Origin of the sequence: Flavobacterium sp. UBA7680 (assembly GCF_002482975.1) — a bacterium.
Taxonomy (GTDB): Bacteria; Bacteroidota; Bacteroidia; order Flavobacteriales; family Flavobacteriaceae; genus Flavobacterium.
Genome location: NZ_DLHA01000054.1, coordinates 1 through 57,671, shown reverse-complemented (window position 1 = coordinate 57,671; position 57,671 = coordinate 1). Strand labels below are relative to the sequence as shown.

The 57,671-nt window shown below is 34.9% G+C and carries 32 protein-coding genes (1 of these 32 running past the window's edge); 4 read left to right on the top strand and 28 right to left on the bottom strand.

Annotated features, from left to right (window positions below):
• From B3C18_RS22265 to B3C18_RS22250, 4 genes are all read right to left on the bottom strand, one after another.
• Positions 1-844 carry the 5' portion of a glycoside hydrolase family 43 protein gene (locus B3C18_RS22265; protein ID WP_291152024.1) on the bottom strand. 197 nt of this gene lie to the left of the window's left edge, so 844 of the gene's 1,041 nt are visible here — the first part of the coding sequence; the start codon lies at positions 842-844; its stop codon lies off the left edge, out of view.
• Positions 845-1,053: 209 nt separating this feature from the next.
• The gene (locus tag B3C18_RS22260) at positions 1,054-2,226 is read right to left on the bottom strand and encodes a cellulase family glycosylhydrolase (RefSeq protein WP_291152022.1); all 1,173 of its coding nucleotides are present in this window, start codon (positions 2,224-2,226) and stop codon (positions 1,054-1,056) included.
• A gap of 83 nt (positions 2,227-2,309) precedes the next feature.
• Positions 2,310-3,833: a RagB/SusD family nutrient uptake outer membrane protein gene (locus B3C18_RS22255; protein ID WP_291152019.1), complete on the bottom strand. Its 1,524-nt coding sequence runs from the start codon at positions 3,831-3,833 to the stop codon at positions 2,310-2,312.
• A gap of 17 nt (positions 3,834-3,850) precedes the next feature.
• Positions 3,851-6,853 (bottom strand): SusC/RagA family TonB-linked outer membrane protein, encoded by a 3,003-nt coding sequence (locus B3C18_RS22250; protein WP_291152017.1) that lies wholly within the window; start codon positions 6,851-6,853, stop codon positions 3,851-3,853.
• Positions 6,854-7,243: 390 nt separating this feature from the next.
• On the opposite strand from B3C18_RS22250, the gene B3C18_RS22245 reads away from it, so the two are divergent.
• On the top strand, positions 7,244-11,194 hold the full coding sequence (locus tag B3C18_RS22245) for a hybrid sensor histidine kinase/response regulator transcription factor (RefSeq protein ID WP_291152014.1): 3,951 nt from the start codon (positions 7,244-7,246) through the stop codon (positions 11,192-11,194).
• A gap of 330 nt (positions 11,195-11,524) precedes the next feature.
• On the opposite strand, the gene B3C18_RS22240 is transcribed toward B3C18_RS22245, so the two are convergent.
• The 22 genes from B3C18_RS22240 to B3C18_RS22135 form a co-directional block, all read right to left on the bottom strand.
• Entirely contained in the window at positions 11,525-12,136 is a 612-nt protein-coding gene (locus B3C18_RS22240) for an LpxA family transferase (protein ID WP_291152011.1), read from the bottom strand.
• 245 nt (positions 12,137-12,381) lie between these two features.
• A complete protein-coding gene (locus B3C18_RS22235) occupies positions 12,382-14,289 on the bottom strand; it encodes a sialate O-acetylesterase (RefSeq protein ID WP_291152008.1) in 1,908 nt (635 codons plus the stop codon).
• Positions 14,290-14,506: 217 nt separating this feature from the next.
• Positions 14,507-16,135: a DUF5597 domain-containing protein gene (locus B3C18_RS22230; protein WP_291152005.1), complete on the bottom strand. Its 1,629-nt coding sequence runs from the start codon at positions 16,133-16,135 to the stop codon at positions 14,507-14,509.
• Between the two features lie 82 nt (positions 16,136-16,217).
• Positions 16,218-18,416 (bottom strand): endo-1,4-beta-xylanase, encoded by a 2,199-nt coding sequence (locus B3C18_RS22225; protein WP_291152002.1) that lies wholly within the window; start codon positions 18,414-18,416, stop codon positions 16,218-16,220.
• A gap of 12 nt (positions 18,417-18,428) precedes the next feature.
• On the bottom strand, positions 18,429-19,796 hold the full coding sequence (locus tag B3C18_RS22220; protein ID WP_291151999.1) for a glycan-binding surface protein: 1,368 nt from the start codon (positions 19,794-19,796) through the stop codon (positions 18,429-18,431).
• A 34-nt stretch (positions 19,797-19,830) separates the two neighbouring features.
• Positions 19,831-21,462 carry a RagB/SusD family nutrient uptake outer membrane protein gene (locus B3C18_RS22215; protein ID WP_291151996.1) on the bottom strand — a complete coding sequence of 544 codons (1,632 nt, stop codon included), beginning with the start codon at positions 21,460-21,462 and terminating at the stop codon, positions 19,831-19,833.
• 12 nt (positions 21,463-21,474) lie between these two features.
• Positions 21,475-24,642, bottom strand: coding sequence for a SusC/RagA family TonB-linked outer membrane protein (locus B3C18_RS22210; protein WP_291151993.1), 3,168 nt, complete (start codon positions 24,640-24,642; stop codon positions 21,475-21,477).
• A 533-nt stretch (positions 24,643-25,175) separates the two neighbouring features.
• Positions 25,176-25,832, bottom strand: a complete 657-nt coding sequence (fsa, locus tag B3C18_RS22205; RefSeq protein WP_180856806.1) for a fructose-6-phosphate aldolase — start codon at positions 25,830-25,832, stop codon at positions 25,176-25,178.
• Between the two features lie 730 nt (positions 25,833-26,562).
• Positions 26,563-27,888: a xylose isomerase gene (xylA, locus tag B3C18_RS22200; protein WP_291151990.1), complete on the bottom strand. Its 1,326-nt coding sequence runs from the start codon at positions 27,886-27,888 to the stop codon at positions 26,563-26,565.
• 8 nt (positions 27,889-27,896) lie between these two features.
• A complete protein-coding gene (locus B3C18_RS22195) occupies positions 27,897-29,378 on the bottom strand; it encodes a xylulokinase (RefSeq protein ID WP_291151987.1) in 1,482 nt (493 codons plus the stop codon).
• Position 29,379: 1 nt separating this feature from the next.
• Positions 29,380-30,387 (bottom strand): GntR family transcriptional regulator, encoded by a 1,008-nt coding sequence (locus tag B3C18_RS22190; protein ID WP_291151984.1) that lies wholly within the window; start codon positions 30,385-30,387, stop codon positions 29,380-29,382.
• Positions 30,388-30,644: 257 nt separating this feature from the next.
• A complete protein-coding gene (locus B3C18_RS22185; protein WP_291151982.1) occupies positions 30,645-31,679 on the bottom strand; it encodes a glycoside hydrolase family 43 protein in 1,035 nt (344 codons plus the stop codon).
• 23 nt (positions 31,680-31,702) lie between these two features.
• Positions 31,703-33,136, bottom strand: coding sequence for an MFS transporter (locus B3C18_RS22180; protein WP_291151980.1), 1,434 nt, complete (start codon positions 33,134-33,136; stop codon positions 31,703-31,705).
• Positions 33,137-33,398: 262 nt separating this feature from the next.
• Positions 33,399-34,508, bottom strand: coding sequence for an endo-1,4-beta-xylanase (locus B3C18_RS22175; RefSeq protein WP_291151976.1), 1,110 nt, complete (start codon positions 34,506-34,508; stop codon positions 33,399-33,401).
• 219 nt (positions 34,509-34,727) lie between these two features.
• A complete protein-coding gene (locus B3C18_RS22170; RefSeq protein ID WP_291151973.1) occupies positions 34,728-37,316 on the bottom strand; it encodes a glycosyl hydrolase 115 family protein in 2,589 nt (862 codons plus the stop codon).
• Between the two features lie 255 nt (positions 37,317-37,571).
• Positions 37,572-38,735, bottom strand: coding sequence for a mannonate dehydratase (gene uxuA, locus B3C18_RS22165; protein ID WP_291152321.1), 1,164 nt, complete (start codon positions 38,733-38,735; stop codon positions 37,572-37,574).
• Between the two features lie 115 nt (positions 38,736-38,850).
• Positions 38,851-39,588 carry an SDR family NAD(P)-dependent oxidoreductase gene (locus B3C18_RS22160; protein ID WP_291151970.1) on the bottom strand — a complete coding sequence of 246 codons (738 nt, stop codon included), beginning with the start codon at positions 39,586-39,588 and terminating at the stop codon, positions 38,851-38,853.
• A 185-nt stretch (positions 39,589-39,773) separates the two neighbouring features.
• Positions 39,774-41,927, bottom strand: coding sequence for an alpha-glucuronidase family glycosyl hydrolase (locus B3C18_RS22155; RefSeq protein ID WP_291151967.1), 2,154 nt, complete (start codon positions 41,925-41,927; stop codon positions 39,774-39,776).
• Between the two features lie 300 nt (positions 41,928-42,227).
• Positions 42,228-42,770, bottom strand: coding sequence for a YbhB/YbcL family Raf kinase inhibitor-like protein (locus B3C18_RS22150; RefSeq protein ID WP_291151965.1), 543 nt, complete (start codon positions 42,768-42,770; stop codon positions 42,228-42,230).
• A gap of 67 nt (positions 42,771-42,837) precedes the next feature.
• Positions 42,838-43,698 carry a helix-turn-helix domain-containing protein gene (locus tag B3C18_RS22145; protein ID WP_291151962.1) on the bottom strand — a complete coding sequence of 287 codons (861 nt, stop codon included), beginning with the start codon at positions 43,696-43,698 and terminating at the stop codon, positions 42,838-42,840.
• Positions 43,699-43,788: 90 nt separating this feature from the next.
• Positions 43,789-44,817, bottom strand: a complete 1,029-nt coding sequence (locus B3C18_RS22140) for a LacI family DNA-binding transcriptional regulator (protein ID WP_291151960.1) — start codon at positions 44,815-44,817, stop codon at positions 43,789-43,791.
• Positions 44,818-44,950: 133 nt separating this feature from the next.
• Positions 44,951-45,388, bottom strand: coding sequence for a PepSY-like domain-containing protein (locus B3C18_RS22135; protein WP_291151958.1), 438 nt, complete (start codon positions 45,386-45,388; stop codon positions 44,951-44,953).
• Positions 45,389-45,693: 305 nt separating this feature from the next.
• Between B3C18_RS22135 and B3C18_RS22130 the strand changes: the two genes are divergently transcribed.
• On the top strand, positions 45,694-47,880 hold the full coding sequence (locus tag B3C18_RS22130) for a tetratricopeptide repeat-containing sensor histidine kinase (protein ID WP_291151955.1): 2,187 nt from the start codon (positions 45,694-45,696) through the stop codon (positions 47,878-47,880).
• 16 nt (positions 47,881-47,896) lie between these two features.
• Complete coding sequence (locus B3C18_RS22125; protein WP_291151952.1) at positions 47,897-48,538, top strand: response regulator; 642 nt, start codon at positions 47,897-47,899, stop codon at positions 48,536-48,538.
• A gap of 1 nt (position 48,539) precedes the next feature.
• Here the strand turns inward: B3C18_RS22125 and B3C18_RS22120 are convergent, their stop codons facing one another.
• Complete coding sequence (locus B3C18_RS22120; RefSeq protein ID WP_291151950.1) at positions 48,540-49,457, bottom strand: PorP/SprF family type IX secretion system membrane protein; 918 nt, start codon at positions 49,455-49,457, stop codon at positions 48,540-48,542.
• 3 nt (positions 49,458-49,460) lie between these two features.
• Complete coding sequence (locus B3C18_RS22115; RefSeq protein WP_291151948.1) at positions 49,461-56,078, bottom strand: HYR domain-containing protein; 6,618 nt, start codon at positions 56,076-56,078, stop codon at positions 49,461-49,463.
• Between the two features lie 198 nt (positions 56,079-56,276).
• On the opposite strand from B3C18_RS22115, the gene B3C18_RS22110 reads away from it, so the two are divergent.
• Positions 56,277-57,299, top strand: a complete 1,023-nt coding sequence (locus B3C18_RS22110; protein WP_291151945.1) for a proline-specific peptidase family protein — start codon at positions 56,277-56,279, stop codon at positions 57,297-57,299.
• Positions 57,300-57,671: the final 372 nt, after the last annotated feature.

Sequence of the window (57,671 nt, the reverse complement as noted above, 5' to 3'; positions counted from 1 at the left end):
ATTGTTCGTAATACATGTACCATATTTTATCATCTGGAGAAGGAATCAGCATTGGGGCTTCTCTAAAATTTGGACTAATCGATTGCTGGGGCAAAGAATAAGGCCCTAAAAGGGATTTTGATTTCGCAATTCGGATGGTTTTTCCGGTTGTCCAGTACAAAGTTGGATACGTTTCATCTTTAATTACGGCGTAATAAGAATCGCCGACTTTACGGATGAAAACATCAATGGTTCCCATATCCCAATCGAACAAACGTTTTGATGTTCCTTCAAAAGTTTTTAAATCTTTTGATAAAACATATAGTGTTCTCTGGCTTGCCCAATAACGTTCAGGATCTTCTTTTGTTCCATCAAGATGCGGCGTGTGCCATGTCATAATGAACTTTTCTGAATCTTTGTCGTAGTATAATTTTGGGGCTCCAATTCGCTGTAAAGCATTTGAATAATCTGGTGTGCTTTTTAAATCAGGTGTATAATCGGAGTGTTTTTTCCAGGTGATTAAATCATCAGAAACCCAAATGTTGATACTTTTTGCATCGTCTCCGGTATTTCCTGCGATGTAATATTTTCCGTCCGGGCCTTTGCAGATATCGGGATGTCCTTTGTATTCTTCAAAAACTCGTTTTCCGTTGTTGAGGTTTTCCCAATGTAAACCGTCCAAACTTACAGAATAGTACAATCTGCCGTAATCGTTGTGCGTCATGTGCGCAAAAAGATAGGCTTCGTTTTTTGGTTTTTCATTTCCTTTTACTTGTCCCGGCGGATCTGGCTGTTGTGCTTTCGCTGAAAATCCAACCAAAATTACGGCTAGAAAAAAGAGCTTTTTTATTGTGTATTTTTTCATGTTGCTAAAAGATTAAAATGTTTTTTTGCCACGAATTCCACTAATTTTCACTAATTATTTTTTTTGCCACAGATTAAAAGGATTAAAATGATTTAGTTTTATTGCCCTCGGATTAATCGGATTTTCACTGATTTTAATTTTCTAAGTTGATTTTAATAAAATTGACCAGTGGAAATCCGTTTAATCTGTGAAATCTGTGGCCAATAATTCTATTTCTTATTCGCCTCAGATGTCATTTTTCTGATTAAATCTGTTTCGGCTTTTATGTATGGTGTTCCGTCTGTGTGTAATACTTCGTGAAACCATACTTTTGGTTCTGCAGTATATGTTTTCGTCCAGCTGTCCCATGCGTATTTGGTTTGTGTTTTTCCATCTACAAATCCCCAGTTGATCATTCCAACATTGTATTTTTTTGCGATTGGTAAAAAGCCTTCAAATGTACTTCCGTTTGGTCTTGCCATATATTCTGTACATAATAAAGGTTTTCCGTAACGCTGTAATTGTTTGATTACTTTTTCGAAATCCTGAGGTGTGTTGTAATTGTGGAAGGAAACAATATCCGATTGTTCGATCTGCATTTTGTGCATTGGTTTCATTATAGCTTCGTCGCTCCAGTCTCCAACCCAAACTCCAGAAGTTAATGGCTGTGACGGATTGCTTTCTCTTGCCCAAACAAAAACATTTTTTAAAAGCGGAAGGATTAAATCGACTTTGTTTTTGATTTCTATTTTTTCGTAAGATGGACCTGTCATGTTATCTGGTTCGTTCCAAACATCCCAGCCTAAAATACGTTTATCGTCTTTAAAATGAGCAACTGTTTCTTTTACATATTTCTCTAAACGAGGATATTGTGTTTTGTCCTGCAATACTTTTTGTCCCGGACTCTGTACCCAGCCTGAGTTATGCGTGTGCGGTTTTGGCGCGCGTTGTTTTCCTAAAGCAGGAAACGGATCCCAGCAGGAATCAAATAGAACAAAAAGGATTTTGATATGATGTTTATCTGCAATTCCTAAAAATTGATCCATGCGTTTGTAAAATCCTTCTGCATCTTGCTGGTGCAATAAATCGTGCAGGTAAACTCGCATTACATTCATGCCTAAATTTTCTGCCCAGCCTAATTCCTGATCAATTCTTTTTGGATCAAAAGTATCTTCCTGCCACATCTCTAATTGGTTTATAGCTGTGCTAGGATAATAATTTGAACCTACTAACCAAGGCTGTTCTGCATACCATTTATTAGCCTGATCTTTTGTCCAGATTTCTCTTTTTTCAACTGCAGCAGTTTCGTTTTTATTTTCTTCAGTAGTATTCTTTTTGTTGTTGCAGCTTAGCAATACTAATCCTGCCAACATAAATGTCAGACACAATTTTACTTTTCTCATTATAAATTTTGTTATTATGAACAATCGTTCTTTATAATAAGGGAATCAGACTAATACATCTGATTCCCTTAAAAAATTAGTTTTTAATATCCTGAGTTTTGTTCCAGATTTGGATTATTATCTACATCACTTTGTGGAATTGGCATTCTATGATTTTTACCCACTTTGAAGTTTTTAAAATCCGGGTCACGAAGCGCAATTTTATCAACAGAAGCCTGAGAATTTAAATCTCCCCAGCGTTTTAAATCTTCCCAACGCACACTTTCGCCGGCTAATTCTAAAACTCTCTCTGTTTTTAAACGCTCTAAAAATTTATCATGATCGTTTCCTATTTCAGGATGAGCAACTGCTAAAGTATTCATGTTTACACGGGCTCTTACTAAATCAACATACTGATAAGCTTGTGCCGTATTTCCTGTTTCGTTCAAAACTTCGGCATAGCGCAGCAAAATATCAGCATAACGAACTAATCTGTAATTTACCTGGCTGTAATAATCTTCATTATTTCTATAATAATCACGGCTTCCTTTTCTAAACCAGGCTTCATTATTGTTCCATTCCCAATTTCTTCCGTAAGTTTTATCTCCAAAATCAGCTAATAATTCCGGATAGTATAAAGTCCATCTTAAACGAGTATCAAGATTACCATCTTTATTTGGTTCGGCCTTGAAAGCATTTACCAGCCATAAACGTGCTTGTCCGTCAGACCAGCCAATTCCTCTTGGTGCAAAAAACTGACCACGGTTACTGGAAACTGCAGCATTTGGATCTTCACCAGTTCCTCCTTTTCTTTGATCTCCAAACTGAATTTCAAAAACAGATTCACTGTTATTTTCGTTTACATCTGTAAAATTATCTCTGTAATTAGTAACCAGCCCATATCTTGCACCTGGCCCTGTAATCAAATATTCCAGTGCTGTTTTCGCTTCTGGCCATTTGTGCTGCTGCATGTATAATTTTGCTAAAAATGCTTTTGCTGCTCCTTTATCAGGTCTTCCTGTTTGATCAGATGGCCATTGCGCTGGTAAATCCACAAAAGCTTCATTTAAATCTTTTTCAATCTGAGCCCAAATTTCAGTTACCTTTTTTTGTTGTGGTAAATCTGCTGGTGTAGATGGATCTAAAACTAACGGAATATCTTCCCAGATTACGGCTGCGTAGTAATAATGTAATGCTCTGAAAAATTTAGCCTGAGCAATGATTTTCTTTTTATCATCTTCATTTTGAAATGTGATATTCGGAACATTTGCTAAAACCTGATTACATCTAAAAATGGCTTTGTAGGTATCTCTCCATGTTACGGCATTTCCTTCCCAAAAATTATAATTGATATAATTGAATCGCGTCCAGTCTGCTAATTCTGTCCACGGACTTACACTATACCCTTCATCAGAAGTCAAATCTAAACGAAAATACATCCATCTTGCCCAAAGACCGTCTTTGTAAAACATAGCGTAAATTGAGTTTACACCAGCTTGAGCATCACTTTCAGTTTTCCAATATTGGTCTACTGTAATATCATTTGGGCTGTTCAGGTCTAATTCACTTTCACAAGCTGTAAAAACAAGACCCAGAAAAGCTGCGGTTATTATGATTATTTTTTTCATTATGCTATTTTTTTAAATTAAAAGCTAAAATCAACACCAAAAGAATACGTTTGAAGATTTGGGAAAGCACCATTATCAACGCCTCTTTCAAAAATATTACTGTTTGTAAATTCAGGATCTAAACCTTTATATTTAGTAATTGTAATAATATTTTGTGCCGATAATGTTAATCTCGCTCTCGAAATACCTGAATTTTTCAAGACACTTTGAGGCAGGTTATAACCAAATCCAATGTACTTAAGTCTGATAAAATCTCCATTTTCTAAGAAACGGTCACTGTCTCCTCTTGAATTTAAAGTTGAACCTTTTGTGATTCTAGGAAAATCAGTATTTGGGTTTTCTGGTGTCCAAGGCTGAATTCCGGCTCTGTAATTACTATTGTCATCGAATCTGTCTACAACACTTCTAAATCCGTTATAAACAGTTGCTCCGTGAGAAGCAATCCAGTTCATAGAAAAATCAAAACCTTTATATTCTGCTCCTGCATTTAAACCCATTTCAAATTCTGGCCATGGGCTTCCCACAATAGCTTTATCTGTACTTGTAATTTGTCCGTCCCCATTAACATCTTTAAAACGAATATCTCCAGGAACAGCATTTGGCATAATTACTTGCCCGTTAGCATTTTTGTAGTTATCAATTTCCTGCTGATTTTGAAACAATCCATCAGTTTGTAAAACATACCACATTCCTACCGGCATACCACCTCTTGTGATTGTGTTTCCGGAAATGTTTTCATTTTGACCGTTACCTAATGAAACCAGTTTGTTATTAACTTTTGTAAAGTTGATCGAAGCATTAAACGAGAATTCATTGATTTTTTTGCTGTAAGCTAATTCTAATTCAAAACCTTTATTTTCAACAGTTGCAGCATTAGAAATTGGGTTTCCGCCGTCATTTCCTGTAGTTAATAAAATTGGGAATCCAAATAATACATCTTCTGTACGAGCGATAAAATAATCTGCTGTTAAACGTAAATCATTATTTAAAACGCCTAAGTCTAATCCAAAGTTGGTTTGTTTTAATTTTTCCCAACGCAGTTCTGAATTTGATAATTTTACCTGAGTTGCAGAAGGATATAAATTTTGACCTAACACAATCTGTCCGAAATTATTAACGAAACTTTTGTATTCGTATTCTTTAATATTTCCAGAACCTAATTCTCCATAACTCGCTCTTAATTTTAAATCTTTAATAAACTCTGATTTAAAAAATGATTCATTGCTTATTCTCCATCCAGCTGAAACAGAAGGGAAATTTCCCCATTTGTTTGCATCACTAAATCTTGATGATCCGTCGCGTCTTAAAACAGCATTTAATAAATAACGGTTATCATAATTGTATTCAATTCTTCCAAGATAAGATGCAAGAGCTGCTTCATTAATAAAACCACCAACTACCGGCGAATCTCCTTGGTTTAAAACCTCATAATATTGTCCAGTTCCGGAATTTATTGGCAGGTTTCTTTTTGTACCATAAATTTGATCGTATTTGTCTTTTTGAAAAGTCTGACCAACTAAAACCGTTATATCATGTTTTCCAAATTCTTTTTTGAAAGTCAAAGTATTTTCGAACAATGTTGTTTGCGATCTTCCTTTATTTTGATCTGTCTGAGATGGATCTATTGGTTGATTTAATGTCCAGTTCCCAACTTTCCTCATGAATTTATAAGAGTCAAAACTAGTTTCATATCCAAAATTGAAACGGTATTTCAACCAAGGAGCAAATTTTAGTTCAGACCAGATATTACCTCTAATTCTGAAATTTTCGTTGATTGTATTGGCAAAATCAGCAATTGCAAGAGGGTTTGTTCCAAAAGTATCTGCAACACCTTGTTTACCGTAACCATATCCTCCAGGATTAGATGCGTCGTAAAGCGGAATTGTCGGTGTCATTCTGTACACATCAATAATTGGATTTCCAGACATTTCATCTGTTTTAGAATTACTGATGGCTAAGTTTTCTCCAATACTGAAAATTCCTTTTGTACCGCTTGAATTTACACGGAATGAAATTCTGTCAAAATCAGTTCCTATAACTGCTCCTTCATTTCCAAAATAATTCCCCGACATAAAGAAGGTTGAGTTTTCATTCCCGCCAGAAACGCTGGCATTATAATCCTGCATCATTCCTGTTCTAAAAACTGCATCCTGCCAGTCTGTATTAACTGCCATATTCAGGTTTTGTCTTGTCATTCCGGCATTATCATAAGCCATATTATTTAATCTGGCAAACTCTTCTGTTCCCGCCAAATCATAGCGTGGGATAGTTGTAAAACTGCTTTTTGCAGAAACATCAATTTGAAGTGGCCCTTTTTTACCCTTTTTTGTGGTAATAATAATTACACCATTTGCTGCTCTCGAACCATAGATTGCTGCTGCAGATGCATCTTTTAAAACCTGAATACTTTCAATATCATTTGGGTTAAAATCTCTGTTTGCAGAAGTTACTAATCCATCAATTACATATAATGGATTTGTATTTTGAAGATTTTTAAGACCACGAATCTCTACACTTGCTTCCTGTCCCGGACGTCCACCGCCGCGAACCTTAACTCCGGTAACTAAACCTTGTAATCCGTCAGCAACAGTAGTTACCTGTCTTTTTTGGATTTCTGTAGCTTTTACAAGCGAAACAGCTCCTGTAAGGTCTTTTTTCTGCTGTGAACCGTAACCTACAACTACAATTTCATCCAGTTTCATCGCATCTTCTTGTAAAGTAACATTGATAGACGTTTTGTTATTGATTTCAATTTCTGTTGTTTTATAGCCTTGTGAACTAAAAACCAGTGTTTGGTTTCCCGCAGCGGCTATTTTATATGTACCGTCAAAATCGGTAACTGCACCATTTTTTGTGTTTTTTATGACAACGTTAGCAAACGGAATTGATTCTCCTGTTGCAGAAACTACTTTACCCGTTATGGTTATTTGCTGTTGTGCATACGTTTGTTGTAATAATAAACTAAAGAAAAACAAGAGGTAATATCTCTGCTTTAAAATTTGAGTGATCTTTGTTTTCATTGATTTGTCATTTAGATAGTTTTCATTTTTTGGTTGGTTTTACAATTGTTTTTTAAAAATTCTAATCATCTCTGATGCGAGCAAAAAAATAATTAATATTGCTCAGTAATAATAATGTGTTCATTTTAATTCAAAATTATTAATGGTATATTTTTTCAAACTTAATTTTATTGATGCTGTATTTTTTTAGCCTAAAAATTATCAATATGATTTGTTTGAAAATTCAAAGTAGATGATTTTAATTCAAAATAAAATGATTCATTTGTGTCAATTTCTATCTCAAATGATTCAAATTGTATAAAAAAGATCAGAAATATAGCGGCTTGCAACATTTTGTTGAATATTGACACGATTTGAATAAGTCCTTGTTTTATCCTAAAAAACACAACTATGCGTAAATTCTTTCTTTTATTATTTTTTTCGCTTTTTTCGATACATTTTATTCAGGCACAAGAATATTATTTCAAACATTTTCAGGTTGAAGAAGGACTTTCTAACAACACCGTTTTGACTTCTTTACAGGACGAAGATGGCTTTATGTGGTTTGGTACAAAAGATGGTTTGAACCGATTTGACGGTTATCGTTTTAAGACTTACAGAAGCAATGCTGACCCAATTCATAGTTTAGGAAGCAATTATATTCAGTCTTTACACGAATATAAAGGTGTAATTTGGGTTGGAACTGATAAAGGTTTGTATCAATACGATAAAAAAACTGATCAGTTTACGGTTTTAAACGAAGCGATTAACGACCGTATCAACGATATTAATCATGATAAAAACGGAAATATCTGGTTTATCTCCGGCAATATTCTCTATAAATATTCGACAACAAAAAAGGAAACTAAAACTTTTAATCCGAATAAATATTTTATTGCCACTTCGATTTCAAGAGATGCAAACGGGCAGATCTGGGCTTCTTCTTTAAATAAAATATATCGTTATTCTGAAGAAAATCTTTCGTTTGAAAATATTCCGATCGCGCCACCTGCAAGTTCTTCTAATTTTAGAATTACCATTATTTATGCTTTAGACAAAAACAATATTGTAATTGGTACGCAAGACGACGGTGTTTTACTTTATAACATTCATAATAAAACAACTTCGAGTTTAGAATTTTCGACAAAAAAACCAGTTTATGTCCGTCAGTTTAAAAAGAGAGGAAATGATGAACTTTGGATTGCAAGCGAATCTGGAGTTTATGTTTATAATCTGAAAACTAAATCAAGCATTAATCTTAAAAAAAATTATAATGATCCTTATGCTATTTCAGATAATGCAGCATATTCTATCACGATTGATAAGGAAAACGGAATTTGGGTTGGAACGTATTTTGGTGGCATTAATTACCATCAAAAACAATACACACAGTTTAAAAAATATTTTCCGCAGAAAGGGCAAAATTCCATTAGCGGAAGCGCCGTTAGAGAAATTCATAAAGATGATAAAGGTGATTTGTGGATTGGAACCGAAGATGCGGGTTTAAACCGATTTAACCCAAAAACGCAGCAGTTTACATCGTATTTACCAAACGGAAGTAAAAGCAGTGTTTCCTATTATAATATTCATGCTTTAATGCCCAGAAAAGACAAAATCTGGGTGGGAACTTTTGAACATGGCTTAGATGTTTTAGACCGAAATTCGGGTAACGTTGTGCGACACTACAGCGCTAATAATCCAGCTTCAGGATTGCGCAGTAATTTCATTTTTTCTTTTTATGAAACCAAAAAGGATGAATTGATCGTGATTACAACAATGGGACTTTATTTATATAATGAACAAAACGACAATTTTGAAACTTTAAAAACTTTTCCCGAAACGACGCATTATACCACTTACAAAGAAGACAGCGACGGAAATCTCTGGGCAGGAAGTTATCGTGATGGTTTGTTTTATTATAATCCGAAAACCAAAAAGAAAGAGGTTTTTATTTATGATTACAAAAACCCAAACGGAATCAGCAATAATTCGATCAATTATATTTTTGAAGACAGTTTTAAAAATTTATGGTTTGCAACCGAAAACGGATTGGATTTATTTGATAAAAAAACAAGAACGTTTAAAAAATTCACAACTAAAAACGGGTTTCCGAGTAATGTCGTTTATTCTATTTTAGAAGATGAGGCAAAAAATTTATGGCTTACGACTTCTAAAGGTTTGGTGAAATTTGGACCTGATCATAAAAGCATTAAAATTTACACCACCGCAAATGGCTTATTGAGCGATCAGTTTAATTATGCATCGGCTTTTAAGGATACAAATGGCGATATGTATTTCGGGAATTTAAACGGAATGATCAGTTTCAACCCGAAGAATTTTACCAAGAACAAATACACGCCTTCGACTTTTATTACCAATCTGCAGATTAATAATAAGGATATTGATGCCAATGAAAATGATTCGCCTATAAAACAATCTATTGCGCATATTGACGAACTGGAACTTAACAACAGCCAATCGTCATTTAATCTTGAATTTGCTTCGTTAAATTATACCGCGCCGGAACTTACAGAATATTGGTATAAACTTGAAAATGTGAATAATGACTGGGTTTATCTGGAACGTAACAATAAAGTTTTCTTTACAGAACTCGCACCTGGCGATTATGTTTTTAAAGTAAAATCACTGAATAGTTTTGGTGTTTGGAGTAAAGAAGTTGAACTAAAAATCAGGATTCTGCCGCCGTTTTGGGCGAGTTCTTATGCGTATTTTTTCTATTTTCTGCTAATATGCGGTTCGTTTTATTATATCATTCGTTATTCGCAGAATCTCACTCAGATTAAACACAATCGAAAAATAAAACATTTAAACGACGAAAAAGAGAAAGAAATCTATCAGGCTAAAATTGACTTTTTTACCAATGTGGCACACGAAATCAGAACGCCTTTGACGTTGATAAAAGGGCCTTTGGAAAAACTTTTGGTTATGGATCACATATTGCCGGAAGTGCCTCAGAATCTTTCGATAATGAAGAAAAACACTTCACGTTTATTAAAACTGGTAAATGAATTACTGGATTTTAGAAAGTCTGAAATTGGCGGTTTAAAACTCACTTTCGTGGAAGCGAATATTTCGTCGATGGTTCGGAATTTACATTTGAGATTTAGTCAATTAATTGAAGAGAGAGGAATTGAATTTGAACTGGAACTGGGCGATAAGGATATTTTTGCTTTTGTGGATAAAGAAGCTTTCAAAAAAATCCTGAGTAATTTAATGAGTAATGCTATTAAATATTCTACAGATAAAGCTTCGATTACGCTTTTTAGAGATGAAAAGAAACTGACTTTAATTGTAAAAAATGACGGAAATCTGATTCCGTTTCATTTAAAAGATAAAATTTTTGAGCCGTTTTTCAGGGTTGATAATATGGACACGACTTCGGGAACGGGAATCGGGCTCTCGCTGGCACATTCGTTAACGCAGTTGCATAATGGGAACCTGCAGGTAATTCCGGATTCAAAAGTGAATATTTTTGAACTTGTGGTTCCGCTTCGTCAGGAAGAAGAATTTATGTTTTATAATGAAACAGAGAAAGACGAAATTGAAGCAGAATCTGAAACTGTAGAAATCGAAAACAAACACGAAAAAACACAGCTTTTAGTAGTGGAAGACAATGAAGATTTATTGAATTTTATTACGGCTGAATTAGCGCCTTATTACACGATTTTAAAAGCTGATAATGGCGAAAATGCTTTAAAAATAATTCATAATGAGAATATTCAATTGGTTATAAGTGATGTTTCTATGCCAATTATGGACGGAATTACGTTGTGTAAAGAGATTAAAACCAACTTAGAAACAAGTCATATTCCGGTAATTTTGCTTACTGCCAAAAACTCGCTGAAATCGCAAATTGACGGGCTTGAAGTGGGTGCAGATGCGTATATCGCAAAACCTTTTTCAATGGATTATTTAAAAGTTCAGGTGAATAATCTAATCGAAAACAGAAAGCAGATTATGAATTATTATGCGAGTTCTCCGCTTTCGCACATTAAAAGTATTGCGCACAACAAAACCGACGAAAAGTTCCTGAAAAAACTCGACGAAGAAATCCTGAAAAACATCACAGATTCTGATTTAAGTGTTGAGTCTTTGGCAGAAATCATGAATATGAGCCGTTCGACTTTATACCGAAAAATTAAAGATATTTCGAATTTGAGTCCGAATGAATTGATTAATATTGTCCGTTTAAAACGTGCTGCGGAATTGCTTTTGAATGAGAATTATAAAATGTACGAGATTGCAGAAATGGTGGGTTATAAATCGCAGACGAGTTTTGGTCGTAATTTCCAAAAGCATTTTTCGATGACGCCTTCGGAGTATATTGCGATGAATAAATAGTTTTTTTGTAGAGACGCACAGTAGTGCGTCTTATATGCAAAGTTTTTGTTGTCGATATTCGTTGAGGTTACGTTGTGTTAGACGCACTGCTGTGCGTCTCTACAGAACAAAAACTGGATATATTTTATTTAAAAAAAAATCAATTGCCTCCAGCTTTAGCTGGAGGTTAAATTTTGAAAAATATGAAAGGCTTTAGCCGAACTTTGAGTTTTTGGCTAAAGCCTTTTTGATAACAAATATCTATCTCTCCAGCTAAAGCTGGAGGCAATTAAAAAAAATATCAACACAAAGTATATCTGTAGAGACGCACAGCAGTGCGTCTACACAAAGTTATTCCTCAACCAATTGCTCAATCAACTGTAATCTTTTTACAATACTATTTCTATCTAAAATTGTCCCTGGCGATAAAACCGCATTCGCACCAACTTTAGAATTATCTCCTAACAACGATCCAAATTTGTCTGAATGAGTATTGATAATATTGTCTTTGTATTTAACCGAAATGTTTTTATTTTTTCTTTCGTTGTAATGATTGGCACAAATAGAACCTGCTTCAAAATTTATGTTTTGACCAATCAGGCTGTTTCCTATATAATTAAAATGTGCAACAGCCGAATTATCAGAAATAAACGATTGTTTTATTTCTGAACCCGGACCTATTTTTACAGATTTACCAAATAATATTGGGCCGCGCAAATAAGCGTGCGCACCAATATAACAATTTTCTGAAATGATGATTGTTCCTTTTAAGGTTACGCCTTCTTCGATTACGACTGTTTTATGTATCGCAATTGTCCCTTCTATTTTATAATCAGCTGAAAGAAGTTTTAATTTTTCTAAAAGTATTTTATCCAGTTCGTTGACAATATTCCAAGGTGCAGTAGTTATATAATCTGGAAAGTAAAAATCAAAGTTTTCTATAAAATCGATTGGCTTTATCATTATTGTATTGATTTAAAAATGCTTTATTTAATTTTATAAAGATAAGATTTTCAAAAATTCGATTTTTACTATTTAGTAAAATAAACCAAAGGTTTTCAGATGAAAAAAAATGATAAATAAACACAAAGTATATCCGTAGAGACGCACAGCAGTGCGTCTTATGCGCAAAGTGGTATACGTTGTGGTTACGTTGTGTTAGACGCACTGCTGTGCGTCTCTACAGAATAAAAAATGGATTTAAAAAATTATTTAATATCTGCTTCAAAAGGCGACGCAGGCAAATTTTCTTTATTGTATAAATTGGCTTCAGCCGGATTATCTGCCCAAGCGTATCTTACTTTTACAGGATCTGCAATTGAATCATTACTCACGATAACTTTATCGCCGTCGATAATGGCTTTTGCCCAAACAAATTTTCCATCATTTCCAGCAATTGCAAATTCTTTTAATTCATTTCCGGTTTTGATTTGTAATCCTGTTCCAACATCTGAAAAACTTAAGATTAACTTGTTTCCGTCTTTTTTTATTGCTTTAAAAATCGGTCCCGAAGCGATTAAGTTTTTCTCGCCGTAAACCAATTTTCTTGCCTGAAGCGATAATCTTTTCCCGACATCGTATTTATTTAAAGGATGAATGTCATTCCACTCTCCTACATCAATTATTACCGCCATTCCTGTGTTTGGAACTTTTAGCGTATTCAACTGCTGTTGCCTTAAAGCTGCCCAATTACTTTCGACTGGTTCTGATTTTGTTTCCATATAATTGGCAAGCTGAACGAATAAAAAAGGCAATTTTTCCTGTTTCCATTGGGCGCGCCAGTTCGCAATTAAGGTTTCCATTAAAGGAAAATATTCTGATGGCTTTTTGGTACTCGATTCGCCCTGATACCAAAGCACACCTTTTATCGAATAATTTTTAAGAGGCGCAATCATGGCATTATAAAGTCCGACTGGTTTTAATCTGACAAAAGTCTGTGCCGGAAGCGGTAACATTTTTGAACCTAATTTGTATTTCCAGATTCCTTTTAAATCGATGGTTTGATCGCCATTGATTAGCTCATAGGGTTTATCAAATACAAAACCGCCTTTGCCTGAATTACTGATTACGCGAACGGTAATTTCGTTTTTTCCTTCTTTTAAAATATTGGCATCAAAAGAATAAATTCTTGGCGGATATTGATAGGAAGTTGTACCTACAAAATGTCCGTTTACAAAAACCGAATCGGCATCGACTATTCTTCCTAAAATAATTTTAGCCTGATTTTCTTTTATTTTTTCCAGCGTAAATTCCTTTTTAAACCAAACCGAGCCGTTTATATTTCCGAGTTCACCGTCTGCCCAATAACCGGGAACGTTCATGGTTTTCCAATCAAAATTATCGATTTCAGCTGCCCATTTATTTTTTAGTCCAGGATCTGTTTCGTCTAATAATTTATCCCAGTCTGAACTTACTTTATCGTCGTTTTCGTCAATTTGTTTTTCGAGACTTCCATCTTTAAACTTTAAATATTCCTGATAATGATCCGGAAACTTTTTAATGTTTTCTTCGCTGATCCAGGCTTCTGCCGGAGAACCTCCTAAAGAAGAATTGATTATTCCAATCGGAATTTGGTATTTTTCATAGATTTCTAAAGCAAAAAAATAAGCAACTCCAGAGAATTTCAAAACGCTGTTTGGGTTTGCTGCAATCCATTCTCCCGAAGAAAAATCGGTATTTTCTCTTTCAAAAAAATATTGATTGGGAACTAGAAATTGTCTGATGTTCGGATTCTCTGCTTTAACGATATAATCCTGGTATTTATATTTAAGTCGTTCCATTGACAGCTGCATATTCGATTGACCGGAACAAACCCAAACGTCTCCAAAAAGTATATTTTTCAGGGTGATTGTGTTGGATGCTTTTAAAGTCATTTCATAAGATCCGCCTGCTTTTTGTGATGGAAGCTGAATGAGCCATTTTCCGTCTTCGGCTGTAGTGGCTTTATATGTTTTGTGGTTGAAATCGAGTTCTATTTTTTCTTTTGGTGACGCCCAGCCCCAGATATTGACTTTTGTATCGCGTTGTAATATCATTCCGTCGCTTATTAGTCTTGGGAGTTTTATTTGAGCATTGGCATTGAAAACTATAAGTATTGCTAGTATTATTTTTTTCATTTGATCTTATTTATTTTTTAGCCCACTGATGACACGGATTATACTGGTTAACGCTGATTTTTTTTGCCACAGATTAAAAGATTATCACTGATTAATTTTAAAAAATCTTTTTAATCTGTGTTAATCTGTGGCTAAAAAATTTTCACGCAGATTATGCAGATTTTTTATTTGTATAAAAATAATTTGTGCAAATTCGTGCAATTAGTGTTGAATTAAATCACTCATAAATGTATAGTTTTATTTTTTGAATTTCGTAATCCCCTACTGAAATTCTCAGGTGTCTTCCTTGATGGGTTTGGTCTCCGTTGAAATGTCGGATGGTTCTCCATTTTTCGTTTTCAAATTTTCCTTGATCTGTTTTTAATATTCCTGCGTTTGCGTTTTTATTTTTTAAAGGTTTAAAAGTTACCACAATTCCAGAACCTGCAATGTAAAATTCATCGGGTGAAATTTCTATAATTGTGGCGCTGGATGTTGGCCAAGTTTCTGCTTTTGCACCTTCGGACCAATTTAAAGTGTAATCGTGTTTAAAGGTAAATTCGTAATTTCCTAGATTGACTATTTGTGTATTATTTTCCTTGTCTAATAGAACTCCATCAATTTTTCCTTGTCCTTTATTGGCTTCAATAACTGGGGTTAACTGCTCTACTAAATCATAAATTTTTCCTAGTGGTTCTTTTTTGGCATCGATCACAGATTCTATGGAGAAAGGCGAAAAACCAATGGCTTCATAATGTCCAATTGCGTATAAACCTTTAAACGGTGCGGTTTCATCAAAACGGTGTTCGGGAATAAATAACGGATCGCCTTGTCGGGTAAACAAATCATTCCATTGCTTGAATGATGGATTATAAAAATCGGGGGAAAGGAAATCTATGGCGTTTCCGGCTGCTTTCCAAACATCCATTAGGTGCGGCAACGGACCTGCGCTTGGATATTCTCCGGGTTTCTTTTCTGGAGCGTTTAAGGCTGCGTTTACAAACATCGGAATTGGGTAAGCGTCTTTTCCGGCTTTGGCAATGGTATTGGTGAATTTTGAGAAATACCAGGCCATAAAAATTTCATCGGTTTGGAGGCTTTTTCCGAAGATTTCTTCCCAGTTTCCTGTTGTTTTAAATCCGTTTTTCTCCCAGATTGCTGAGAATTCCGGAACTAGTTTTTCTTTATTTTTCTGTAAATATTGGATGAATTCTTTTGGAACTTCTTTTTTGAAAGCTTCATTGGCTAACGGATGATAATCGCGTGCCGTTGGCAGCATCCCGATTTCGTTTTCAACCTGAACCATAATGACGGTTTGCTCTTTTTGGTCGAAATCCTTAATATGGAACATTAGCTTTTCAAAAGCTTTTAAGTCGGCTTGCAGGTTTTCTTCGCTAAAAGGCGTTAGAATTTCATGGCTTTTATTTTTGTCGTCTTTTATTCTTGGATATTTTTTCTGATTCAGTTTTACCCATTCCGGTGCGTAGCTTGACATACTGTTTTTCCATGATCCAAACCAAAGAAATACTAGTTTTAGGTTTTCTTTTCGGGCTCTCAGAATCAAATCATCTACTAGCGAAAAATCAAATTTACCTTCCTCCTTTTCTATTAATTCCCAATAAATTGGCGTTAAAACTGTGTTGAGGTTCATGTCGGTTAGCTTTTCCCAAATAGGCTCCATACTTTCCATAGTTGTTGCCGAAGAATTTCCTAATTCCCCACCGCGAATAATGAAAGGTTTGTCGTTGACAATGAGCTGTGTTTTATTTCCTTTTTTTTGAAGATGCGGTATTTTTTCCTGAGCATATCCGAATTGTAAAAAAGCAAAAAACAGTATAACAATTGTATTTTTTGGGAACGTAAACATCTGATTCTTTTAAAATTAAAAACAAATAATCCATAATACAAATCCTTTCAGATTCATATTATGGATTAAGACTACACTTAACTTACTTAACCAACTCTCCTGAAAAGTCTTTACTTACATCTTTTCCTGCAAGACCATCAGCAGTTCCTTTATAGGCGTGTTTACGAACGTAATTTGCATCCCAAAGATTTGGTGCTTCGTCCGGAAGCCAAAATTCATGTTCCTTAGAGTTATCAGAAACTCCCCAAACTGTAATACCGTATTGCTGCGCTGCCGGAATATGTTTTTTATACATATCTACCACATATTGATACATTTCTGCTTGCGAAGCTTGCTGCGCAACGGTTGGCGCATTTGTTCCTAATCTCACATCTAACTCAGAAATTTTAATCAATTTTCCTGTAGCTGCCAGTTTTTGGAACATTTGGGCAATTTTATCTTTATCTGTATTTAGACCTATGTGCATCTGTGTTCCTATTCCGTCAACTTTTCCGCCTTGACTTTCGATATATTCCACATATTGAATCAATCCGTCGCATTTGTCTAATCTTGATTCTAAATTATAATCGTTGATGAAAAGTTTGTCTGTTGCATTTCCATATTGACGCGCCAGTTTAAAAGCTGTTACTGCATAATCTTTTCCTAGGTATTTTATCCAAGAGAAAAAATCTGCTGCGGTATCGCCTTCATTTCCTGTTCTTAATGTTCCATCTTCTTTCATTGGTTCGTTTACAACATCCCAAGCAAAAACGCTTGTTTTGTAATGTGTCATCATTTTAGAAACCCAGTCAGTCATTGCATCGCCAATGATTTTTGTTTTTTCGGCTTCGGTTTTATTGATGGTTATTGGTGCTGTTGGGCCTCCGCCAGATGATCCGTCCGTTACTGAAACATTGTCGATATAATAGGTTCCTGCTGCTCCACCTAAATCAAAGTTTAAACCTGTTTCGGTTCCATTTCCGGTAAATTTCCATTCCACTAATTTCCAACTTGGCGTTGTTGCCTGATCTCCCTGATAATGAGCTGTTGTTCCTGTTGTTGAACATCTTACAGAACCAGTTGCTTCAGAACGAATCATATACGAAATGGTATATTCTTTTCCAGAAGTGAAGGTTGAAGTAAAATCAGCATGAATTTGAGTTTTCCATTGATTTGCCGCATCCGAAGTTGCGTTTACCACTTTCATCGCTCCGTTTCCTTCATATGCATCGGCCGCGCCTGCAGCACTTAAAGCATCATTAGCACCGTTGTATTTTGACCATCCGCTGATACCTGCATTAAAATTACCATTGGCAACCAAATTTGTAACTGTGGCTGCGGCATCAAGATCTACAACTGCAATCGTATTTACATCAATTAAATACGTCACATTTGGCAGATATCCTAAATCGATATTGAATTTGAAATTGGTGCTTCCGCCAACAAAATCTCCGGGAGCTAATTTAATTTTAACCTGCTGCCATGCTGATGTTGTTGCAAAAGCTTCTGTCCAGGATCCGCCTGTGCTGAACCAGTCTTTATACGGATATTGGTTGGTTAAGGAAGCATTGAAAGAAATACGTCCTTTTCCTGTTACATCAGATTTAATGTAGAAAGAAATCTCGTAATTATGACCGCTTACAATGGATACATCCGGAGAGGTCAATTGCAGATTATATGGTGCTGAAGATGTTGCGCTAGATTCTAATTTAATAGCCTGTGAACCCGTTGCAAGCCCTTCATTTGCTGCAATAGCAATTCCTTTTCCGGGATTATTTCTTGCCCAATTTGTAAATGTTCCGTTTTTTAAACCTGCAACATCTAATGTATTGGTTCCGCTTGAACCGGGAATTACAGTTGGCGCAATTATACTATTTAAATAACTCGCATTTTGGTTGGAATGCCAAACCAAAGTATGTCCAAAAACTGTTAATCCAGCTTTTTTTGTTTCAGCAATAAAGGCATCTACTTTAGTAAAATTAATTTCACCTTTTGAGTTTACCATTGCGCCGTGTTTCATTTCATAACCCGGCGTAACCTCATCAAAGTTGTCGTTTACAATTTTGCGGTACGCTGCGTCAGTTAAGTATAAATCGGCACCAATTCCGTTTCCTAAAACAAAATCTGTGTACGTTTTAAGGTTATCGTATCGGCTTATTTTTTCTACTAATTCTAATGGAAGTTCAGCTCCTGTTACCTCGCCATGCTCAGGGTCTTTTTCCCATTCCATTAAATTATCATCACAAGATGCCAGAAGCATTAAGGATGAAGCAATTACTGGTATTATATATTTATATTTCATTTTGGTGTTTTTTTAGTTAGCAAAATCATTGTAAACCGGAGTATCTAAGGATACTATTCTCCAGTTGTCTGTGTACACTTTTACTGAAGTTGGTTTTGAAGCAAATTCTACTTCACTTGCAGTTCCTGTAACGTCTTTTAGTTTTACATCAGAGTTTTCAAAGAAAAAACCAAAGTTTTGATACGTTGCAGCTTCACGATATGCTAAAACTGTTTCAAAAGTGAATGCTTCTTTAGACCATGCATAAAATTTATTTAGAGGAATAGTAACCGTTGTCCATCCTGTGGTTTGAAAAGCAACCGATTTTCCGTCAACAATCCAAGGAACATAATTATAAACAGCTCCTGTCCATTCTCCTCCATTAAAATTATTGACCATGCATATTTTTAAGAATCCAGAATCTTTCCAAACATCGGGAACGTAAACATCAAATTGTAATGCTACTTTGTCAAGCGGCGTGCTTGCCGGAATATAAGGCGTTAATTGTGTTCTCCAGTTATCGACTCCGTTTCCTGCTGTCCAAACTTCTGAGCAGCGGTTTTTGGCAGCATCAAAAGAAGCAATTCTTGCCGGACGGTGCGGTACATATTTGCCTTGCGAAATATTTCCTGTTCCTAAAGCAAGTGATGCTAAATCTTCTGGCTGAATCATACTGGTTGAAGTTCCCCAATATCCGTGTTGTCCTCTTCCGTCAAAATCTAATAAAACACCTTTTTTAAAGTTGAAATAAGCCGGAGAATAAACGCCTCCGTTTGAAGTCTGAACGAATAATGAACCTCCGTTGTCTGAAACGCCATTTGGCACTGCAACTGTAAAAAAATCACCGTCTTCATCTGAAGTAATTCCTGTTGATACTTCGATATTTCCAGGAAAAACTACTTTGCTTACTTCGGTTAAACCAGTTCCGGAAACGGTAATGGTTTCTCCTGCATTAGGCATTGTGTTTGAAATGTTTGTGATTGCTGGTTTTCCTGAACGAATTTCAAATGAAAATGTAGTTTCATTATTATCGTTTACAAATCGAATCGTGTTTCTTACGGATGGATCTGCTTCTAAAATTGGAGTATCGGCAGAAACATTGATCAGCATTGAATTATCGGATACAAAAACTACATTAAAATAAGTTTGATATCCGTTGATGTATACTCTTTTTAAGCCTGTAAAACCAGAACCTTGTATACGCAAAGCTTGTCCTAAACGGGCAAAAGTCACTTCTCTATCCGGAACGGTTGAATTTACATCTTCCAGAAAAACTTTTGAAATGGTTATGGTTCCGCCTTCAGAATCGTTATTATCACAAGAAGTAAATAGCGTACTAAAGAACATTATTCCCAGCAGTGCGATGGGTGCCCAATATTTTTTATTTAAAATATATTTCATATTAATATTTTTTAGATTGTTGTTTTTCAAAATACTAGAACAAGTCTGTTATTTTTTCTTCTGTAAATTGATACGGAACCGGATTTTCTCTCAACAACGGATTCTGAACCAGTTCTGATTCCGGATAAGGAAGAAGGAAAATTGTAGCATCGATTACGCCAATTGAACGCGGACTGCTGCTTCTTGCCGGATCTATAGATAAGGTATTTGTTGCCGAATCGTAAAGAATTGGCTCAATTGTTCCACGGTTTTGTGCCGTTACGTAGTTGATAACTTCCTGCTGTTTGTAATAAGCACGTCTCACTAAATCGTACCAATATTGTCCTTCCATTGCTAACTCAACTCTTCTTTCGTGAATGATATCGGCATAAGTTAAAGTCGTTTTTGGATCAAGACCTGCACGAACACGAAGTTTGTTTACGCCATCTAAAGCAAGTGCATCTGCTGTTGAAGCGTTGTTTCCTAAAGCCGCTTCGGCATAATTTAAATACACTTCACCTAAACGTAACATGTAAGTATTTAAAGCGGAGTTCATACGACTAATTTTAGAATTGTCTTTTGTAGAACCTACAACTCCTTTTTTTACGGTTAAGAACTCTTTTGCATGATCAACTGTATAACCTCCGTTTGATTTATTGATTTCTGGGTAGAAATCATCATCGCCCATCCAAGTTGCTTTACGGCGAAGGTCTTTTGATTCGTATTCTCTTAAAACATCATTCGAAGCTCTTGTCCAGTAACCCCAAGCGGCGTCATCTCCTGTAATATCAGAACCTAAAGCAAAATAAGCCTGATGTGTATTAATAACTCCATAATCTCCGTTTGGAACCCATTGCAAGGCAAACATCGATTCGGTATTGTTGTTGTTATCTATCATAAATAAATCGGCATAGTTTGTCATTAGACTGTATGGACCTGAATTGATTACTTTTTCGGCCGCTTTTTTAGCTAGATCTAAATATTGCTGGTTTCTTGTTCCGCTGTTTGGGTTATCGCTTACTCCCGAATATGATAGGTAAACACGAGACAACATTCCGAATGCACTGTATTTTGTTAAACGTCCGGCTTGTCCTGCAGTTTCAGGCAGATATTTTGCTGCAAATTCTAAATCGCGAATGGCAAATTCGTACACATCTTTTAATGGATTTTTGTTTACAATTGGATTTTTAACCAATTCTCTCGGGTCTGTAGAAATAATTACATCTCCCCATAAAGAGGCTAAATACCAATAGGCGGTTCCTCTCATAAAACGTGCTTCGGCAATGTATTTGTTTTTAACGCTTCCGTCTACTTTACTATCAGAAATTCCGATAATAACGTTATTCGACTGCTGTACAACATTGTATAAAGATCCCCAAGCCGAAACTAAAGGTCCTGTTAATCCTGTTTCAGATAAATCTGTAAACGGATAAACGTAATCAGAATAAGGTGCGTACAAATTATCTGAACGTCCGTCGCCTAAACCGTAATAGAATTTATCATTAAAATCAAACCAAACTCTGTTGTAAAGCGGGCCTGTTGCCGACTGAAAATCGGATTCTGATTTATAAAAATTCTCTTTTGTGATTTGATCTTCTGGTTCAACATCTAAAAGATCACTACAACTAGTCCAAACAAATGGCAATGCGATCATAAGAACCGTGTAAAATATTTTTTTTGTTTTCATAGTTTGTAAATTTTAGAAATTAACATTCAATCCAAGCGTTGTAATAATTGGCGAAGGATAACGTCCATTATCAATACCACTTAAAAGTGCATCCTGATTAATTGATCCAACTTCGGGATCATAACCTTTGTATTTTGTAAAGGTTAAAACGTTTTGAGCGTTAGAATATATCTTAATGTTTGAGATTCCGTATTTAGAATATAATTTCTTTGGAAGATTATATCCTATCGAAATATTCTTTACTCTTACATATGAACCATCTTCAACAAATCGATTACTAAAACGGTAGTTTGAAGCTGATGATGCAGACGATGCCGCAATTCTGGTCATATAAGGATCTCCGCCCACAATTTGCACATTACGATAATCGTTTGGTCCGTTTGGATCGATTAATTCTAATTGTGCGTATCCTAAAGCAGATTTCAATAAATTGGTGTTTTCACGAGGATTTTCTAACCAGCGTCTTTGGTAGTTTACGATATCATTTCCGTAAGAACCCGTCAGTAAAATGTTGATATCAAACCCCTGGAAAGAGAATGAGTTTCCGATACCGAAAGTGAAATCAGGAGCCGGATTTCCAATGTAATCGCGGTCTTTTTCGTTGATGATTCCGTCTTTGTTTACATCTTCAAAAATATAATCTCCAATCCAAACGCCGTTTTCACCAATCGCCATTCCTTCTGGCAAAGCTGTTGGTTTTACCACTCCGTCTTTATCTTTATAATAGAAATCTGTTGCTTTTTCAAATCGGCCAATCACTTTATATCCGTAAAATTGTCCAATTGCTTCTCCAACCGCTGTTCTCGTAACAGTTGTAACATCAGAACCTTGTTGAATGTTTTTATTTAATACTCCAGATTCTGTATTAAGTGCCAAAACTTTGCTTCTGTTCATCGAGAAAACAATATTTGATTTCCATATAAAATCGTTTCTCTCCATGTTGATGGTATTCAAACTAAACTCAAATCCTTTATTTTCAAGAGATCCAATGTTTACCGTTGGCGGTCTTGTAGCCCCTTGTCCAGTTGTTCCTACGTAAGCAGGAAGTGGAAGTTCCAGCAATAAGTCGTTTGTTTTTTTGTAATAAACATCGGCAACTAGTTCTACTCTGTTATTAAAAAGTCCAAGGTCTAAACCTAAGTTGCTTGAATAAGTTGTTTCCCATTTAATATCAGGATTTGCTGTATTTCCTGCCAATTGTCCAGTTCCCCAGTTTGTTGCCGAAGATCCGTAAATGGAAGTATAAGCGTAGTTTGGCGCACTTTGGTTACCAACTGCTCCCCAACCTAAACGTAATTTTAAATTATTGATGGTTTTATTTTCTTTTAAGAAATTTTCATTTGAAATTTTCCAGGCCAAAGCGGCTGACGGAAACCATCCCCAGCGATTTTCTTCTGCAAATTTTGAAGATCCGTCTCGTCTTAAAGTCGCAGTCAGTAAATATTTATCATTGAAAGAATAAAATAATCTTCCGAAGTAAGAGCTGATAGAACTTACACTGCTGGCATTTGAGTTTCTTGCTGTTGTAGCATCTCCGGCATTTAAATCTGTAGCACCGTTTGTGATGTAACCAGAACGGTATCCGTAAAGGTTTTCCCAGCTTGATTCCTGCATTTCCTGACCTAACATGGCATTAATGGTATGCGCGCCAAAAGTTTTATTGTAAGTCAATAAATTGTTCCAACTCCAAAATGCACTGTTTGATTTTGTTCTTGTTCCTTCGCGAACATCGTTTACTAATGCTCCAAAAGTATACGATGGATTAAAAGTATAATTGTTTGCAAATCCGTAATCTAATGAATATTGGGTTTTGAATTTAAGGTCTTTTGTAAAACCAATTTCAGCATACGTATTAGCTCTAATGGCGTAATTTTTATTGTGATTGTCTTTTATAGAAGCTAAACCTATTGGATTATTTTGAACGAATTCTGTAGTGTCCGGGCCGTCAAAACTTCCGTCGGCATTACGAACCGCAACGTTTGGCGTTTGTTTTAAAGCGGTTATAATTAAAGCATCATCTGTAACCGTTGTAGTTTGATTGTATTGACTTAGGGCAAAGTTTACTCCCAATTTTAAAAAGCTTTTTACCTGAGAATCTACAACTCCTCTTAAATTGAAACGGTCAAATGAAGAACCAATTGCTATACCTTCCTGGTCTAAATAACCAATTCCTAAAGAGTAAGTTGTACTTTCTGAGCCTCCTGAAGCTGATAAATTGTAACTCTGCATTAAAGCTGTGTTGAACAATTCTTTCTGCCAGTCTGTTCCTTCGCCTAATAAATCAGGACGAATGAAGGTATTGTCAAGTTGTACAATTCCCAAATCTGAACGTGTGTTTTTTAATGTTCCGTATTCTCTAAGGTTTAATAAATCCAAATGTTTCGGAATTTCCTGCCATCCTACATAACTGTCAAAGTTTAAAGTAAGATCGCCTTTTTTACCACGTTTTGTAGTTACGATAATAACTCCGTTTGCCGCTCTTGAACCGTAAATTGCAGTTGCAGAAGCATCTTTTAAAACATCCATCGAAACAATATCTGACGGATTAATCATTGAAAGCGGATTCGTGTTTACAGAACTTGTTGTATTGTCGATAATTACACCATCAATTACAAAAATGGGTTCATTTGATCCGGTTAGCGAACTGATACCACGAATACGAATAGAAGAACTTGCTCCCGGCGCACCGTTGTTTGCCTGTACGTTTACACCCGCCGCACGTCCTTGTAAAACCTGCTCGATTGATGTTGTTACAGATTGTGTAACTGCCTGACTGGTTACAGATGAAACAGAACCTGTTAAGTCTGATCTTTTCATGGTTCCGTAACCTACCACAACAACTTCTTTTAAGCTGCTTACATCTTCTTCAAGTGTTACATCTATTTTGCTTTTGTTGGCAACTGCAACGTCTTTTGAGCTATAACCTATAAAGCTGAAAGATAAAGTTGCATTTGCAGGAACCGGGCTGATGGTATACGTTCCGTCAAAATTAGAAACCGAACTGATTTTAGTTCCTTTTACAAAAATGTTTACTCCCGGTATTGGTCCGTTACTATCAGAAACTGTTCCTGACACAGTGGTTTGTGCATTTACCGCAGCAGAAAATACTAACATCAGGATTAAGTACCCTAAATTTTTAAAGTATTTTGATTTGCTTTTAGTAATTAAAAGGTTAGTCATAAATAATTAGTTTAATGAGTTAATAGTATGGTTTAGTTAGTTTTTTTTATGAAATGATGCAGAAGCTGTTTTCAGAATAAAAACAATTCATAATCATTATTAAAACAAATATATATAAAAAACAACAATACACAATCGGTTGCGTTAATTTTATTTAAGAATTATAAAAAAATACCACGTTAAAAAAACACATAGTTCATATATATTGCTAAAAAATTAAATTATAATTATTTTTAATAACTCGTTCAACTGAAAGATTATGAATAAAAAGCTGTTTTATTCAAAATACTAAAAAAAGTATAAATTATAGAATTTAAAATATTTTCAATATCTCTACATCGTTTTAGTAATACTAAAATTACAGAATAATTGAATTTTTAACTTAATATTCTAAAGGAAAGCTGAATACGAGCGCATCTCTAAAAATATTTGATTTAAAAACAAATCAAAAAGGCAATCGGTTGTTGAAAAGTTACAAAAAAAGCCCTTTTCACGAAGAAAAGAGCTTAGTCATTGCGTTGTGTATTTAGGGTTTAGAGATTCATTTTTTTAGCATCTTCAACAAACTGTTTTAAACCAATATCAGTAAGCGGATGCTTCAATAATCCTTTAATTGCCGAAAGCGGCCCGGTCATAACATCTGATCCTACTTTAGCACAATTTACAATATGCATGGTATGTCTTACCGAAGCAGAAAGTATTTGCGTTTGATAATCGTAATTATCATAAATTTCCCTGATTTCGGCAATAAGATGCATTCCGTCTGTTGAAACATCATCTAATCGTCCTAAAAACGGAGAAACATAAGTCGCTCCGGCTTTCGCCGCCAATAAAGCCTGACCTGCCGAAAACACTAATGTTACATTAGTTTTAATTCCTTTTGAAGAAAAGTATTTACAAGCTTTTATTCCGTCACCAATCATGGGTAATTTCACCACAATCTGCGGATGTAAAGCTGCAAGTTCCTCTCCTTCTCTTATCATTCCGTCAAAATCAGTAGAAATTACCTCAGCAGAAACATCGCCATCGACAATATTACAAATGTCTAAGTAATGTTTTAAAATGTTGTCTTTTCCTGTAATTCCTTCTTTTGCCATCAAAGACGGATTTGTCGTTACGCCGTCAAGAACGCCAAGCGATTGTGCTTCTCGAATGTCTTCCAGATTAGCAGTATCAATAAAAAATTTCATAAGTTTTTTGGTTTAAGGTTGGTTGATTGTAGAGACGCACAGCAGTGCGTCTAACGTAAAGTTTTAACGAATTGACTCTCAATTTTGTCATTTCGACTGAAAGGAGAAATCTTCGTAAGTAGCTCCGCACTGAGAATCGCCAATCTTTGTAGAGTTTCTCGCGAAGATTTCTCGTTCCTCGAAATGACAAGATTGTGGGTAATTAACTTTGTCAAAGTTTTAAACTTTGACAAAGATTGTGTGTAATTTGTAGAGACGAGCAGTGCGTCTAACATTTAGCGAGAAAAAAATGTGCATTTCGACCGATTCTGCTCTTCAAAAAACCTTCAATAAAAAAATAACTCACTTAATAATTTTATCAAACTGACTTTATTTTTAAACTTCAATTTTCAAAAAATAGTAACTAAACCTTCAATCTATTTTCTTCAAATTTAAATCTCAAAAACAAGTCATAATCTAAATACACATTCTCTCTATTTGTATCTAAAAAACTACTGAAAGAGCTGTTGAATAATTGATACTTTCTACAGCTATCACATTAAAATTTATCAAGTTTCTTTAGATAGTTTCTCACTAATAAATTTTAAACACATAGATACATAGTTTTTCTTTGTCCATAAAGGCGTTTCACTTGTTTAAATAAACATAGCTATGTGTAAAAATCTTGATTTTTTTTTCGTCTCTTTTTGTAAAAACTCAAACCTATGTTTCTATGTGTTTAAATAAATTATTAAATATATTGGTTAATGATATTTTCAAACAATTCCTGCTTACCACTTTGAAGCGTTAACTCTCCGTTTTGATTTGCGATATCGTATAAATCTTTAAGGTTTAATTTTCCGTTTTCGAAATCTTTTCCTTTTCCGGCATCGAAAGAGCTGTATCTTTCTGTTCTTAATTTTTCGTAAGGAGAAGAAGTGATGATTTTATCAGCAGTCAATAAAGCTCTTGCAAAAGTATCAGCACCGCCAATATGCGCTAAGAAAACATCTTCTAAGTCTGTAGAATTTCTTCGGATTTTAGCATCAAAATTAACTCCACCGCCTTGTAATCCGCCGGCTTTTAAGAAAACTAACATCGCTTCAGTAGTTTCCTGAATATTATTTGGGAATTGGTCTGTATCCCAACCGTTTTGGTAATCACCTCTGTTGGCATCAATACTTCCTAACATTCCCGCTTTTGCTGCAACTTCTAATTCGTGTTGGAAAGTGTGCTGCGCCAATGTTGCGTGGTTAACCTCGATGTTGATTTTGAAATCTTTATCTAAACCATATTCTTTTAAGAATCCAATTGCAGTAGCTGAGTCAAAATCGTATTGGTGTTTTGACGGCTCCATTGGTTTTGGTTCAATAAAGAAAGTTCCTTTAAAACCTTGTGCTCTTGCATAATCTCTGGACATTGCCAGGAATTGTGCCATGTGGTCTAATTCTCTTCCCATATCTGTGTTTAGTAAAGACATATAACCTTCTCTACCTCCCCAGAATACGTAGTTTTCTCCACCTAAAGCAATTGTTGCATCAAGCGCTAATTTTACTTGTCCACCCGCTCTTGCTACAACATTAAAATCAGGATTTGTAGCTGCTCCGTTCATGAATCTTGGATTAGAGAAACAGTTTGAAGTTCCCCAAAGCAATTTAATTCCAGAATCTGCTTTTTTCTGTTTTAAGTAATCTGTAATGAATGCTAAACGTTTTTCTGATTCTGCGAAAGTTGCTCCTTCAGCAATCAAATCATAATCATGAAAACAGAAATAATCGAATCCCATTTTGCTGATAAATTCAAAAGCAGCATCTGCTTTATCTTTTGCCGCCTGATACGGATCTGAAGACTGATCCCAAGCAAATTGCTGCGTTCCTGGCCCGAATGGATCGCTACCTTGTCCGCAGAAGGTGTGCCAATACGCAATAGCAAATCTAAAGTGCTCACGCATAGTTTTTCCAGCTACAACTTGGTCTGGATTATAATATTTAAATGCCAACGGATTATCGGATTCTTTTCCTTCAAATTTTATTTGGCCAATACCTTTGTAGTATTCTTTATCTCCTAAAACTATCATTTGTTCTTTTATTTAGTTGTTAATATTAATTCTAATTCTTGTTTCCATTTCTGGTAAGCCGTTTCATAAGGTGCTGCGTTGTGAAGTGGTAAAAACGTCATTACGTGATCGTTGTCGCTAACATTAGCTCCAAATTTGCTGTAATCACCATCTTTTAAACCAACTGCTCTTGCCGCACCAACTGCTCCGGTTGTATTATAAATTTCAATTTCGTGACCAATTAAAGTTGCCACCGTATTAGAGAAAATTTCAGATCGGAAAAGGTTATCATTTCCGGCTCTAATTACATTAATCGTCGCATTATCCTCTTTTAAACATTCCATTCCGTACACAAACGAAAAAGCAATTCCTTCAAGAGAAGCTCTAAACAAATGTGCGCTGTTATGAATATTTAAGTTGAGGTTTAAAAAATGTGTCCCAATGTTTTTATTGTTGAACATACGTTCCGCACCATTCCCAAACGGAATCACAACAACACCTTCTGATCCAACCTCAATATTGGAAGCTTTTTCATTCATTGCTTCATAACTTTCGTTACCCATATTATTACGAAGCCATCTGTACTGAATTCCTGCTCCGTTAATATTTAAAAGTTTACCAACTCGTGGCGTTTCCAATTCGTAGTTTACGTGAACGAAATTGTTTACTCTCGTACTTTTTCCAGATGACATTTCGCTTACCGCATAAAATACGCCCGAAGTTCCGCCCGTAGCCGCTACTTCTCCCGGATTTAAAACATTCAAAGCCAAAGCATTATTAGGCTGATCTCCCGCTCTGTAAACAATTGGAATTCCTGCTGGAAGCCCTGATTCGATAGAGGCTTTTTCAGTAACAACTCCCTGATTCGTAAAATTCTCTACAATTTTTGGAGTTAATGATGTATCAATTCCATAATAATCCAAAAGCCAATCGGCTACTTTATTTTCTTTATAATCCCAAAGCATTCCTTCAGACAAACCGTTTTTGGTAGTCGTTACTTCGCCTGTCAATTTCAAAGCGATATAATCTCCCGGAAGCATGTATTTATCAATTTTATTGTAAACTTCAGGTTCGTTTTCTTTCACCCATTTTAGTTTCGAAGCCGTAAAATTTCCCGGAGAATTCAGTAAATGTTCCATACATTTTTGCTCTCCAATTTCGGCGAAAGCCTTATTCCCAATTTCAACCGCACGGCTGTCGCACCAAATAATCGAATTTCGAAGCGCATTTCCAGCTTTATCCACGATCACTAATCCGTGCATTTGGTACGAAATACCAATTCCCTGAATTTTCGATGCATCAATATTAGCTTCACGAATCGCCCTTTTGGTTGCCGTACAAATGTGCTGCCACCAAATTTCTGGATCCTGCTCTGCCCAATCCGGGTGAATCGACAAGATTTCCATTTCGTTTTGCGGTTCATTCAAAACGATTACTTTTTTACCCGTTTCTGCTTCAACCAAGGCTGCCTTGACCGAAGAACTTCCAATATCATATCCGATATAATACATACTACAATGATTCTCTTATTATTAATTTTGTCGGCACATAACACTTCGTTTCTTCGTCATGCGTAATAAATGCCGCTGCTTTGGTTCCTAATTCTTTGAAATCAGTTGACACAACTGAAATTCCTTTGTATATAAATTTCTTCATTGGCGTTTCGTTGTACGACAAAAAACCAACGTCTTTTCCAGGTTCAAAATCTTTCTCTTTACATTGCTCTAAAAAGTATCCTAAAATCCTGTCACTTACACTGATATAGGCAATCCCTTTTTCGATATTGAACCTTTTAGGATCTGTAATAATTTCATATTCAAAGCTGAAATCAGCACAGAATTTCTTAAAAAAATCAACCGTTTCCTTCGGGTGATTTGTAAAATCCGGATACACAAATTGTATCTTTTTATACTTTTTAAACAAATCAGCCGCTTCTGTCAAAGACTCATAAAACGCTTTTCCAAAATCCTGAAAAACATAATTATAACTTTTATCTGCCTGAATATTCCAGTCTATCAAAAGCAATTTATCTTTTGAAATTGCCGACAAAGCCGGAGCAATTTCCTTATGATCAAAATTCATCACCACATATTTGTAATACTTCCCAATTCCGTTATTGATGATCGTTTTAAAAACATCAATATTATAATGATGAAACTGCACATCAGTAATCACATTATCCGGCAGATTATTCACAAACGAATGGTACAAAACCTCTTTATACGCTTTAAAAGTGTCTAAAACCAAAAGCACTTTTCTAGTTTCGCCCGAAACGTAATAGCCTTTATTCGGCACAGATTCAATCGTATTCTGATCTTTTAAAATCGTATACGCCTTAAAAACTGTATCTCTCGAAAGCTGATATGTTTTGCAGATTACATTTACTGACGGAAGCAAATCTCCCTTTTGCAAAATGTTCTCGGCAATTGCATTCGTAATCCCGTCAACCAATTGCTGGTACTTCGGAATATCACTATCGTGATTAATTATAAACTCAAATTTTTCTTCTTCTTTTAGCATACCGTTCTGTTCCGTTCTGTTATGCTAAAGTAAATAATTGTATCTTATAAAAAAATACTTTTTGCATTTAAATTGTTAACTTTTAAATCTGTTTCGACTTATACTTTGGGCGTGCCCCTCCGGGTCGGGCTATACGTTTCAAGTCCTCGCACTTCCTTCGTCAGGCTGTGGGCTTTCCACTGCTATCCCTCACGCAAACCAACCCCACCAGAAATAGTAAAACCAACACAACCGATTGTATTTTTCAAGAAATTTTTTTAATCTATCAATCTTCTTATTCCATACGGGTCAATTGTAACAATCGAACCATCTTCCAGATAATCAATTTTAGTTACTTTCATACTTCTTAAATGCGTTACACCTTTTGACAAACTCGAATCGTGATAAAACAAATACCATTCGTTTTCAACCTCACAAATAGAATGATGCGAAGTCCATCCCACAACCGGATTCAAAATTCTTCCCTGATACGTAAACGGTCCATACGGATTGTCGCCAATTGCGTAACAAATAAAATGCGTATCTCCTGTTGAATACGAGAAATAATATTTCCCGTTGTATTTATGAACCCACGAAGCTTCAAAAAAACGACGGGCATTATCTCCAGCCAGCAGAATTTCTCCGTTTTCATCCAGAATTTTAATCTCTTTTGGTTCTTCTGCAAACTCTAGCATATCATCACGAAGCAAAGCTACAATTGGGCCTAAAGCAGGTTCATTTCCAGAAGGTTCTTCATTATCCTGATCGTATTTATTATTTCTGTATTTCTGCAGCTGTCCGCCCCAGATTCCGCCAAAATAAATATAATGTTTACCGTCTTCATCTTCAAAAACTGCAGGATCAATACTGTAACTTCCTTTTATAGCATCTGGTTCTGACTTGAAAGGCCCTGCGGGAGAATCTCCAACGGCAACTCCAATCTGGAAAATTCCATTAGCACGTTTGGCAGGGAAATACAAATAATACTTTCCGTTTTTCTGTGCCGCATCTGGTGCCCACATTTGTTTTTCGGCCCAGGCAACATCTTTTACATGTAAGGCAACACCATTATCCACCGCTTTTGATGAAATATTTTCCATCGAAAAAACGTGATAATCTTCCATTCCAAAATGATCTCCGTTATCGTTAAACGGAATTCCGGCATCGATATCATGTGACGGATAAATATAAATTTTACCATTAAATACATGCGCCGACGGGTCGGCTGTATAAATGTGAGAAACTAAAGGCTTTGAAATCGCCAGTTCATTAATTTCCTCGAAATTAATTTGTTCAATGCTATCTTCAGGCATAGTAATATCTTGGTTTTAAATAATTAAGTTCTTCTTTCTTTTAATTCGGTTTCGATCTGCACTTCCATTTGTTTGTTGATTTTATAGAAAAACAATAATCCGGCTCCAATTAAAAATGGAATTGCAGGAAAAACGCTGACCAACAATTTGATTCCGTTAATCGCTGTTTCTGTTTGTACAGGAGAATTTGGCGCATAATGAAAATATCCTAAAAACAAGGTTGTCAAAGCGCCGCCAATACTTAATCCCGCCTTTAAACCTACCATCATTGCCGAAAAAATAATCGCCGTCGCGCGGCGATTGTTCAGCCATTCCGAATAATCGGCAACATCGGCAATCATCGCCCAAAGAATCGGGATTGTGATTCCGTAGAAAAATCCGTGTAAGATTTGGGAGAAAAACATGAAACTAATTGACGTTGGCGGGAAGAAATAAAAAGCAATAATAAACAATGTCGAAATGAATAAAAACAATCCGAAAACATTTCGTTTTCCGTATTTATCTGCCAGGTTTTTAGACAATGTAATTCCAACAATCATAAAGATAATTCCGCCCGCATTAAACAATCCAAATCCGGCTGAAACAGGATCGTTACCAAAATGATTCAAACCAATATTCGATAACGTATCTAAAATAGGCTGAATAAAAATCGCCAATTGCTCTTTATCTACATAGTTTTCAAAATAATACACATACGAACCGCCTTTCATTGCCAGCGTAATAAAAACCAAAGTGGTAAGTGAAAGCATAATTATCCACGGTCTATTTTTTACTAAATCACTTAAATCTTCTTTTACACTTGATTTTTGTTCCGGTTTAGGAATAATTCTTTCTTTTGTCGTCAAGAATGTGATTAAAAGCATAATCGTTCCAATAATTGCCAAAACCGTCATTACTTTCTCGATACCAATTGCTTTATCTCCATTTCCCGCGCTTTTTATAATGCCGAGCATAAAAACCTGAACAAAAAACTGCGCAAACATAACGGCCACAAAACGGTACGATGACATACTGTTTCTCTCTGACATATCACCTGTAATAACACCACTTAAAGCGGAATACGGTAGATTATTTCCCGCATAAAAAAGCAGTAATAAAGTATAGGTTACAACCGCATAAATTACTTTTCCTTTATAAGAGAAATCAGGAGTTGAAAACGCCAATAAAGCAACCACGCCAAGCGGAATTGCAGTTGCCAAAATCCACGGTCTGAATTTTCCCCATTTTGTACTGGTTCTATCTGCTAAAACGCCAATAATGGGATTAAAAATAAAAGCTGCAACTAAACCCACAATCAACATGATGATAGAAGAATCTGTTGGCGATAATCCGTAAATATCGGTGTAGAAATAAGCCAGATACGTCATCAAAGTTTGAAAAACTAAATTGGCGGCTAAGTCTCCTAAGCTGTATCCTATTTTTTCTTTGATGGATAATTTTTGTGAAATGTTATTCATTTTGTGGTTTGTGGTTAGTTAGTTTTTTTCTTCTGCAAGGTTTTCAAAACCTTGTAGGTTTAAAATTGTTTTATAATGCCTTCTCAAAATACCTACAAGGTTTTGAAAACCTTGCAGGAAAAGCGAATTTCGGTCAAAACAATCGGTTGTGTAAAATTATACAAAAAAACATATTACGCAAATTTACTTTACTTTATTTCAAGAATATTTTTAAAAACAACCGATTGTTAATAATATTTTAACTCAAAGCCTTTTTAACTCGTTATTCTTCCGTTTTCTTCAACTTTAAAATGCTATCGTAAGCTTGTTTATGCTTTAAAGTTGCATCAAATGGAAGCGGATAATTGGTTCTTCCTTTTATCGGCCAGTCATTTAACCACGATTGTCCGTCATAAACGCCCCAAAAAGTAACTCGGCTGATTTTGTCTTTATGTTTTAAAAATAGTTTAAAAATCGACGCGTACCGTTCTGCCAATTGTGTCTGAACAGAATCCGGCAATGATTTAGGATATGGATTCATTTTAGCACTTCCTTCAAAATTCTGATTGACATCAGCACCTTTCAAATCCCACGGATTTGGCAGCACGGTAATATCCAATTCTGTAAAAGCAACTTTAATTCCCAATGCCGAGTATTCTAAAATACTTTTTTCAATTTCTTCAATCGACGGACTCTGTAATCTCCAATGTCCCTGAATACCAACGCCGTCAACTTTTCCTCCGGCTGCTTTTATCTTTTTGATTAAGGTAATTGCTCCGGCTCTTTTTGCTGGTTCTTCGATATTATAATCGTTGTAATACAACTCTGCTTTTGGATCTGCTTTTTCTGCGAGTTTAAAAGCATCAACAAGGTATTTTTCGCCAAGCGTTTTCAAAAAAACAGATTGTCGCAAAGTTCCATCATCGTTTAAAGCTTCGTTTACAACATCCCACGAATTGATTCTGCCTTTATATTTGGAAACAATTGTCGTGATATGATCTTTCATAAAAGCTTTCATTTCTGTACTATCTGCTATTTTTTCCATCCAAGGCGCTAATTGACTGTGCCATATTAAAGTATGTCCATGAATAAACATTTTATTCTTTTCTCCATATGCCACAAATTTGTCCGATAAAGCAAAATCATATTTATCTTTTTGCGGATGCGTGAACATCGACTTCATAATATTTTCCGGCGTTATTGCATTAAATTCTTTCTTAATTAATGAATCTACTTTTGCATCTTTTTCTTCAATTTGATCTGCACTTAAAGCGGTTCCGATATAGAAATCGTTTTTGTAAACGTCTTTTAATGAAGCGGTTTCTTTTTGCGATGTACAGCTTACTGTCAGCAAAGTCGTGACGGCAAATAAATAAGGTTTAATAAAATTCATATATTTTTGGTTTAATAGTTAATAGATTTTTCTTTCTCAACGGAGACCTGACAGGTTTTTAAAACCCGTCAGGTCTAAATACGCTCACCGTTTTGTCATTTCGACGTAAGGAGAAATCGCACTCGGGATTCGACAAAGATTGGCGACATTCTGTGCGGAGTTTCTAGTGCGATTCCTCGTTCCTCGGAATGACAAACAGAACGTAGTATTTTAAAAACATCATTCCTTCCTAAAACTCTCAGGCGGCCCTAAATACGATTCCAGAACTTTTCCTTCTTCAGTCTCAATTACAATTTTCTGAAGCACTAAAGCCGGATCGACGGCATAAATTTTCAAAACATGATTTCCTGAATTTTCGATTTGATGCGTCGAGGTTATTATTTTAATATTATTTGCAACACATTCAGCCCAGTTTTTCTCTGAATCATTTGAATTGAAATTGATTATTTGAGGCTTTTCATAATCAAAGGCAATTCCATATTTCAAGCCGTCACGAATTGTAAAATTAATTGTTGGCGAAAAATAAGCGTGAACTTTTACATTTCCTTTGCTGAAAAAATGAACATCATATTCTAATCTTGGAGATTGCTCTGAGATTTGAATAGGTTTTATATTCGAAGGTTTTAAAGTAACGCCAGATTCTGTTCTTCCAAGATTTGGAATTATTGTCCATTTTACTGCATCCGAATTTATGGCTTTTGAATAATTTTTACTTTCTATTGAAATGTAACCGTTGTCCTCAACAAAACCCCGAACATGGTCTAAATTTCTATTTGTAATAATGGATGTTTCAGTCTTTGGAAAATTCTCAGCAGCAATCTTTGCCTGCTCTTTTATTGGAAGCTCGATTGTTTTTGTTTTCGGAATTACATTTTTATCCGGCTGCTGCCAATTATCATAACCAATATGTGTTTGCGACATCATATGATTCCATTTTCCGTTGGCTAATTTGGTATGATAATAATTCGTGAGCTGACTGTCTTTTTCAAACAATTCTTTTACTTTTTCAGCATATAAATTGGCAGAAGCTCTGCCCTGACTTGCGTATAATTGATTTTTAGCCGCAGCAACATACAATTCGTTTAAATTAGAACTTGCCAAAACTGGAAATAAAACCAATTGATAAAAAGCATCTTTATATTCCGACTTCAATTTTTCGTTTATTGAATTGGCTTTTTGAACCAATTTTTGATATTCTGCAACAACTCGATTTGCTTCATTATAATTGATAACGCTGTACGTTTTTGAATCCAATAATTCGGGTTTTCTACGGGAATTGTATTTGGTGTATAATTTTAAAATTTCAGCAATATCAGCTGTGTTTAGATCTCCAAAATTTTCTTTTGCCCAATTCACATAATATTGCTCTAAATTTTCGGCATTAAACTTTTCAGGATTCCACGCCATATCTAAGAAAAATTCTATTGGAAATTCCATTGGTTTAATGTCTCCAACATTTACAATCCAGATTTTATCAACGCCGTATTGATACGCTAAATCCATTTGTTCCCAAACTCGTTCAATTTGGTTTGTGTTAATCCATTTGTAATTTCTTGGTCCGCCTACGTAATCGTAGTGATAGTAAATTCCGTAACCGCCTTTTCTTGGTTTTGAATCGAGTTCAGGTAATTTGCGGATATTTCCCCAATTGTCATCACACAACAAAAGCGTAATATCATCAGGAACCGTCATTCCTTTGTCGTAATAATCCTGAACTTCTTTGTAAAGCGCCCACATTTGAGGTGTTTCTTCAGCTGGTTTTTTCGTAACTTCTGCAATGATATTTCTTTGCGTTTTTACGATATTTTCTAATAAACCAATTGCAGTTCCTTCGGTCATAGGTTCATCGCCGTCGCCGCGCATTCCAACAGTCACAATGGTTTCGTTGTTTCCCATTCTTTTAATTCCGTCTTTCCAAAACTTAATCAAAGCTTCTGAATTGGTATTAAATTCCCATTTTCCGTTTGATTTTCCCCATTCTGCATGCGCTCTTGTTAACGGTTCATGATGCGAAGTTCCCATTACAATTCCGTATTCGTTTGCCAAAACAGCATTCTGCGAATCTTCGACATAAAACATTCTGCCCCACATGGCTGGCCATAAATAATTGCCTTTCATTCGCAGAATCAATTCAAAAACTTTATCGTAGAATTTCGAATTGAATCCTCCAAATTTCTCAAATGCCCAGCCAGATAAAGCCGGAGCTTCGTCGTTTATAAAAATTCCCCTGTATTTTACTTTTGGTTCTCCCTGCGAATGAATTCCGGGTAAAACATGTAATTCTGATTGTTTTTTCACCGGAACATCAGCCCAAAAATACCAGGGCGAAACGCCAATTTGACTGGATAAATCATAGATTCCGTAAATCGTTCCTCTTTTATCTGAACCTGCAATTACCAATGCTTTTTTGATTCCTTTAAACGGATTTTCGACAATTTGTGTGGTGAATTTTTCCCATTTTCCTCGAAGATCGTTTGCATTAATTTTTCCCTTCTTGACTAATTGATCTATAATTTCACTTTTTCCAAGTGTTCCTATAATGACCACAAAATCTTCTGCTTCTGAAATTTTATTGATTCTTTTTGGATGCAAATCCGAAACCTGAAAAATGTCATTTTCTAAATGTCCCACAACTTTTAAAACGCCTGAAAAATCATTCTTGCTGACTAAAATGGAAGCTATTTTTCCTTTTGAAACCAAAGGAAAGTTTTCGGCGGAAGCCTGATTTACTACATATTTATTTGGATTTATGGCATACGATTTTATGCTTAATCCGATGAGGAAAAGCAGTAAAAACTTATATAGCAACTTAAAATTTAAACACATAGAATCATAGTATTTCTTTATCTACAAAGACATTTCATTTACATTAACAAACATAGTTTTACTCAACCGAGACCTGACAGGTTTTAAAAACCTGTCAGGTCTAAATTCGCAATGATTATCCATAATCTTGTCATTTCGACGAAGGAGAAATCTTCGTAAGTAGCTCCGCAATGAAAATCCAATCTTTGTAGAGTTTCTAGTGCGATTCCTCGTCCTCGGAATGACAAACGAAACGTTTTACAAATTCAATTTATAAGCAATTCCCATTTCTAAACCTCGCAATTCGGCTAGACCTTTTAATCTTCCTATCAAAGAATATCCCGGATACGTTTCTTTCGTTTCATCAACCAAATGTAAAAATCCATGATCAGGGCGCATAGGCAGGCTTATTTTTGTTTTATTCATTAACAATAATAATTTTTCTACGATAACTTCCATTTTGACATCACCATTTAAATGTTCTGATTCTCTGAAAATTGTTTCGCTTTCGCGGATGGTATTTCGAAGATGTAAAAAGTGTATTCGATCTCCAAAATTGTCTATAATTTTTTCCAGATTATTTTTCGGGTCGGCGCTTAATGAACCTGTACAATAGCACAATCCGTTTGCTGTTGATGGAACGGCATTGAAAATGGCTTTTAAATCAGCTTCTGACGAAACAATTCTCGGAAGTCCTAAAACCGAAAACGGCGGATCGTCTGGATGAATGGCTAGTTTTGAACCCGTTTCTTCTGCAATCGGAGCGATTTCTGATAAAAAATAAATCAAGTTTTCTCTTAGTTTTTCATTATCGATATTGGCATAATTATCTAATAAAGACAAAATCTGTTCTGCCGTAAAGTTGATTGTACTTCCCGGCAATCCTAATAGAACATTTTTAAACAATAATGCTTTTTCTGGTTCCGAAAGTTTGTTTCCAAACTGCAATGCGTTTTGTTTTTGAATTTCCGTATAATCATTTTCGGCGTTTGGTCTTTTTAAAAGAAAAACATCAAAATAGGTAAACGCATCCTGATTGTACAACAAAGCTTTGCTTCCGTCTTCGTTGATAAAATTATGATTTGTGCGCACCCAATCCAGAATTGGCATGAAATTGTAGGTGATAATTTTGATTCCGCATTCTGCCAGATTTCGCAAACTGATTTTGTAATTTTTGATGTATTGCAGATAATTTCCCGATGCTCTTTTGATTTCTTCATGAACTGGAAGACTTTCTACCACAGTCCATTCCAGTCCGTAATTTCTAATGATTTCCTGTCTTTCTTTTATATCAGCAATTGTCCAGATATCGCCAACCGGAATTTGGTGCAAAGCGGTTACAATTCCTGTTGCTCCAGCTTGTTTAATATCGATCAAACTTACTTTGTCGTTTGGCCCGAACCATCGCATAGTTTGCTGCATTTTTATCATACTGACTATTTTTTGTGCCACGAAGGCTCTAAGTCACAAAGTTTTTCTCTTCAAAGTTTTTTAAAATAGAACTTTGTGATTTAGCGTCTTTGTGGCATTTTCACAATTAAAACCCAATACTGTTTCCGCCATCAACTGGTAAAACGGTTCCTGTTGTATATTTTGATTCACTTAAAGCGAAATAATAAACAGCATCTGCAATGTCTGAAGGTTCTCCTAAAAAGCCCATTGGGGTTCTTCCCAAGACTTTATTTTTTCTTTCCGGATCATTGTCTAAAGCTGTTGACGACATTTTGGTTTTAATAAATCCTGGTGCTATACAGTTTACACGAATACCAAACTGAGCCAATTCAACCGCCATTGCGCGCGTCATGGATTCGATTGCACCTTTACTTGATGAATACGCAATTACTTTTGGAATTCCGTATTGTGATGCCATCGAACTTATGTTGATAATGCTTCCTCCTCCGTTTTCTTTCATGTTTTTTACGACTTCTCTACTCACGGCAAAAACGCTTAAAACATTAGTATGGATTATTGATAGAAAATCTTCATCGGTTACGTCTGGAATCTCTTTTTTCATATTGATTCCGGCGTTGTTTACCAAAATATCAATTGGCCCATTTTTAGCGATGTTTTCAATCATAGCTGGAATTCCTTTCAGGTCGTTTAAATCGAATATTACCGGAATGGCATTCTCGCCAATTTCTTTGCAGGCTTCTTCTGTTTTGTCTTTTGTTCTTCCGATGATGTAGGTTGTGATTCCGTTGTCACATAATTTCTTTGCTGTTGCAAATCCTAAACCTGAGTTTCCTCCGGTTACTATTGCTGTTTTTTTACTCATAATTTTTTTAATATATTTTTGGTACTTGCTGCTTGGGGTTTGGTACGCGGATGACACGGATTCGCTATCGCGAAAACGCTGATTTGCACGGATTTTTTTGTTCTTTTTTATTGGGAAGAACCCGTTTTTTTCCGTGTCTTCGCGATAGCGAATCTGTGTCATCCGCGTTACATTTACTCAATTTATCATCCATTTCCTGGGGCAAATGGGAATTTTAATGATTTAAAATACTCTAAACTTTGTGTTGGTTTTTCAACTCCTGCAGGAAGTTCTTTTCCTGAAAATTGCTGAAAATATAATAAACAGGCATCGCGCCACCATTTTGCTTCTTTCTGTTGAATTTCTAATAGCATTTTTACTTCGTTGAAACGTTCGTTGTCAACATATTTTTCTGTTTGATTCCAAACGTTTTGCATTTCTTTTACTTGATTTACCCCTTCCTGATATTTAAGTGAAAGTCCGTTCCAAAGCGTTTGTCCGTTTTTGAGTTTATAATCCCATGAAACGTGATGGAACCATAATAAATCTTTTTCTGGGCAGGTTTCTAGATTATCAAAAAGTTTCTCTAATTCTGGTGCATATTGCGAAGTGGCATTGGTTCCCGACTTTGATCTGTCGAAACCAATTCCGTTTTTATCTGCTTTATGATAATAAGTCGGATTCCATTCTGGACGTGATAAATTAGAAACCCACGGTCCTGGCCCGTAATGATGTCCCGTATCCATAATATGATGTAAACCCAGCGTTGTCATATAATTAACAACTGCTTCACGCGAATTGATCATCATAGTTGCAACTGGTTTTATAAAATTTTCATCGTTTGAAAATGTGCTTCTTAACCATTCATCGGCAATGGTTTCCGAATCTAAATATGGATTCCATGCCAGTCTTCCGAAACCATACCAATTGGCTTGCGCAAAAGGATGTCCTGTCCAGTTTAAATCGTTCCCGATATTAGCGACGCCGGCAATTCCGGTTAGTTTATTTTGATATAAAGTGCCGTCAATAACTTTGGCAACGGTTGAGCCTTTTCCTTTTTGATAGGTATCTGATTCTAAAACTTCCTGAAATAATTTTGGCAGAAAAACCAAATGGGTACTAAATCCTAAATATTCCTGCGTGATTTGAAATTCCATCATTAAAGGCGTTTTGGGCATTGCTCCAAATAACGGATGAAACGGTTCTCTAGGCTGAAAATCAATCGCGCCGTTTTTTACTTGAACTATTACATTTTCTTTGAATTTTCCGTCGTATGGCTGAAACTCAGCATAAGCCTGTTTCGCGCGATCATTTGCGTCGTGTTCTGAATATACAAAGGCTCTCCACATAATTACGCCTCCAAACGGGGCAACTGCATCGGCAAGCATATTAGCTCCGTCTACGTGATCTCTTCCGTAATTTTGAGGGCCGGGTTGCCCTTCTGAATTAGCTTTTACCAAAAATCCTCCAAAATCTGGAATTCGTTTGTAAATTTCAGTGGCTTTATTTTTCCACCAATTCATCACTTCAGGATCTTTTGGATCGGCAGTTTTTAGATTTCCTATTTCGATTGGTGCTGAAAATCTTGCGGTTAAATAGACTTTTATTCCGTAAGGTCTAAAAACATTCGCTAAAGCTTCAACTTTTTCTAAATATTGTGGAGTCAGTATTAAGGCATTTCCATTAACATTGGTTAAAACTGTTCCGTTAATGCCAATTGACGCATTCGCTCTGGCGTAATCAATATATCTTTGATCAATAAAATCTGGTAATTTCTGCCAGTTCCAAAGTGAAAACCCAGCGTAACCTCGTTCTACGGTTCTATCTAGATTATCCCAGTGATTTAGGATTCTGATATTTGTTTTTGGTGAATCGGTAATTTGTAAGTTTTGGATTGATTTATTGGTCTGCATCAATCTTAAAAAATTAAAAACGCCGTACAGAACTGTAACATCATTTTTTCCTGAAATAATAAGCTGTTTTTTATTTTTAAAGCTTATTGATTTAATGATAAAACCTTCGTTGTTTATTTTGTCGAAATCTTCTTTTAAGATTTTTTGTAAAGCCGGATTTAAAGAATTTTGAGAAGCTATAATCAGATTGTTTTCTCCTTTAATTTCTGATTTTATTTCCGGTTTATTTCCCAACATACCGGCGATTCCGTTTTCTAATTCTTTTACGGAAATCTGAGAAGTTTGTGAATTTCCCAAAGAAACAATTCCCTGAATATTGTTTTTATATTCTGCAGCAATTGTTGAATTTGTTATTCTGTCATATTGAAGCCATAGTTTATAATCCTTTTGAGCAAATGCCGAAAAGGAAATGGAAAGAAACAGGAATACAAATTTTACTGAAGTCATTTACTAATTAGTTTATTCTTAAAAACTTTCATTTTTACACCATCAACGTTTTGCATCTGAATCTTACTATTTGATAAAATTTTAATTTAAAAAATGTATTATTCTAAACAAAACAACAATTGCAATCGGTTGCGTAAAAATATAAGATTGTTGTTTAAGAAAAAAATTTTAGTTCTCTTTTTTTCGAAAAATATATTTCTTTAACAAATAAAAGCAGGATAATTATAAAAACTATCCTGCTTTAGAGGGGTTGAATTTAAGACTCGAAATCTCGAAATTCTGATATTCTAAATTTGATTTTTAGCGTTTGTAATACGCTACAATACTTGCTTTTGCTAAAGTTTGGTTCCAAAGATTAAAACCAACTACGGCTGGATTTGTATTTTCATCAGTTCCCAGTTTATCTGTTTTTAATGCATAAACCGTAATTATATATTGGTGAAATCCGTGACCAACCGGCGGACAAGGTCCTCCAAATCCTTTGATTCCGTAATCTGTAATACTTTGAATCGCACCTTTTGGAACAAGATTTTTAGTTCCGGCATTGGTAACCAATTCATTTACGTTTGCCGGAATATCAACGACTACCCAATGCCAGAATCCGCTTCCTGTTGGTGCGTCTGGATCGTACATCGTGACAGCAAAACTTTTGGTTCCTTCGGGAGCATTTTTCCATGACAATTCTGGGGATTGATTTTCGCCTGAACAGCCAAATCCATTGAATTCCTGAATTTTAGTGGTTTCTCCTCCTAAATCTTTACTGGTTAGGGTAAATGTTTTTTGGGCAAAAATTGTTGTTGTAAAAATTAAAGACAACACCAAAATTAAATTTAGCTTTTTCATTTTATTTCGTTTTAAAATTTTAAGCAAATTTAGGTTTGGCGATGCCAAAGAAACTTTAGGGAAAGGATCAAAAACTGTTGCTAAAAGTCCAGTTTTTCTGATTTTGTTTTGGCGTTACGCCGTATTTTAATTTATAAGCCTGCGTAAAGCTGGATAAATTCTCATAACCAACTTCAAAATAAATCTCTGACGGATTTTTTTGTTCTTGCTGTAATAAATAATGTGCAAATTCCAGTCTTTTATTTTGAAACCATTTTATTGGAGATTCGGCGTAGTGTTTTTCAAATTCTCTTTTGAATGTTGAAATGCTCATGTTGCACAAAAATGCCAGTTCTTTCAATGTTAATTTACTCAAATGGCTGTTTTCAATTATCTGAATAAATTTTTGTGTGGCATTATCGCTGTTTACAGTTAAAGAATATAGAAATTGAACTCCATATTTTCCGGTTAGATAAAGCATGATTTCTTCAAACTTAATTTCTAATAATTTGAATTTAATATCTCCTGACAGTTTAGAAATATCAGCTAAACTGTGTACAAATCGCTGTATAAATTCATCATAATCAAAAGCATAAACAGATTTTGGTTCTATTAATTCGAACTCGTTAAATTCCATTTTCCTAATGAAATTATGAATCATTTCATTAGAGAAAAATAACAGCATGCTTCTGTAATTAGAGTCTTCCGAAACCTTTTTTTCGGTCATTAAACAATTACCTGATCTCATTATTAAAAACTTAGAAGGATCTATAGACAAGGCTGCATTATCAAAAATAGCTTCTTTTGTCCCTTCCATAAGGAAACTAATTATATTCTGATTTAGAATAATCTGTTGTTTCGAAACATCTTTAGAACTTCTATAATCCACAACATGTACAAGCTGCGTTTTTTCTAAATTCATTTCATCGGGAAGTGTAATTGTTTTCATAATTGTATTCTAAAAAAATAAGAATATAAAGTCAATGACTTACTCAATTATAAACGAATTGATAAGTCATAAATTAGAATTGCGTTAATTTTATTTTTGAGAAGATTCTCTTGCCAGTACTTCTGTATTTAAGAAGGTGATTTCTTTTGCATCATCATTTTTAGATGATTTCAAATTTTTGATAATAATTTCTGCTGCTGCTTTTCCCATTTTTTCGGCAGGATGCGTAATTGTAGACAAATTAGGATCTATAATTTGTGAAATTGGGTCGTTATTAAAACCTATTACTTTAAATTCTTCTGGCACTTTTATGCCTCTTTTTTTAGCGGTCTGCACCGCACTTACGGCTAAAATATCTCCGGGAGCAAATAGTCCGTCGGGCATTGGTTTTAAATCAAATAAGGCGTTGCTGGCTTTTACTCCATCTTCGTAGGTTACTGAATTTAAATTGATTATCAATTCTTCTTCTACAGTAATATTATGATCTTTTAAGGCTTCTATATAACCTCTTTTTCTTTCGTTATACAGATTTCCTAATTCTGAACCGGCTGTTAAATGTGCAATTCGGATACAGCCTTGTTCTATAAGGTGTTTTGTGGCTTTGTAACCTGCTGTATAATTGTCGATAACGACTCTAAAAGTATTGTAATCTTTGGGAACCCTGTCGACAAATACTAACGGAATATTATTGTTTGAAAACTGATGGAAATGCGCCGTGTCTCTAGTTTCCATTGCAAGCGAACAAATTACACCGCTTACACGATTACTGTACAGTGATTTAGCCATATTTACTTCTTCTTCGTAAGAGTCATGCGACTGCATAATAATTACGGTATAATCCGATTTTTGGGCTGTGATTTCGATTCCGCTGATTAAGGATGATAGAAATGGCTGTGTAACGGTTGGAATTAAAACGCCAATGGTTTTGGTTTTATTTCCGCGCAAACCCGCTGCTAAAGTATTGGGAACAAAGCCCATTTCTTCGGCGGTTTTTTTCACTTTCTTTATCGTTTTATCACTTATGGTGTGATGGTCTTTTAAAGCGCGTGAAATAGTTGATGTTGCCAGGTTTAATCGTTCGGCAATATCGTAAATCGTTACATGTTTATTCTCTTCCATGAAATAAAAAATAGAAATGTAAATATAAACTATTTTCGCTCAAGATGTTCTTAACTATAAATTGGTGTTAAATAAAAATTCCCGATTAAATCACAGGCTGATTTAATCGGGAATATAAAACAATAAAAGATCTTTATTTGTCTTTTTTATCTTTTAGAATTTTACCGTCTTTGGTAAATTCCAAATCAATTTTGTTTGTTAAATCAACATCCAAATCTTTGTGTCCATAGTCGATGTGCGTTATTTTTTCGTTTGGATGATTTTTGGCCACATAAGCTTTGATGTTATCCGGAATAAAATCGGTTGGAATTGGTTTGCCTTCTCCATCTACTTCACGATACGATCCGTCTTTCCAGAATTCTACTTCTGTTCCGTCTTTCAATATTACTTCAAAACCTTTTTCTCCGTGTTCTGCATCTTTTTTGGCGGTTACTACTGTGGTATGGCTAAAATGTTTCTTTAAAAATTCCTGCGCTGGTTTTGGCAGTTCTGTAACTTCTATTTTCTTTTGTGCGCTGGCCGAGATTGTTAGGATTAACAATGCTATGGCTAAAAATATTCTATTTTTCATAATTCGTTTATTTAAGTATAGTATTACTAATTTACTGCAAGAAAATTTGGCTTCAAATCTATTTAAGAAACTTTTAGTTTTTTTATTATTTGTTAATCGATTGGTTTACAATTATTTTCGGGTTTGTTTTTCTAAAAAGATTATATCACAACTTTGGTTAAAAAAACTATTTTAAGAAACTGGTATTTAATTGTTTTGTGCTATTTTTACCTGTCTGTCTAAAATGGAACAGATTTTATAAACCCCAAGTTTACAAGACTTTAAAAATTACTCTAATTCTGGTTTAGGGTACAAACCAAAAACGTATGGCAATCTGGTCCGGAAGGCTTTATTTATTGATTTTTCTCTTTTTATCTTTTAATCTGCTGGCTCAGATTGAGAATAAAAAGAAGTCTTTCGTTTCCAAAAGTCCTTCAGAAATAAAAGAGGATAAAATCATTAAATCGCTTTATGCTTTATATAATAATGGCGATGAAAAAAAAGCCTACAACAAAGCCCATTCTATATTAAAATCTGGATATGGCAACCGTTCTACTGCTTGTGCTGATTTACTTTTAGGTTATTACTTCAATAAAAGGGCGATTATAGATTCTTCAATTTATTATACCAATCAGGCTTTAAAATTTAATACGGTTGTAAATGATTCTTTAAAAAACAGGCTTTTTTCTTTGGGATATAATCTGCTTGCTATTAATTATAAAACGAGAGGTTTACTGAATGAAAGTAAAAAATGGCATTTAAAGGGTATTGAGGCTTCTCAAAAGTATAATGAAAAGAATCTTTATTATACACATTTGCATGGTTTAGCATTGACTTACAGTGAATTGGGCGATTATAAAAATGCGATTGCATTATTTAAACAATGTCTTGAATATAAGGAAGATGAAGAAATAATTCTGGGAAGTTATATTAATCTTGGAGATATTTATTCTGAAATGAAGGATTATGAAAATGGGAATTATTTCTATAAAAAAGGAAAGGCGATTTGCGATAAAACAAATAACAATCAGGCAGAAGCAGTCATTTTGATTGGGCTTGGTGCTAATTATCAATTACAGAAAAAAAATAATGAGGCTTTAAAAGTGTATCAGGAAGCGGTTGTTATTGCTGATAAAAATGAACTAAATCAATTGGCTGTTGCTGCGAGAAGCAGTATTGGGGACACTTATATTGCATTGAAAAAATACAATGAGGCTAAATTGATATTTTCTGAGGCGCTTCAAAAATCGGTTCATTTTGGGCTGCTTCAAAATCAAAGTTATATTTATGATGAATTGCGAAAAATTGCGATTCAACAGGAAGATTATAAAAGTGCTTATTCTTTTTTTGAAAAATCTACTCACATTAAGGATTCTATTAATAAACTTCAGAAAATAAAGGAAATTAATGAGTTAGAAATCAAATACAAAACGGCTCAAAAACAAAAGGAAATTGAGGTTTTGAAATTTGAAAATGAGACTAAAAAACTATCACTGGCAAATCAGGAAGAGGCAATAAAAAATATGCTGCTTCAGGAGGAGATTTCTAATAAAAATAATGAGAATACGATTTTGTCTTTTCAGAATTCATCGAATAAAAAACGAAACGAAATTTCGCTTTTAAAGAAGGATCAGCAATTGAAAGCTTTGGAAATCAATCAGCAGAAAAAAACAAGATTGTTTACCATAATTGCTTTTCTGGTCTTATTACTGCCTATTATTGGGCTTTTGTTTCAATATTATAAACGTTTTAAAGTTCAGCATTTATTGAATATTAAGCAGGCCGAAATAAGTTCTCAAAAAATTGACGGAATATTGAAAGATCAGGAATTAGAGTTGATTAAGGCTTCGATAAGCGGTCAGGATAAGGAAAGGCAGCGTATTTCGCAGGAATTACATGATAGTATTGGCGGGAATCTGGCGGCGATAAAACTTCAGGTGAATCATTTAGATGTTTCTAATTTTTCGAATGTTCAGAAAATCAGTCTGCAGCTGGATGAAACGTATCAGCAGGTTCGAAGTTTGTCGCATACTTTGCTTCCGAAGAAATTCAGTCAAAATAAATTTTTAGAGGTTTTAGAATCTTATTTCAAAAATATTGGCGAGGCAAGTAAGATTAAAATTTCGTTTATTCCGTATCCTAAAAAAGAGATTAACGAATTAGATGAAGATATTCAAATAGAAACTTTTAAGATTATTCAGGAACTTTTAACGAATACGATTAAACATGCTAAGGCTTCTGAAGTGGAAATTCAGCTGAATTATTTTGAGAATATTCTAAATCTTTTATTTGAGGATAATGGTGTTGGTTTTGATACGAATAAGAGTTCTAAGGGAATTGGTTTTATTAATTTAGAAACGCGAATTGATACCTTAAAGGGTTCGTTTGTAATTGATTCTAAATTAAAAAGAGGGACGATTGTTAATATTGAAATTCCGGTTTTAGAACCAAGATCAAAAAATAAAATTAAGGGTATTGATTTTAAAAATCAGCTTGACGAATTAAAAAAGTAACTAATATATTGGTTTGATGAATAAAATAAATTTACTTATTGCCGATGATCATACGATGTTCCTTCAGGGAATTATGTCTTTATTAGAACAGGAACCGAATATTTGCGTTGTTGATACAGCAATAAACGGGATTGAAGCATTGGAAATAATTAAAAAGGATAATGTTGATTTTATTATTCTGGATGTTAGTATGCCGGAAATGGATGGTATTGAATTGAGTAAGATTTTGAAAAAGGAACATCCAGATGTAAAGATCCTGATTGTAAGTACGCACAGCAACGTGATGATGATTTCTAGATTAATTAGGATTGGGGTAAATGGTTATTTACTGAAGAATGCTGAGAAGTCTGAACTTTTGAAAGCGATTAATACGATTGCTTCGGGAGAGAATTATTTTGCTGAAGAACTGGAAGAAAAACATCTTTCGAATAGTTCAAAAATTGAAAAACAGGTTTCGAATTTAACGGAACTGAGTTCGCGAGAAAAGGAGATTTTAGTTTTGATTGCGCATGAATATAATACGGCTGAAATTGCCGAAAAAACGTTTATCAGCTTGAATACGGTTAATACGCACCGCCGTAATTTATTATCAAAACTGAATGCTAAAAATACGGCGGGATTGGTAAAATATGCGGTTGAAAATGGTTTGGTTGATTAATTTATTCGAATCCTTTTCCTAATCGAACATTTAAAACGAGTCCGAAAGTATCTGGGATTACGACATTATCAAAGGATTTATTGTAGGTACAGATGACTCTGAGATTATCTGAAAGATGAAATCCTGCGAGAAGATTTAAGGTATTTGAAGTTCGATAACCGCCTCCAAACTCGAGTTTGTTTTTATAGTTTACCAAAAGATTAAAATCGGCCTGAAAAGGTGCGCCTTCAACATATTTTAGCAAAATACTTGGGTTTATGAGTACTTCTTCAAAACGGTTTGTAAAGAATTTATACCCCAAATAACTGTAATACACATTTTTTAAATTGGTATTGTTTTTTGAATTGAATGCTTCGTTTAACAAGTTTGGCGCTGATAATCCGAAATAAATTTTATCTCGATTGTATAAAAACCCAACTCCTAAAGTGGGTGCAAAACTGTGAACGTCTTCCTGAAATTCGGGATCGTATTCTAAACCTAATTCTGATAAGTTTTCATCGTAAATCATGGCTCCGGCCGTAACTCCAAACGAAATTACATTGGGATCGTATGCCCACCATTTTCCGTATTTATAATCAGAATCATAATAGATTTTATAGGAGTACGATGTGAAGAAATTGGTTGTATTAGTTACTCCAATTTGATCGTGGGATATTCCGGCTGCTAATCCTATTTTTTCTGACCAGGTTAATTTATTTACAGAAAAATCAATGCTTTTTGGGCTTCCTTCGACAGAGTTAAAATATCCGTTTGTGGTCATTGCAATATCAATATCGGAATAATATCCGGCGTGAGCGGGATTTATCAAAACGGCATTGTAATTATAGCTTGAAAAAACTGGTGTTTGCTGTCCGTAAGCTCGATCTAAAAAAATGATTATGATGAATAAAGCCAGAACTATATTTATTTTACTTTTCATGAATTAACGTTTTAAAACAAGATATCCCTTGAGTTTTTTAAAGTGATGAGGCTGGTTGACGCGGATTTCGAAGAAATAAGTTCCTTCCGGCAATTGGTTCGCACCGAGACTTCGGCTTTTGTTTGCTATTCCGCTAAATACATTGGTTGCGTTATTGTAGTTTTCGGTTTGAAAAACTAAGTCGCCCCAACGATTGTAAATTAAAACCTCATTGTTTGGGTAGTTTGTAATGTCGTCGATTTCCCAAAAATCGTTTATACCGTCACCATTTGGAGAAAAACCGTATTTTGTTTCGTCTTTTTCTAACGGAAGGACTGTTACTGTAACAGAGTCTTCGGCTTCGCAGCCATGCTGATTTTTAAAAACTACTTTATAGGTTGTTGTTTCTTTTGGCATTGCAATTGGATTCCCTACTTTATCACTGCTTAATCCTGTTGATGGTGTCCATAAATAGGTTCCGTTTTCCAGAGCCAAGGCATAAAGTTTTACAAACTGTCCTTCAGTAATTTCAACATCTTCTCCGGCATCAACTAAAACTGGATATGTGAATAATTGGAAAGAACATTCTTTCTCATTGTTACTTTTGTCTGAAACTTTAATGGTAATGGTCATTCCATCAGAATATGTACTTCCGGCGGCTGGCGTTTGCGTAACTAACGGATTTGGATCTGTATTGTCTGTTGCAGCAATCATTTTGGTAAAATCCGGAACTACTGATATACCACAATCAAACATTTGGTCTGGAAGACAGGTAAAAGTTGGCGCTTCTGTATCCTGAATGACATGAATTATAAATGAGCATGATGTGTTATTTCCGCTAATATCTGCTGTTGACATTGTTACGTTCATTCCATCGGTAACGTTTGTTCCAAAATTTGGCGTTTGTGTAATTGTTAAATTAGTATCGCAATTATCTGTTGCTATAATTATCGAACGATAATCTGGAAGTGTTGCTCCAGAAGCTAAATTTTGATCTGCAATACAAGTAATTACTGGTTTTGTAATATCTGCAGAAAGATTTATTTTAAAACTGCAATAGGATTCGTTATTAGATGCATCTTTTGCAGTGAATGTAATTGTCATTCCGTCTGTAAAAACACTTCCGGCAGCTGGATTTTGGGTAATTATTGGCGAAGAATCACAGTTATCAGTCGCTGTAACTAAAGGTGTATAATCTGGAACTATACTACCACATGACAATGTTTGATCTCCGATACAAGTAATTACTGGCTTTGTCACATCTGCGGAAGCGTTAATTTTAAAACTACAATATGATTCATTATTTGATGCGTCTTTTGCTGTGATTGTGATTGTCATTCCGTCTGTAAAAACACTTCCCGCAATTGGATTTTGCGTAAGTACGGGTGAAGCGTCACAATTATCTGTTACTGAAACTAATGTCGTATAATTTGGAATTGTAGCACCACATGATAATGTTTGATCTCCAATGCAAGTTATTACAGGCTTCGTGACATCTGCGGAAGCGTTAACTTTAAAGCTGCAATAAGATTCGTTATTTGAAATATCTTTTGCCGTAATTGTTATTGTCATTCCATCTGTGAAAACACTTCCCGCAATTGGATTTTGTGTAAGTACTGGCGAAGCATCACAATTATCTGTTGCTGAGACTAATGCTGTATAATTTGGAATTGTAGCACCGCATGATAATGTTTGATCTCCAATGCAAGTTATTACTGGCTTTGTAACATCTGCGGAAGCATTAACTTTAAAACTGCAATATGATTCATTAGTTGAGGCGTCTTTTGCTGTAATTGTGATTGTCATTCCATCTGTGAAAACACTTCCTGCAATTGGATTTTGTGTAAGTACTAGCGAAATATCACAATTATCTGTAACCGAAACTAATGTTGTGTAATCTGGAATTGTACTGCCGCATGATAGGGCTTGATCTCCAATGCAGGTTATAACTGGTTTTATCAAATCTGCGGAAGCGTTAACTTTAAAACTACAATAGGATTCATTGGTTGAAGCGTCTTTAGCTGTGATTGTGATTGTCATTCCGTCTGTAAAGGCACTTCCTGCAATTGGATTTTGTGTGATTACTGGCGAAGCATCGCAATTATCTGTTACTGAAACTAATGTTGTATAATCTGGAATTGTACTTCCACATGATAAGGTTTGATCTCCTATACAAGTTATTACAGGTTTTGTATTATCCGCGGAAGCGTTAATTTTAAAACTGCAATAGGATTCGTTGTTTGAAATATCTTTTGCAGTAATTGTGATTGTCATTCCGTCTGTGAAAACACTTCCGGCAACTGGATTTTGTGTAAGTACTGGCGAAGGATCGCAATTATCTGTTACTGAAACTAATGTGGTATAATCTGGAATTGTACTGCCGCATGAAAGTGTTTGATCTCCAATACAAGTGATTAATGGCTTCGTAATATCTGCGGAAGCGTTGACTTTAAAATTGCAATAGGATTCGTTATTTGAAACATCTTTTACCGTTATTGTGATGTTCATTCCGTCTGTAAAAACACTTCCCACAGATGGGTTTTGTGTGTAAGTGATTGTTCCTGCACAATTATCTGTAGCCGAAACCAAGCTTCTGTAATCTGGAAGAACATTACCACATGCCAGAATCTGATCTCCTGCACAAGTTATAATACTTGGCGGCGTCAAATCTGGTGTTGCAGCATGTATAACAAAATTACATTCATCTGAATTTCCTGATTCATCAGTATATTTTATTTTGATAGGGATTCCATCATAGAAAGGTGTTCCCGGTGCGGGTGTGATTTCGTAATGTACATTTTCACTGCAATTATCCGCCAAATTCATCATTGGATCAATGGCATAATTCGGAATTAAATCACCACAGTTTAAGGTTACATTAGTCGGGCAGTCAAATGTTGGAGGAAGTGTATCCGGACCTGAAGCATTGATCGTTATACTGCATGAAGTTTCATGTCCTGCATCGTCTTTTGCTGTAAAGTTAATCTGCATTCCATCAAAAAATGTCGAGCCGGCACCTGGAAATTGTGTTACTTCAATATCTGTATCTGTATCATCTGTAACTATTAACAATGATAAATAATTAGGAACTAAAGATCCGCATGCTAATAATTGATCTCCCGGACATGTTAAATTAGGTGCCTGAGTGTCCCCTGCGCTTGAGATAGAAAAACCACAAGTTTGAAAATTAGTACTGGCATCTGTTGCTTTTAAAGTTACGCTTTGGGTTCCTCCTGTATAAATCGTTCCGGGAAGTGGAGTTTGTGTAATAACTGGATTGTCATCACAATTGTCTGTTACAGTAATACTGGTTTTGTAATCTGGAATTGGATCTCCAATTGCTAAAGTCTGACTTGTTGGGCAGTTTGTAAATACTGGTTCTTCTGTATCTTGTATTGTTGGTTTCCCATATATAACGTAAGCGTTCCCAGGATCAATATTTATTTTAAAGGGATCTGAATAATATGAACTTACACCTATAATTATGTCATCGTAACCATCATGATTTATATCGCCTGCGAAACTTAATGCACTATTGTAAAAGTAGCCTAAGTTAATTTTCATTCCATCTTTAGGTGTAATAGTTAGAAGATCTACTGGATTTGCCCAGGTAGTTTTTCCATACAAAATATAAGCAGATACACTTGAATCAAAGAAAATATAATCGTCAATTCCATCATTATTAAAATCACCTATGCTTCCAAATTTATCTGTACCAGAACTATTTGTTAATTTAAAACCATTAGTTCCGTTTAGATCATTTAAATCTATTGCAGCCGGGAGACTTGAAGATCCAAAAAGAATATAATTTTTGCTAAAAGCAATATCATTAAAACCATCATGATTCAAATCTCCTACTTTGCTTACCTCTCCATATTTTAATGATTGAGTTGAATGAGTTACTATAATACCATTACTGCCATTTATATCTTCGACATTAAATGAAGCGGGGAAACCTGAACGTCCGTAAACTACATATTTTTTAATTCCATCGTAACTTGAAAAAGCAATATCTGAAATTCCATCACCATTTATATCTCCTAAACCTGCTACAGATCTTCCTACTTTATCTGATGCCGGGTTACTTGTAATGACAAAACCATTTGTTCCATTTATATCTGTTCCTAAAATTTGAGATGGAAAACTTCCATTTTTACCATATAGAATGTAGATTTTTTCGAAATTTCCTGTTCCTGCAATAGCTATATCATCAAAGCCATCGTTATTAAAATCTCCAATGTTATCAATACTGAATCCTGAGGCTTCATAATAATTTGTTCCAAGAAATTTAAAACCGTTGCTTCCGTCTAAATCTGACAATAAAAATTCAGGAGAAAAACCTCCTGTTTTTCCAAAGACAACATAAACAGCTCCTGTAACCGAACTGCTACCTGTTTTTGTTGGTGCTCCAATCATAATATCATCGATTCCATCACCATTTAAATCTCCAGCGCTGCTTACAGAATGACCTGTTTGCTCATCTGTTGTCAAGTCAATATTATCCCGAATTTTAAATCCGTTATTTCCATCTAAATATCTTAAATCAATAACTGGCGGGAATCCTGAAGTTTTACCAAAAATTACATAGGCACGTCCCTTTATAATATCTGTTGTATTTTTATAAGTACCTGAAAAATTGTAGGTATCTCCTCTTGAGCTTAAAATAAAATCTGTTAATCCATCTCCGTTGACATCCCCTGCGTTATCAACACTAAACCCTGTTCTTGCGGCTCCAGCTTCTCCATAAATTATAAACCCATTAGAGCCGTCTAATTCATTTAATTCGTAATTAAAAGTTTTACAAGTTGGAGGTGTAACTGGGCTTTTTAATTTTACCAAAAAAGTACATGAGCTACTATTTCCTGATAGATCAGTAACTGTAATAGTAATGTTTGTATCTCCGGTAAACAATGTTCCCTGAGGTGGATTTTGGGTAACTATTAAATCAGAATTGTTAGCATATGTACAATTATCAATTAATTTCGGCAATAAGGAAACGTAATTTGGTAATGTTGAATTGACATAAAGTTCTTGATCTACCGGACATTCAATAGTTGGATTGACTGCATCTATTCGATCTAGTGTTTCTCCATAAAAAATATAAGCATTGCCTTTATCACTATAAAAAGTATTACTTCTGGTTGAACTAATGATAAAATCATTTTTTCCATCATTATTAAAATCTCCGATACCTGCAACGTCAATTCCAAATGTATTCTGTGCATAACCAACATAATCGTCAAAAACTTGATATCCAATATTATTTAAAATAGTGTTTTCTTTTACAATTCCTGTTGCGGTATTTCCCCCAAACACAAGATAAACAGCTCCATTATTACTAATTCCTTTTCTAGAAGATATAGCAATATCAGCCTTAGAATCCTGATTAATATCTCTCACACCATCAACATGAGATCCGAATTGCCCGTATAATTTTGTTCCTTGAAAAACTATACCTGTACTTGGAGTAATACTTTCAATTGTAAAAGCGGCGGAAAATGTATTGCTGCCAAAAACTACATACGCTTCACCAGTACTATTTTTTCCATCAACTGTTTTCCCGGGAATTCCAATTACAATATCATCAATACCGTCACTGTTAAAATCACCTGCAGATGCAACAGATTTTCCCATGAAATTATATTGCCCTGAGTTGGTAATGGAAAAACCATCTGAACCAGATAATGTTTCTAATTCTAATAATGGCGGAAAAACTAAATTTTTACCAAAAACAGCATTAACTCTTCCCGAGTTAGAATCTATCCCATTATTACAATTAGGACATCCTAAAACCAAGTCATCAATTCCATCATTATTGATATCTCCGGCATTCTTCCCTACAACATCAAGAACAGAAAAAGGTCCGGTATATCCTTTAATCGTAAAACCATTTACCCCCGACAATGATGAAGTATTTAAACTAGCAATAGAAGATTCTCCAAAAACAACATAATAATATGCCCTGCCATTCATATTACCAGTAATAATTATGTCATCATTGCTATCTTTATTAACATCTCCTGCATAACTTACATCTCTTACGCTTGTAATTGTACCTGCATCCAGAGTTATAAATAACCCTTTAGTGTTATCAATATCAGTTCGATTATATAAACCGATAAAGGGTGTGTTTTTACCGTAAAAAACAAAAGCAGTTCCATTGCCAGAAACGTTAAAGTTATCTCCAACAATAATATCATCAATTCCATCCTGATTCAAATCTCCTGCGGTACTCAATGCAAAACCAAGTTTTTCATCTGCAACAACGCCACGAATTACAAAACCATTCGTTCCGTCTAAAGTAGATACATCAAAAGTGTCGAATGAAAAGCCAGAACCACCAAAAATCACATAAATCTCACCTACATTATTTATTCCTCCAAAATCAGCTCCGGGAGCTCCAATCATGATATCTGGAATTCCATCCCCATTAATATCTCCAGCAGATTTAGTTGTAAAACCTAAATCATCCTGAGCTGCTTTTCCTGAAATTGTAAACCCATTTGCACCATCTAAAATTGATTTTGGCACTTGCGGGCATCCATTTTGTCCATAAGAAAACAAAATACCGGTAAACAAAAAAAGAATTAGATATACTTGAAAATACTTGTGTTTTTTGAAAATAGTAATGTTATTTTTCATTCTTCAGCTATATGTTTTTTATCACTTTAACAAGACGCAAAACTATAACGGGGCTTAATTCTACACATCACTATAAATAATGATTTTTACAATAGAGAAAAGAGAGGTATAATAAAGGTAAAATACCACACGCTTTTTTTATTAATTCATCTTAAAGAATAATTTGTACATTAGTATAAACCATTAAATTTTAAATATATGCGATATTATATTTGCTTATCCTTATCGATCTTACTTTTTCTAACATCTTGTAAAAATGAAACTAAATCGGATGTACTTTCTAATTATTTTACTTATGATCAAAGTAATGTAGAATCAGCTGGTGTAAAAATGATTCCTATAAAAACTCCTGTAGGTGAATTCAAAGTTTGGACAAAACGTTTTGGAAGTAATCCAAAAATAAAAATTCTATTATTACATGGAGGCCCTGCAATGACACACGAATACATGGAATGTTTTGAAACATTTTTTCAACGTGAAGGTTTTGAATTTTATGAATATGATCAATTGGGATCTTATTATAGCGATAAGCCAAAAGACAGCAGTTTATGGACAACTGATAGATTTGTAGATGAGGTAGAGCAAGTTAGAAAAGCGATAAATGCAGATAAAGATAATTTCTATGTACTAGGAAATTCTTGGGGAGGAATCCTTGCTATGGAATATGCTTTAAAATATCAGCAAAATATGAAAGGGTTATTAGTTTCAAATATGATGGCAAGTGCTCCAGAATATGGAAAATATGCTGATGAAGTTTTAGCAAAGCAAATGAAACCTGAAATTTTAGCAGAAATAAGAGCTTTAGAAGCCAAAAAAGATTTCAGTAATCCGCGATACATGGAGTTATTAGTTCCTAATTTTTACAAAGAACACTTATGCCGATTAAAAGAATGGCCAGACGGACTAAATCGTGCCAGCAAACATGTAAATGGAGAAATTTATACCTTAATGCAAGGTCCTAGTGAATTTGGTATTAGCGGAAGATTAGCAAAATGGAATATCAAAAATCGTTTACATGAAATTACAATTCCAACACTGATGATTGGTGCCAAATATGACACAATGGATCCAAAAGCAATGGAAGAACAAAGTAAATTAGTCAAAAAAGGACGTTATTTATATTGCCCAAACGGAAGTCATTTAGCTATGTGGGACGATCAAAAAGTCTTTATGAATGGCGTAATTCAATTTATTAATGACGTTGACAATAAAAAAATCTAGTAAAACAAAAATACCAACACACTGATTTACAGAGTTGTAAGAATAAATTAAATAATTATAAAATTTCTCTTGGAGTCGGCTGTCCGATCAATCTTTGTTTTAAAATAAGAAAGTATATCTTTCTAGAGCATTAGCACACAATACCATTTCGAATTCTCTGATCTTAACTGTAAAAATATTGCCTGCGGTTTTAACCGCAGGGTTTCCCTGCATGATCGTGATATATACATTATGATTAGAATTCAGGAAGTATTTAAAGATTTCCTGAAGAAGATTTTGGAATTAAAACTCAAAAAATCAATACAAAACAAAAAACCCTATCCGATTTGGATAGGGTTTTTCAAAAGAAAGGCGACGACATACTCTCCCACA

Coding starts and splice junctions, on each gene's coding strand:
- B3C18_RS22260 (WP_291152022.1), bottom strand. CDS start 2,226: ATGAGAAAAGTAAAATTGTGTCTGACATTTATGTTGGCAGGATTAGTA.
- B3C18_RS22255 (WP_291152019.1), bottom strand. CDS start 3,833: ATGAAAAAAATAATCATAATAACCGCAGCTTTTCTGGGTCTTGTTTTT.
- B3C18_RS22250 (WP_291152017.1), bottom strand. CDS start 6,853: ATGAAAACAAAGATCACTCAAATTTTAAAGCAGAGATATTACCTCTTG.
- B3C18_RS22245 (WP_291152014.1), top strand. CDS start 7,244: ATGCGTAAATTCTTTCTTTTATTATTTTTTTCGCTTTTTTCGATACAT.
- B3C18_RS22240 (WP_291152011.1), bottom strand. CDS start 12,136: ATGATAAAGCCAATCGATTTTATAGAAAACTTTGATTTTTACTTTCCA.
- B3C18_RS22235 (WP_291152008.1), bottom strand. CDS start 14,289: ATGAAAAAAATAATACTAGCAATACTTATAGTTTTCAATGCCAATGCT.
- B3C18_RS22230 (WP_291152005.1), bottom strand. CDS start 16,135: ATGTTTACGTTCCCAAAAAATACAATTGTTATACTGTTTTTTGCTTTT.
- B3C18_RS22225 (WP_291152002.1), bottom strand. CDS start 18,416: ATGAAATATAAATATATAATACCAGTAATTGCTTCATCCTTAATGCTT.
- B3C18_RS22220 (WP_291151999.1), bottom strand. CDS start 19,796: ATGAAATATATTTTAAATAAAAAATATTGGGCACCCATCGCACTGCTG.
- B3C18_RS22215 (WP_291151996.1), bottom strand. CDS start 21,462: ATGAAAACAAAAAAAATATTTTACACGGTTCTTATGATCGCATTGCCA.
- B3C18_RS22210 (WP_291151993.1), bottom strand. CDS start 24,642: ATGACTAACCTTTTAATTACTAAAAGCAAATCAAAATACTTTAAAAAT.
- fsa (WP_180856806.1), bottom strand. CDS start 25,832: ATGAAATTTTTTATTGATACTGCTAATCTGGAAGACATTCGAGAAGCA.
- xylA (WP_291151990.1), bottom strand. CDS start 27,888: ATGATAGTTTTAGGAGATAAAGAATACTACAAAGGTATTGGCCAAATA.
- B3C18_RS22195 (WP_291151987.1), bottom strand. CDS start 29,378: ATGTATTATATCGGATATGATATTGGAAGTTCTTCGGTCAAGGCAGCC.
- B3C18_RS22190 (WP_291151984.1), bottom strand. CDS start 30,387: ATGCTAAAAGAAGAAGAAAAATTTGAGTTTATAATTAATCACGATAGT.
- B3C18_RS22185 (WP_291151982.1), bottom strand. CDS start 31,679: ATGCCTGAAGATAGCATTGAACAAATTAATTTCGAGGAAATTAATGAA.
- B3C18_RS22180 (WP_291151980.1), bottom strand. CDS start 33,136: ATGAATAACATTTCACAAAAATTATCCATCAAAGAAAAAATAGGATAC.
- B3C18_RS22175 (WP_291151976.1), bottom strand. CDS start 34,508: ATGAATTTTATTAAACCTTATTTATTTGCCGTCACGACTTTGCTGACA.
- uxuA (WP_291152321.1), bottom strand. CDS start 38,735: ATGCAGCAAACTATGCGATGGTTCGGGCCAAACGACAAAGTAAGTTTG.
- B3C18_RS22160 (WP_291151970.1), bottom strand. CDS start 39,588: ATGAGTAAAAAAACAGCAATAGTAACCGGAGGAAACTCAGGTTTAGGA.
- B3C18_RS22155 (WP_291151967.1), bottom strand. CDS start 41,927: ATGACTTCAGTAAAATTTGTATTCCTGTTTCTTTCCATTTCCTTTTCG.
- B3C18_RS22150 (WP_291151965.1), bottom strand. CDS start 42,770: ATGAAAAAGCTAAATTTAATTTTGGTGTTGTCTTTAATTTTTACAACA.
- B3C18_RS22145 (WP_291151962.1), bottom strand. CDS start 43,698: ATGAAAACAATTACACTTCCCGATGAAATGAATTTAGAAAAAACGCAG.
- B3C18_RS22140 (WP_291151960.1), bottom strand. CDS start 44,817: ATGGAAGAGAATAAACATGTAACGATTTACGATATTGCCGAACGATTA.
- B3C18_RS22135 (WP_291151958.1), bottom strand. CDS start 45,388: ATGAAAAATAGAATATTTTTAGCCATAGCATTGTTAATCCTAACAATC.
- B3C18_RS22130 (WP_291151955.1), top strand. CDS start 45,694: ATGGCAATCTGGTCCGGAAGGCTTTATTTATTGATTTTTCTCTTTTTA.
- B3C18_RS22125 (WP_291151952.1), top strand. CDS start 47,897: ATGAATAAAATAAATTTACTTATTGCCGATGATCATACGATGTTCCTT.
- B3C18_RS22120 (WP_291151950.1), bottom strand. CDS start 49,457: ATGAAAAGTAAAATAAATATAGTTCTGGCTTTATTCATCATAATCATT.
- B3C18_RS22115 (WP_291151948.1), bottom strand. CDS start 56,078: ATGAAAAATAACATTACTATTTTCAAAAAACACAAGTATTTTCAAGTA.
- B3C18_RS22110 (WP_291151945.1), top strand. CDS start 56,277: ATGCGATATTATATTTGCTTATCCTTATCGATCTTACTTTTTCTAACA.